General features: G+C 59.2%; 58 protein-coding genes and 2 tRNA genes (1 of these 60 cut by a window edge). 35 read left to right on the forward strand and 25 right to left on the reverse strand.

The annotated features are described in order from the left end of the window. Positions 1–455 precede the first annotated feature (455 nt). Positions 456–1208 (reverse strand): anti-sigma factor family protein, encoded by a 753-nt coding sequence (locus NQL71_RS23165; RefSeq protein ID WP_274643356.1) that lies wholly within the window; start codon positions 1206–1208, stop codon positions 456–458. Continuing rightward, positions 1205–1711, reverse strand: coding sequence for an RNA polymerase sigma factor (locus NQL71_RS23170; RefSeq protein WP_046815558.1), 507 nt, complete (start codon positions 1709–1711; stop codon positions 1205–1207). Before NQL71_RS23170 ends, NQL71_RS23165 begins: the two co-directional genes overlap by 4 nt. Before the next feature lie 158 nt (positions 1712–1869). On the opposite strand from NQL71_RS23170, the gene NQL71_RS23175 reads away from it, so the two are divergent. Then, complete coding sequence (locus tag NQL71_RS23175) at positions 1870–2955, forward strand: catalase family peroxidase (RefSeq protein WP_274643357.1); 1086 nt, start codon at positions 1870–1872, stop codon at positions 2953–2955. Further along, on the forward strand, positions 2952–3497 hold the full coding sequence (locus tag NQL71_RS23180; protein WP_046815556.1) for a cytochrome b: 546 nt from the start codon (positions 2952–2954) through the stop codon (positions 3495–3497). The genes NQL71_RS23175 and NQL71_RS23180 overlap by 4 nt, the downstream gene beginning before the upstream one ends. A 78-nt stretch (positions 3498–3575) precedes the next feature. Here the strand turns inward: NQL71_RS23180 and NQL71_RS23185 are convergent, their stop codons facing one another. Further along, the gene (locus NQL71_RS23185; protein ID WP_274643449.1) at positions 3576–4727 is read right to left on the reverse strand and encodes a M14 family metallopeptidase; all 1152 of its coding nucleotides are present in this window, start codon (positions 4725–4727) and stop codon (positions 3576–3578) included. 316 nt (positions 4728–5043) lie between these two features. Here NQL71_RS23185 and NQL71_RS23190 point away from each other — a divergent pair, with 316 nt between their 5' ends. From NQL71_RS23190 to NQL71_RS23210, 5 genes are all read left to right on the forward strand, one after another. After that, entirely contained in the window at positions 5044–5712 is a 669-nt protein-coding gene (locus NQL71_RS23190) for a GntR family transcriptional regulator (RefSeq protein ID WP_274643358.1), read from the forward strand. Positions 5713–5848: 136 nt separating this feature from the next. Next, entirely contained in the window at positions 5849–6655 is an 807-nt protein-coding gene (locus NQL71_RS23195; protein WP_046815553.1) for an ABC transporter substrate-binding protein, read from the forward strand. Between the two features lie 11 nt (positions 6656–6666). Next, on the forward strand, positions 6667–7434 hold the full coding sequence (locus tag NQL71_RS23200) for an amino acid ABC transporter permease (protein ID WP_046815552.1): 768 nt from the start codon (positions 6667–6669) through the stop codon (positions 7432–7434). A 1-nt stretch (position 7435) separates the two neighbouring features. After that, complete coding sequence (locus NQL71_RS23205; protein WP_046815551.1) at positions 7436–8215, forward strand: amino acid ABC transporter ATP-binding protein; 780 nt, start codon at positions 7436–7438, stop codon at positions 8213–8215. Between the two features lie 31 nt (positions 8216–8246). After that, the gene (locus NQL71_RS23210) at positions 8247–9857 is read left to right on the forward strand and encodes a gamma-glutamyltransferase family protein (protein ID WP_274643359.1); all 1611 of its coding nucleotides are present in this window, start codon (positions 8247–8249) and stop codon (positions 9855–9857) included. Between the two features lie 410 nt (positions 9858–10267). On the opposite strand, the gene NQL71_RS23215 is transcribed toward NQL71_RS23210, so the two are convergent. Further along, positions 10268–10609 (reverse strand): DUF6124 family protein, encoded by a 342-nt coding sequence (locus NQL71_RS23215; protein WP_046815549.1) that lies wholly within the window; start codon positions 10607–10609, stop codon positions 10268–10270. 129 nt (positions 10610–10738) lie between these two features. On the opposite strand from NQL71_RS23215, the gene NQL71_RS23220 reads away from it, so the two are divergent. Continuing rightward, a complete protein-coding gene (locus NQL71_RS23220) occupies positions 10739–11377 on the forward strand; it encodes a LexA family protein (protein WP_077182719.1) in 639 nt (212 codons plus the stop codon). Between the two features lie 39 nt (positions 11378–11416). Here NQL71_RS23220 and NQL71_RS23225 read toward each other — a convergent pair whose 3' ends face one another. The 4 genes from NQL71_RS23225 to NQL71_RS23240 all read right to left on the reverse strand — a co-directional run bounded on the left by NQL71_RS23225 (position 11417) and on the right by NQL71_RS23240 (position 17086). Beyond that, on the reverse strand, positions 11417–13372 hold the full coding sequence (locus tag NQL71_RS23225) for an acetyl/propionyl/methylcrotonyl-CoA carboxylase subunit alpha (RefSeq protein ID WP_274643360.1): 1956 nt from the start codon (positions 13370–13372) through the stop codon (positions 11417–11419). Further along, positions 13372–14187, reverse strand: coding sequence for a gamma-carboxygeranoyl-CoA hydratase (locus tag NQL71_RS23230; RefSeq protein WP_046815546.1), 816 nt, complete (start codon positions 14185–14187; stop codon positions 13372–13374). Before NQL71_RS23230 ends, NQL71_RS23225 begins: the two co-directional genes overlap by 1 nt. A 115-nt stretch (positions 14188–14302) precedes the next feature. Further along, positions 14303–15910, reverse strand: a complete 1608-nt coding sequence (locus NQL71_RS23235) for a carboxyl transferase domain-containing protein (RefSeq protein WP_274643361.1) — start codon at positions 15908–15910, stop codon at positions 14303–14305. 12 nt (positions 15911–15922) lie between these two features. Further along, positions 15923–17086, reverse strand: a complete 1164-nt coding sequence (locus NQL71_RS23240) for an isovaleryl-CoA dehydrogenase (protein WP_166619464.1) — start codon at positions 17084–17086, stop codon at positions 15923–15925. A gap of 274 nt (positions 17087–17360) precedes the next feature. Between NQL71_RS23240 and NQL71_RS23245 the strand changes: the two genes are divergently transcribed. Next, positions 17361–19058 (forward strand): AMP-binding protein, encoded by a 1698-nt coding sequence (locus NQL71_RS23245; RefSeq protein ID WP_077182722.1) that lies wholly within the window; start codon positions 17361–17363, stop codon positions 19056–19058. A 686-nt stretch (positions 19059–19744) separates the two neighbouring features. On the opposite strand, the gene NQL71_RS23250 is transcribed toward NQL71_RS23245, so the two are convergent. The 3 genes from NQL71_RS23250 to NQL71_RS23260 all read right to left on the reverse strand — a co-directional run bounded on the left by NQL71_RS23250 (position 19745) and on the right by NQL71_RS23260 (position 22322). Beyond that, on the reverse strand, positions 19745–20644 hold the full coding sequence (locus NQL71_RS23250; RefSeq protein WP_046815542.1) for a hydroxymethylglutaryl-CoA lyase: 900 nt from the start codon (positions 20642–20644) through the stop codon (positions 19745–19747). A gap of 143 nt (positions 20645–20787) precedes the next feature. Then, the gene (locus NQL71_RS23255; RefSeq protein ID WP_046815541.1) at positions 20788–21189 is read right to left on the reverse strand and encodes a MerR family transcriptional regulator; all 402 of its coding nucleotides are present in this window, start codon (positions 21187–21189) and stop codon (positions 20788–20790) included. A 203-nt stretch (positions 21190–21392) separates the two neighbouring features. Continuing rightward, a complete protein-coding gene (locus tag NQL71_RS23260; RefSeq protein WP_046815540.1) occupies positions 21393–22322 on the reverse strand; it encodes a LysR family transcriptional regulator in 930 nt (309 codons plus the stop codon). 165 nt (positions 22323–22487) lie between these two features. Between NQL71_RS23260 and NQL71_RS23265 the strand changes: the two genes are divergently transcribed. Continuing rightward, positions 22488–23717, forward strand: a complete 1230-nt coding sequence (locus NQL71_RS23265) for an acyl-CoA dehydrogenase (RefSeq protein WP_046815539.1) — start codon at positions 22488–22490, stop codon at positions 23715–23717. 45 nt (positions 23718–23762) lie between these two features. Here the strand turns inward: NQL71_RS23265 and NQL71_RS23270 are convergent, their stop codons facing one another. Then, the gene (locus tag NQL71_RS23270) at positions 23763–24569 is read right to left on the reverse strand and encodes a TatD family hydrolase (protein ID WP_077182725.1); all 807 of its coding nucleotides are present in this window, start codon (positions 24567–24569) and stop codon (positions 23763–23765) included. A 236-nt stretch (positions 24570–24805) separates the two neighbouring features. On the opposite strand from NQL71_RS23270, the gene NQL71_RS23275 reads away from it, so the two are divergent. After that, positions 24806–26227: an MltF family protein gene (locus NQL71_RS23275; protein ID WP_077182726.1), complete on the forward strand. Its 1422-nt coding sequence runs from the start codon at positions 24806–24808 to the stop codon at positions 26225–26227. Positions 26228–26330: 103 nt separating this feature from the next. Continuing rightward, positions 26331–26765, forward strand: coding sequence for a DoxX family protein (locus NQL71_RS23280; RefSeq protein ID WP_046815536.1), 435 nt, complete (start codon positions 26331–26333; stop codon positions 26763–26765). Positions 26766–26820: 55 nt separating this feature from the next. Here NQL71_RS23280 and NQL71_RS23285 read toward each other — a convergent pair whose 3' ends face one another. Further along, complete coding sequence (locus NQL71_RS23285; protein ID WP_046815535.1) at positions 26821–28104, reverse strand: NAD(P)/FAD-dependent oxidoreductase; 1284 nt, start codon at positions 28102–28104, stop codon at positions 26821–26823. A 183-nt stretch (positions 28105–28287) separates the two neighbouring features. Between NQL71_RS23285 and NQL71_RS23290 the strand changes: the two genes are divergently transcribed. After that, positions 28288–28364 (forward strand) — tRNA-Val (locus tag NQL71_RS23290). A 130-nt stretch (positions 28365–28494) separates the two neighbouring features. Here NQL71_RS23290 and NQL71_RS23295 read toward each other — a convergent pair. Next, positions 28495–28857 carry a site-specific integrase gene (locus NQL71_RS23295; RefSeq protein WP_274643362.1) on the reverse strand — a complete coding sequence of 121 codons (363 nt, stop codon included), beginning with the start codon at positions 28855–28857 and terminating at the stop codon, positions 28495–28497. Between the two features lie 369 nt (positions 28858–29226). On the opposite strand from NQL71_RS23295, the gene NQL71_RS23300 reads away from it, so the two are divergent. Further along, entirely contained in the window at positions 29227–30294 is a 1068-nt protein-coding gene (locus tag NQL71_RS23300) for an acyltransferase family protein (RefSeq protein WP_077182727.1), read from the forward strand. A gap of 92 nt (positions 30295–30386) precedes the next feature. Here NQL71_RS23300 and NQL71_RS23305 read toward each other — a convergent pair whose 3' ends face one another. Both NQL71_RS23305 and NQL71_RS36995 read right to left on the reverse strand, forming a co-directional pair. Beyond that, positions 30387–31577: an acyltransferase family protein gene (locus tag NQL71_RS23305; protein WP_274643363.1), complete on the reverse strand. Its 1191-nt coding sequence runs from the start codon at positions 31575–31577 to the stop codon at positions 30387–30389. Between the two features lie 103 nt (positions 31578–31680). Further along, on the reverse strand, positions 31681–31866 hold the full coding sequence (locus NQL71_RS36995) for a hypothetical protein (protein ID WP_507189792.1): 186 nt from the start codon (positions 31864–31866) through the stop codon (positions 31681–31683). Positions 31867–32515: 649 nt separating this feature from the next. Between NQL71_RS36995 and NQL71_RS23310 the strand changes: the two genes are divergently transcribed. Continuing rightward, positions 32516–32710 carry a hypothetical protein gene (locus NQL71_RS23310; RefSeq protein WP_077182729.1) on the forward strand — a complete coding sequence of 65 codons (195 nt, stop codon included), beginning with the start codon at positions 32516–32518 and terminating at the stop codon, positions 32708–32710. A gap of 41 nt (positions 32711–32751) precedes the next feature. Here NQL71_RS23310 and NQL71_RS23315 read toward each other — a convergent pair whose 3' ends face one another. After that, positions 32752–33504 (reverse strand): carbonic anhydrase, encoded by a 753-nt coding sequence (locus NQL71_RS23315; RefSeq protein WP_274643364.1) that lies wholly within the window; start codon positions 33502–33504, stop codon positions 32752–32754. Positions 33505–33744: 240 nt separating this feature from the next. On the opposite strand from NQL71_RS23315, the gene NQL71_RS23320 reads away from it, so the two are divergent. Then, the gene (locus NQL71_RS23320; RefSeq protein WP_046815532.1) at positions 33745–34200 is read left to right on the forward strand and encodes a DUF2214 family protein; all 456 of its coding nucleotides are present in this window, start codon (positions 33745–33747) and stop codon (positions 34198–34200) included. Positions 34201–34299: 99 nt separating this feature from the next. Here the strand turns inward: NQL71_RS23320 and csrA are convergent, their stop codons facing one another. Beyond that, positions 34300–34491, reverse strand: a complete 192-nt coding sequence (gene csrA / locus NQL71_RS23325; RefSeq protein WP_008057174.1) for a carbon storage regulator CsrA — start codon at positions 34489–34491, stop codon at positions 34300–34302. 251 nt (positions 34492–34742) lie between these two features. Between csrA and NQL71_RS23330 the strand changes: the two genes are divergently transcribed. After that, positions 34743–35108: an SPOR domain-containing protein gene (locus tag NQL71_RS23330; RefSeq protein WP_046815531.1), complete on the forward strand. Its 366-nt coding sequence runs from the start codon at positions 34743–34745 to the stop codon at positions 35106–35108. A 73-nt stretch (positions 35109–35181) separates the two neighbouring features. Here NQL71_RS23330 and NQL71_RS23335 read toward each other — a convergent pair whose 3' ends face one another. From NQL71_RS23335 to NQL71_RS23345, 3 genes are all read right to left on the reverse strand, one after another. Next, on the reverse strand, positions 35182–35871 hold the full coding sequence (locus tag NQL71_RS23335; RefSeq protein WP_046815530.1) for an endonuclease: 690 nt from the start codon (positions 35869–35871) through the stop codon (positions 35182–35184). 4 nt (positions 35872–35875) lie between these two features. Beyond that, positions 35876–36166, reverse strand: a complete 291-nt coding sequence (locus NQL71_RS23340) for a DUF1654 domain-containing protein (protein ID WP_046815529.1) — start codon at positions 36164–36166, stop codon at positions 35876–35878. 162 nt (positions 36167–36328) lie between these two features. Then, a complete protein-coding gene (locus tag NQL71_RS23345) occupies positions 36329–37417 on the reverse strand; it encodes an asparaginase (protein ID WP_077182733.1) in 1089 nt (362 codons plus the stop codon). Between the two features lie 420 nt (positions 37418–37837). Between NQL71_RS23345 and NQL71_RS23350 the strand changes: the two genes are divergently transcribed. The 7 genes from NQL71_RS23350 to NQL71_RS23380 all read left to right on the forward strand — a co-directional run bounded on the left by NQL71_RS23350 (position 37838) and on the right by NQL71_RS23380 (position 44762). Further along, positions 37838–38794: a sugar ABC transporter substrate-binding protein gene (locus NQL71_RS23350; RefSeq protein ID WP_274643365.1), complete on the forward strand. Its 957-nt coding sequence runs from the start codon at positions 37838–37840 to the stop codon at positions 38792–38794. Between the two features lie 54 nt (positions 38795–38848). Then, a complete protein-coding gene (locus NQL71_RS23355) occupies positions 38849–40402 on the forward strand; it encodes a sugar ABC transporter ATP-binding protein (protein WP_274643366.1) in 1554 nt (517 codons plus the stop codon). Beyond that, entirely contained in the window at positions 40399–41376 is a 978-nt protein-coding gene (locus tag NQL71_RS23360; protein WP_046815525.1) for an ABC transporter permease, read from the forward strand. Before NQL71_RS23355 ends, NQL71_RS23360 begins: the two co-directional genes overlap by 4 nt. Positions 41377–41379: 3 nt before the next feature. Further along, a complete protein-coding gene (locus tag NQL71_RS23365; protein WP_248687554.1) occupies positions 41380–42399 on the forward strand; it encodes a LacI family DNA-binding transcriptional regulator in 1020 nt (339 codons plus the stop codon). 76 nt (positions 42400–42475) lie between these two features. After that, entirely contained in the window at positions 42476–43393 is a 918-nt protein-coding gene (gene rbsK, locus NQL71_RS23370) for a ribokinase (RefSeq protein WP_046815523.1), read from the forward strand. Next, positions 43390–43794, forward strand: a complete 405-nt coding sequence (rbsD, locus tag NQL71_RS23375; RefSeq protein ID WP_077183128.1) for a D-ribose pyranase — start codon at positions 43390–43392, stop codon at positions 43792–43794. Before rbsK ends, rbsD begins: the two co-directional genes overlap by 4 nt. After that, the gene (locus tag NQL71_RS23380) at positions 43791–44762 is read left to right on the forward strand and encodes a nucleoside hydrolase (protein ID WP_178134351.1); all 972 of its coding nucleotides are present in this window, start codon (positions 43791–43793) and stop codon (positions 44760–44762) included. The genes rbsD and NQL71_RS23380 overlap by 4 nt, the downstream gene beginning before the upstream one ends. Before the next feature lie 19 nt (positions 44763–44781). On the opposite strand, the gene NQL71_RS23385 is transcribed toward NQL71_RS23380, so the two are convergent. Further along, positions 44782–44991, reverse strand: coding sequence for a hypothetical protein (locus tag NQL71_RS23385; RefSeq protein ID WP_046815521.1), 210 nt, complete (start codon positions 44989–44991; stop codon positions 44782–44784). A gap of 132 nt (positions 44992–45123) precedes the next feature. Between NQL71_RS23385 and NQL71_RS23390 the strand changes: the two genes are divergently transcribed. Then, positions 45124–45429 carry a hypothetical protein gene (locus tag NQL71_RS23390; protein ID WP_046815520.1) on the forward strand — a complete coding sequence of 102 codons (306 nt, stop codon included), beginning with the start codon at positions 45124–45126 and terminating at the stop codon, positions 45427–45429. Between the two features lie 171 nt (positions 45430–45600). Beyond that, on the forward strand, positions 45601–45918 hold the full coding sequence (locus NQL71_RS23395; RefSeq protein ID WP_046815519.1) for an I78 family peptidase inhibitor: 318 nt from the start codon (positions 45601–45603) through the stop codon (positions 45916–45918). Positions 45919–45988: 70 nt separating this feature from the next. On the opposite strand, the gene NQL71_RS23400 is transcribed toward NQL71_RS23395, so the two are convergent. Both NQL71_RS23400 and NQL71_RS23405 read right to left on the reverse strand, forming a co-directional pair. Next, positions 45989–46201, reverse strand: coding sequence for a cold-shock protein (locus NQL71_RS23400; protein WP_003179963.1), 213 nt, complete (start codon positions 46199–46201; stop codon positions 45989–45991). A gap of 292 nt (positions 46202–46493) precedes the next feature. Next, entirely contained in the window at positions 46494–46796 is a 303-nt protein-coding gene (locus NQL71_RS23405) for a hypothetical protein (protein ID WP_046815518.1), read from the reverse strand. 373 nt (positions 46797–47169) lie between these two features. Here NQL71_RS23405 and thrS point away from each other — a divergent pair, with 373 nt between their 5' ends. The 9 genes from thrS to NQL71_RS23450 all read left to right on the forward strand — a co-directional run bounded on the left by thrS (position 47170) and on the right by NQL71_RS23450 (position 54626). Beyond that, a complete protein-coding gene (gene thrS, locus NQL71_RS23410) occupies positions 47170–49092 on the forward strand; it encodes a threonine--tRNA ligase (protein ID WP_046815517.1) in 1923 nt (640 codons plus the stop codon). After that, positions 49092–49643 carry a translation initiation factor IF-3 gene (gene infC / locus NQL71_RS23415; RefSeq protein WP_172435703.1) on the forward strand — a complete coding sequence of 184 codons (552 nt, stop codon included), beginning with the start codon at positions 49092–49094 and terminating at the stop codon, positions 49641–49643. Before thrS ends, infC begins: the two co-directional genes overlap by 1 nt. A 60-nt stretch (positions 49644–49703) precedes the next feature. Further along, on the forward strand, positions 49704–49898 hold the full coding sequence (gene rpmI, locus NQL71_RS23420; RefSeq protein WP_002553160.1) for a 50S ribosomal protein L35: 195 nt from the start codon (positions 49704–49706) through the stop codon (positions 49896–49898). Between the two features lie 28 nt (positions 49899–49926). After that, the gene (rplT, locus tag NQL71_RS23425) at positions 49927–50283 is read left to right on the forward strand and encodes a 50S ribosomal protein L20 (protein WP_007905879.1); all 357 of its coding nucleotides are present in this window, start codon (positions 49927–49929) and stop codon (positions 50281–50283) included. 109 nt (positions 50284–50392) lie between these two features. Continuing rightward, complete coding sequence (gene pheS, locus NQL71_RS23430) at positions 50393–51409, forward strand: phenylalanine--tRNA ligase subunit alpha (protein WP_007905876.1); 1017 nt, start codon at positions 50393–50395, stop codon at positions 51407–51409. A gap of 26 nt (positions 51410–51435) precedes the next feature. Further along, positions 51436–53817, forward strand: a complete 2382-nt coding sequence (pheT, locus tag NQL71_RS23435; RefSeq protein ID WP_077182740.1) for a phenylalanine--tRNA ligase subunit beta — start codon at positions 51436–51438, stop codon at positions 53815–53817. 3 nt (positions 53818–53820) lie between these two features. Further along, positions 53821–54123, forward strand: coding sequence for an integration host factor subunit alpha (gene ihfA, locus NQL71_RS23440; protein WP_002553164.1), 303 nt, complete (start codon positions 53821–53823; stop codon positions 54121–54123). Then, entirely contained in the window at positions 54104–54460 is a 357-nt protein-coding gene (locus NQL71_RS23445; protein WP_003179985.1) for a MerR family transcriptional regulator, read from the forward strand. The genes ihfA and NQL71_RS23445 overlap by 20 nt, the downstream gene beginning before the upstream one ends. An 89-nt stretch (positions 54461–54549) precedes the next feature. Further along, positions 54550–54626 (forward strand) — tRNA-Pro (locus NQL71_RS23450). A gap of 78 nt (positions 54627–54704) precedes the next feature. On the opposite strand, the gene NQL71_RS23455 is transcribed toward NQL71_RS23450, so the two are convergent. After that, a protein-coding gene (locus tag NQL71_RS23455) for a tyrosine-type recombinase/integrase (protein ID WP_274643450.1) crosses the window boundary here: on the reverse strand, positions 54705–55147 show its 3' end. It continues 721 nt past the right edge of the window; the window shows 443 of its 1164 coding nt (coding positions 722–1164); the start codon falls outside the window, past its right edge — the gene reads right to left on this strand; it ends in the stop codon at positions 54705–54707.

The following is a 55147-nucleotide window of genomic DNA, read 5'->3' on the forward strand; positions in this document are numbered from 1 at the left end:
GGATTTGTGGTGTGGTCAGAATTGTACCGTCTGCCTGAGCATCGCATGTTTACCTGGAAGCCGCCGGTGGCGTGGCCAGTTCGCTGGACATCTTCTACAAACGGGATTTCTAAACCGCCATGCAACCCCCTGTAGGAGCTGGCTTGCCAGCGAAAGCGGTGGATCAGGCAGCATCGTTGTTGACGGGAAGGACGCCTTCGCTGGCAAGCCAGCTCCTACAGGGATTTGTGGTGTGGTCAGAATTGTACCGTCTGCCTGACCATCGCATGTTTACCTGGAAGCCGCCGGTGGCGTGGCCAGTTCGCTGGACATCTTCTACAAGCGCGATTTCTAAACCGCCACGCAACCCTGTAGGAGCTGGCTTGCCAGCGAAAGCGGTGGATCAGGCAGCATCGTTGTTGACGGGAAGGACGCCTTCGCTGGCAAGCCAGCGCCTACAGGGATTTGTGGTGTAGTCAGAATTGCACGGTCTGCCTGAGCATCTGCGCCGCCGGCGTATCCGCCGGGCTGACCATCGCGTAGTTATACCCGCTACCGGACCAATACTCGGCCTGCAACCCGCCATCGCGGCGACTGCCCCGTGGCAGCAGGAAGTTCTTCGGGCCCGGTGGGCGCACGTAGAAGCTGATCTTCTGCCCGCCCAGGTTCTCGTAGACCACCATCGCCGCCGGTCCTTGCTCGGTGCTGAGCAAGCGCCCGCTGGCCGGTTTGAATCCGGCGCCCGACAAGTCCGGCAGGCGATTGGCCTGGGTGAAATAACGGTCGAGCCAGCCTTGCATGTCACCGTTGTCGCCGGCCTTGTAATCAGCCGGCAGGATGCCTTGCTGGGCAATCAGGCGATAGGCCTGCAGGGCGTCGGTCATCGGTGCCGGGGCGGCGGCGAGGGACATCTCACGCGCCTGCCAACCGCCGAACCCACCGACGCTGACCGCCATCAGCAACACCGCGGCGCTGGCCAGATGGCGACGGGACTGGCGCTTTATGCGTTGGCGAATGACGGCCGGATCAAGGTCGGGGTTGGCCGGCTGCTGCAAGGCGGCGCCGAGGGCCGCACGAAGGTGCTGGGCATCTTGCTGCCAACCACGAACCTGCGCGGCTACCTGTGGGTTACTGGCCAGGAAAGTCTCCACCAGACGCCGGTCTTCCTCGCCGAGCTGATGGTCGACGTAAGCGTGCAGGTCGCGCTCGCTGGGGGGCATGCTGATCATTTGAGTCTCCGCAGGGAAGGGCGGTTGATTTCGCCGTCGCTGAGTTGGCGCAGGGCCTGGCGAGCCCGGGACAGGCGGGACATCACGGTGCCGGTGGGGACGTCGAGAATCTCGGCGACCTCTTTGTAGCTCAGGCCTTCCACCGACACCCACAGCAGCAGCGCGCGCTGTTCGGTGGGCAGTCGATCGAAGGCATCGAGGGTTGATTGGGCGATGACGGTGCGCTCTACGGAAGGCTGCGCATCATCGCGTCCGGTAAAGAATTCGAGCATTCGCGCATAGCGTCGTGTACGGCGGTGGGCATCGAGAAACTGTCGATACAGGATCGAGAACAGCCAGGCGCGCAAGTCGCCATCAACGCGCCTGTCGCCCCAACTCGACAGCGCGCGCTCCAGGCAGGACTGCACCAGGTCGTCGGCGCTGCTGGGGTTACGCGCCAATGACAGGGCAAATCGGCGCAACCGGGGAATGATTTCTCTGAGCTGTTCGTCGATATCGTTCATGAAATTCTGGCTAGTCACTACGCTGTGGACTAGGAAGACGCCCGGCATTCAAGGTTATTCCACACCTGAAAAAATAAACACCGCACCCGGGAATAAACCGGTGCGCGGTTCGTCTGCTTGATTCTTCTCACTTGTGGCCGATGGCCCTGGAGTCTTTCATGGTAGATCGATCATCACCGCCAACCCGGCCTCCCTTGAGTGGCGCGAGCCTGATACTGCGCCTGACGGGTATTGCCGTGGTCGTTGCTGCAGTGGCTGGGGCGTTTGCCTACGTCAACGGCACCTTTGACCCACAGCGTCTTACGCCGAAGAAGCTGATCAATGTGCTGGAAACCAACAACGGCGTGCACCCGGGCTTCCGCCGCAATCATTCCAAGGGCGTGTGCGTGATCGGCCATTTCGAGAGCAGTGGCGAGGCGCGCAGCTATTCCAGCGCGCAAGTGTTCAATGAGGCACGCACGCCCGTGGTTGGTCGGTTTGCCTTGCCTGCGGGCAACCCCTATGCACCGGACAGCGCGGTGCCGATCCGCAGCATGGCCTTGCGGTTCACCCAGGCCAACGGCCAGCAATGGCGCACCGGGATGAACAGCATGCCGGTGTTCCCGGTGGGCACGCCCGAGGCGTTCTATCAATTGCAGCAAGCCCAGTCGCCGGTTCCGGCGACCGGTAAACCGGACCCCGCCGCGGTGCCCGCATTCTTCGGTTCGCATCCGGAATCCGCGCCGTTCCTGGCCTGGATCAAGACCGCCAAACCGTCTGCCAGCTACGTCACGGAAACCTACAACAGCGTCAATGCGTTTTACCTGGTGAACGCCGCAGGACAACGGCAAGCGGTGCGCTGGAGCATGGTGCCGGTGGCCCAGGACGCGCCGGGTGCCACAGCGCCGCAGGGCAATGATTTCCTGGAGAAGGATCTGGTCCAGCGCATCGCCGCAGGGCCGCTGCGTTGGCAATTGAACATTATCCTGGCCAACCCCGGCGATCCGGTCAACGATGCCAGCAAGGCTTGGCCAGAAGGGCGCAAAGTGTTGAACGCCGGGACCCTGGTCCTTGAAAGCACCCAGCCGCAACTCAGCGGCGAATGCCGCGACATCAACTACGATCCGCTGGTGTTGCCTGCCGGGATCGAAGGTTCCGACGACCCGTTGCTCGCCGCTCGTTCGGCCGGTTATTCCAATTCCTACCTGCGTCGCACCAGCGAAGTCAGCCAATTGCCCGCCGCCAAGCAGGAGGCCCAGCAATGAGCACTCAACCGAAGCATTTCGCACCCCTGGCGCGCCTGCTGCACTGGCTGATGGCACTCATGGTTATCGCCATGCTGTTTATCGGCGCCGGCATGGTCGCCTCGGTGTCCGAGCGTCATGAATGGCTGATTCACCTGCACAAGCCATTGGGCATCGCCATCCTGCTGCTGGTGATCGTGCGCCTGGCGGTGCGTTTTTCGACACAACAACCGCCGCTGCCAACCGACCTCCCAGGCTGGCAAGTGCTGGCGGCCAAGGCATCGCACGTCCTGCTGTACGCCTTGATGCTGATTTTGCCGTTGCTGGGCTGGGCAATGATCTCGGCGTCGGGCGAACCGGTGATGCTCAGCAGTTCATTGCAGTTGCCATCGATCGTGCCGGCGAATGCGCAGGTGTTCGCCTTCTTGCGCAAGGCTCACGGGTATCTGGCGTATCTGCTGTTCCTGACCGTGTTGCTGCACCTGGCGGCGGCGTTGTTTCATGGTTGGGTGCGGCGTGATGAGGTGCTGGACAGCATGTTGCGAGGCAAGGATCGCGGTTGATCGAAGCACTAAAAGATCGCAGCCTGCGCGGTGAACCCCTGCAGGAGCTACTGCAGGCTGCGATCTTTTGATCTTGAATCAACGCAACGAATCAACCATATCAGCCACCGTGGTCAACACATCCTTACCCAACTGCTTCGAGCGTTTGCCCGACCACCCAGTCAACGGATTCGGATGATCATCATGATCCTTGAACGGCATTTCCAGGGTCAGCGACAGGCAGTCGTACTTCTGGCCAACGCTGTTGCACGCCAGGGTCATGTTCGCCTGGCCCGGTTCGTCGCGGGTGTAGCCGTGCTTGGTCTGGAAGTCCTTGGTGGTGTGTTTCAGATGGCTGCGGAAATGCTCCTCAAGTTTTTCGATCCGCGGCGTGTAGCCTGGATTGCCTTCGCAACCGGCGGTGAACACGTGAGGGATTTCCTCGTCACCATGGATGTCGAGGAACAGGTCGACGCCGTACTTCTCCATTTGCTGCTGGACGAAAAAGACTTCCGGGCTGAGTTCCTGGCTCGCACTCTGCCAGGCGCGGTTCAGGTCCTGGCCCATGGCATTGGTGCGCAGGTGACCGTGGAAGGCACCGTCCGGGTTCATGTTCGGCACCAGGTACAGGTCGGCGCTCGCCAATAGTTTATTCAGCACCGGGTCGTCGTTTTTTTCCAGGCGCTCGATCACACCCTCCATGAACCACTCTGCCATGTGTTCGCCGGGATGTTGCTGGGCGATGATCCACACCTTGCGCTGGCCTTCGGTGCCGGTGCCTTTGCGCAGCAGTTGAATGTCGCGACCTTCGACACTCTTGCCGGTGGCCAGCAGTTCAGTGCCGGCCTTGCTCAGCGCCTGCTCGATCAACCAGTCGTGGCGACCTCGGCTGTAGGGTTCGAAGTAGGCGAACCAGGCGTGGGTCTGTTCAGCTTCAAGGCTGAAACGCAGGCAGTCGCCTTCGAAAATGGTCGGCACGCGGAACCAGTTGACGTGGTCGTAGGACGCCACCGCCTGATAACCGGTCCAGGCCTTGTTGTAGGAAGACTGGCTGGCATTGTTCAGGCGAAACCAATGGTCCTGGCCGACATGCAGGCCGCTGGCCTTGAAGTGGAACCACTGGAAATGATTGCTTTTGGTATCGGGGCGGATGGCCAGCAGGGGCTTGAGCGGGTCGCTGACATCGATGACCTGGATGTTGCCGCTGTCAAAGTTGGCACTGATTTCGAGTGAGGATTTGGCCACGGTCAGGGTTCCTGATTGAGTTTTTATGGCGGCTACTTTACACGCAAGCGTAGAGGGTTAGCAGCGCGGACAAATCGTTTCACCCGGCCTGCTGCGGTTTGTTTTTCTGTCGTGTTACCCCGCGCACCTCATTGTGGCCGTCAGGTGACAACTTGGGGCATTTCAACTCGCTTGCTACGCACCCACATGGCGGGAGCAGGCCCTCCCATACGTCAATACTTCAATCCAATCAGCTACCTGCATGAGGCGAGTGAAAACTGGCATGCAATGTGCTTTTTTGGATATATGGATAATTGGATACAAATATACAAAAGGAGCACCGATGAAATTTGCCCCTGTCTACACCGAGCGCCAGCCCGTGACCGCTGAAGAGGAGGCCTACAACTTTCTTCTGGAAGCCATTTGCAAAGGCCGTTACCGCACAGGCGAGCGCCTGATCGCCGAGGACATCGCCGGTGAAATCGGCATGAGCCGCATGCCGGTGCGCGAGGCGTTTCGGCGCCTGGATGCCGATGGCCTGGTGACGTTGCGGCCCAATCGCGGCGCAATCGTGCGCGGTCTCAACATCGAGGAAATGCGTGAAGTCTTCGAGATGCGCAGCGCCCTTGAAGGCCTCGCCATCCGGGTCGCGGTTGCGAAAATCACCGAGCGCCATTTCAGCCATCTCGACCGCCTGCTCGACGAGATGGACGACTTCCGGGACGACGGTGCCGAGTGGGTCAGCCGCCATCGGGCCTTTCACGAATACCTGTGCAGCCTGAGTGAGCGCCCGCGCCTGATGCGCCAGATATCGGCGCTGTATTCGGTGATCGAGCCGCACATGCGCCTGTGGCTGCAACACGCCGACAAACCCCGCAGCGCCCGGGACGAGCACGCCTCGATCATTACCGCATTGCGCAGTGGCGTTCCGGACAAGGCGGCCGCGGTGGTTTGCGAGCACATCGAGGGCACCATTCCTCGACTCATTCAATTCCTCGAAGCCCACCAATAAAGCAGATACCCCACCTCCCTGTAGGAGCCGGCTTGCCGGCGATGGCGGCCGAATGAGCGAAGCAAGACTCAAGAGCCAATCGCTGGCCAGCCAGCTCCTACAGGGGGCACCCTTGCAGCCAACTGGAGTCATGCCCATGCACAAGCCTTGCGCGTTAGTTGCCGTGTTCACCTTGAGTCTGTGTTCGCAATGGGCGTTCGCCGCCCCCGAGTTGCCCGAGCGATTGAGCAAGAGCGAGAAGATCGTTTATTGCTCTGGCATGGATTCCCCTCCGCTGGTGTCGTTCGACATGAAGCAAAAGCCGGTGGGGCTGCAGGTCGACATGGGCGAAGCGATTGCCCAGCGCCTGGGTGACAAGAAGGTCGAGTGGCGTATTTCGCCTTTTGCCGGGCTGATCCCGGCGCTGCTGGCGCAGCAGTGCGACATGATCGTCGATCAGTTGTTCGACAAGCCCGAGCGCCGCGAGGTGATCGACATCGTCAACTTCATGTACTCCAGCCAATCCATCGTGGTGCCCAAGGGCAACCCGAAAGCGGTGACTGCCCTGGAGGATTTGTCCGGGCTCAAGGTGGCGGTCAGCAACGGTTCGACGATCCGGGTACTGCTGGGCAAGGAAAACGAAAAACTCGAAGCGGCCGGCAAGGCGCCGATGAAACTGGTGGTGTACAACGTCGACGCCGATGCGTTCCAGGCCTTGCGCATCAATCAGGTGGACGCTTTCGGCACCACGGTCGAATCCGCCGGCCATTATCAACAACTCGCACCGGATCTGTTCCAGTCGGCGGTCCCGGCGTTCAACCGCATTCTCACCGGCTTCGGGGTGCGTAAAAGCGACCCGCAGTTGACTGTGGCGTTGAACGAAGTCCTGCAAGGCATGCGCGCCGACGGCAGTTACGCCGCGCTCCTCAGTAAATGGCATGTCGACGGTGACAAACTGGACTGAGGACAAACCGAATGAATTTCAATTGGGAAGTGTTCTGGCAGTACCTGTTGCAGCCCAGCGATGTCTACCTGACGGGGCTGTGGCTGACCTGCCTGATCAGCGTGTCGGCGATGTTGCTCGGTTGCGTGCTGGGGCTGGTCGCGGCGTTGATGAAGCTGTCGAGTAACCCGTTGTTGCAGTACCCGGTGCGGCTGTATGTCTGGCTGATGCGCGGCACGCCATTGCTGGTGCAGATCGTCTTTCTGTACACGGCATTGGCGGCGGGGGGGATATTCCGCTTTGAAGACCTGGACCTCGGCTGGTTCATCGTGCCGGGCAACATCCAGGCGGCGATCATCGCCCTGGGCCTGAATGAAGGCGCGTACATGGCGGAGATCATCCGCGCCGGTATCGGTGCGGTGGACAAGGGGCAATACGAAGCCGGGCGTTCGCTGGGCATGACCTTTGCCAAGTTGATGCGGCGCATCGTCCTGCCCCAGGCATTCCGGGTGATCGTGCCGCCACTGGGCAACGAGTTCAACGTGATGCTGAAGAACACCACGCTGGTCAGCGTCATCGGGGTGCAGGAGCTGCTGCTTAGCACGCAAATGGTGACCTCGGCGACGTTCCGCGTGTTCGAGCTGTACCTGGTCGTCGCAATCTACTTCCTGGCATTGACCACCCTGTGGGGCTTTTTCCAGCGCTGGCTGGAACAGCGCTTCGGCCAGTCCGATCGTCCGGCCCCGGCCGCCAGCCGGATGTTCGGCCGCAACACCATGAAACTGTTGAGGGGGCGTTGAGATGGCACACATGAGTGAAGAACTGGTCATCGAGGCGCTGGATATTCACAAGTCTTTCGGTGACCTGGAAATTCTCAAGGGCATTTCCCTGCAAGTGAAACGCGGTGAAGTGGTGGTGCTGATCGGCGCCTCCGGTTCCGGCAAAACCACCTTTATCCGCTGCATCAACCTGCTGGAAGAGATCCAGTCCGGGCAGATCCGTGTCGGCGGTCGGCCCATGGGCTATCGCACCCGGGCCGATGGCAGCCTGGCCCGGGATTCGGAACGCAACATTGCGCGCCAGCGCCGGGACATCGGCATGGTGTTCCAGCGCTTCAACCTGTTCCCGCACATGACCGCCCTGGAAAACATCATCGAAGCGCCGATCCAGGTGCTTGGTGTAGCGCGCGCGGCGGCGCTTGAACAGGCGAGGGCGCTGCTCAAGCGCGTCGGCTTGGCGGAGAAGGCCGATCACTACCCGTCGATGTTGTCAGGTGGCCAGCAGCAGCGGGTGGCCATTGCCCGGGCGCTGGCCATGAAACCCCAGGCGATGCTGTTCGATGAACCCACCAGTGCCCTGGACCCGGAAACGGTCGGCGAAGTATTGCAAGTGATGAAGGAGTTGGCCGAGGAGGGCATGACCATGGTCGTGGTCACCCACGAAATGGGGTTTGCCCGCGAGGTGGCCGACCGGGTGGTGGTGCTCGATCAGGGTGAACTGATCGAGCAGGGGCCGCCCGAGCAGATTTTCAGCCAGCCCAGGCACGCCCGTACCCGTGCGTTTCTCAGTCGCGTGCTTTGAGCCCATCCAACCCATTTGTGTGAGTCCTGCCATGTTCAAGTTTTCTGCCCATGAGTATCCCTACGCCTCACAACGTCAAAGTGTCTTTGCCAAGCGCGGCATGGTCGCCGCCTCACAGCCATTGGCCGCCGAAGCCGGCATTGAAATCATGCGTCGCGGCGGCAATGCCATCGATGCCGCCATTGCCACGGCCGCGGCCCTGACGGTGGTCGAGCCCACCGGTTGCGGGATTGGCGGCGACGCCTTTGCGTTGGTCTGGACGCAAAACAAACTGCACGGCCTGAACGCCAACGGAGCAGCCCCGCAAGCCCTGAGCATCGAGGCGGTGAAGGCGGCCGGCCACGAAAAAATGCCGCTGCATGGCTGGACACCCGTGACCGTGCCGGGTTGTCCCTCCGCCTGGGCAGAGTTGTCCACGCGTTTCGGTCGCCTGCCTTTTACGGATTTGTTGCAGCCAGCGATCAGCCTGGCGCGGGATGGTTTTCCGGTGTCGCCGGTGGTTGCGTTGCAGTGGCAAACCGCGCTGGAAGACTTCACCCCGGATCGTCAGGACGTGCTTGAAAGCTGGTTCGACACCTTTCTGATCGATGGCCGCGCACCGCGCGCCGGCGAGCTGTTTCGCAATCCGGCCCAGGCACGCACCTTGAGCGAACTGGCGGCCACCGGTTGTGAAAGCTTTTATCGCGGCGCGCTGGCGCAACGACTGGACGCCCATTCGCGCGCCACGGGCGGCTATCTGCGCGCCAGTGATCTGCAAGACTATCGCGCCCAGTGGGTCGAGCCGATCAAGGTCAACTACCGCGGCGTCGACGTCTGGGAGATTCCACCGAGCGGCCAGGGGCTCGTGGCCTTGATGACGCTGAAGATTCTCGAAGGTTTCGCGTTCGACCACCGTGACAGCCAACAGACCTGGCACCGTCAGCTCGAAGCCATGAAGCTCGCCTACAGCGATGGCTTGCACTACATCACCGACCCGCAGCACATGCGGGTGGCAGTGGACGACTTGCTGAGCGACGCCTATGCCAGCCAGCGCCGGGCCCAGATCGGCGAACGCGCGGCGGCACCACAACCGGGCGACCCCCATGCCAGTGGCACGGTCTACCTGGCGACCGCCGACGCCGACGGCAATATGGTTTCATTCATCCAGAGCAACTATCACGGTTTCGGCTCCGGCGTGGTGTTGCCGGACAGCGGCATCGCCCTGCAAAACCGCGGTGAGGAGTTCAGCCTTGATCCGGGTCACGCCAATTGCCTGGCACCCGGGAAAAAGACCTTTCACACCATCATTCCCGGGTTTCTTACCAAGGACGGCGAGGCGCTGGGACCTTTTGGCGTGATGGGTGGTTACATGCAGCCCCAGGGGCACGTGCAGATGGTCATGAACCTGGTGGATTTCGGGCTCAACCCACAAGCGGCTCTGGATGCGCCGCGCTGGCAGTGGTTGGGCGAAATGAAGGTAGGCATCGAGCAGGACGCTTCGCGAGACATGGCGGCGGCACTGGCACGTCGCGGGCACGAAGTGCAGGTGGTGTGTGATCGGACGAGTTACGGGCGTGGCCAAATCATCCTGCGCGACCCTGAAACCGGCGTGTTGTGTGGCGGGACCGAGCCGCGTGCGGACGCGCATATCGCCGTGTTTTGATAATCTGAGGGGGGCGTCTTCCCTGACGCCGTCGCAGCTTAGAGATTATGCGATTGATTCTCAAGTGCTATTTTGCCATCAGTTTGCCCCAATGCCATGAGGCTTCTCTTGCCAACTGATATTCTTTTGATATGATCCGCGCCATTGAATTTGCGACACTTACAGACTTCATTAGCCTGAAGCCATAAGCCAGATAACTGGCAAAAAAAAGACCCGGCAAAAAGCCGGGTCAAAAACCGTGATTAGCCTGATGAGGAGATAGTCCAGGAGACCGACCTAAGGTCACCTGGTCCATCGACTGATCTCGCGACCAGCTGGTGCAATAATAATCATTCTCGTTTGCAAGTCAAACGATTTTCCCTGCGCGCCAGGAAAATTCTTTCCTGTCCCTTCGCTTCTGCCTCTTCTCGCTAGAGTTTCTTGCCGCCCTCCAGGGAGCGGTTCACCATTGCCTTTGCCATGTCGATCATATGCACGGTCGAGAGCGCCAGGTCCCTATGCGAACCGTGCAGGTGGCTCGCTGACTCATAGGCAGTGGCGGCGGCGCAACGTAGCAGCCCGGAAGCATGCACCAGGGCTTCCTCGATACTGACGTTACGGTTTACGTCAAAGAAATGCTCCTGCACCCCTTCCTCTGCAACAGCTGGTTTCAAGTAGTAATCCAGTGCTCGCTGTGCGGCTGCGGAGCCCAGGGGGGTGTTGAGGGACGTATCGATTTGCAGGTCGGGCAAGTCATTGCTGGGTATATTCATGATTAAAGCGAGCTCCGTGATAAATTCAGGTCCGTGAACTCATCCTAATACGTTACGTATTTGTGACAATAGTATTAATACTACATTTTGTGTTTTGTTGGGCGAGGGCCGCCACGTATCGTGCCGCACATGGATAAATGGATAGAATTGGTCAAGGCCAAGATGAGTGAGCTCAAGATCACTCAGGAAATACTCGCCGACCGCCTCGGGATGTCCCAGGGCGGCATCGGGCATTGGTTGACGAAACGCCGTCAGCCCGGCATCGACGACATGAATCGTGTCCTGCAGGCGCTGGGCCTGGGCTTTCTCGAAGTGGCGCTGGTGATTCGCGAGCCTGCGCACGAACAGGACGACGAGGTTTGCCTGACGCAAAAGTACAACCCGTACTTTCGCTACCCAGTCAGTGACTGGCGGGACACCGCGCAGGTGCGCGATGGGGAGCAGGCGCCGTACCGTTTCGAACTGTCCGACTACCACGCCCAGGGGGCGGCGTTCTGGCTGACGGTGGTTGGCGATGCCATGACCGCACCCAGTGGCCCCAGCGTAGCCGAGGGCATGTTGATCCTGGTGGACCCGGACGTTGAAGCCGTGCCGGGCAAACTGGTGATCGCGCAATGGTCCGACAGCAATGAGGCGATCTTCCGCAAGATGAGCGAAGAGGGCGGGCAGCGTTACCTGGTCCCGCTCAATCCGACCTATCCGAAAAGCCTGTTCACCGAAGAATGCCGAATCATCGGCGTGGTAGTCCAGGCCACCGTGAAGTTCTAGCCAGGCCGGTCCGCGCCATGCGCAGGACCGACCTTGTGGTCAGGCTTCTTCCAGTTCGACCAGCGCACTGCCTTCGCTGACCATCTCGCCTTCCTGGCAATACAGCGCCTTGACCACACCGGCATGGGGGGCGCGGATGCTGTGCTCCATCTTCATGGCTTCCAGCACCACCAGTTGCGCCCCGGCCTCGACCGATTGCCCGGCCTCCACCAGCACGCGCACGATGCTGCCATTCATGGGGGCGGTGAGCCCGCCGTGATGACTGTGACTGGCTTCAACGGCCGTGATCGGGTCGTAGGTCTCGATGCGGCGCAGTTCGCCTTCCCATTGCAGGTATACATAGTCACCGCGGCGGATCGCCCGGTGTTGGCGGCGCACGCCATCGTGATCGATCAGCAACTGCTCGCCGGTGAGGCGTGCGCTGTGGGACTGGGAGTTGCCCAGCGTCAACGCGCGATCCTGGCCCTCGCAACTCAGGTGCAGGGTGATTTGCGCGGGCAAGCCGGCGCGCAGGCCGTTGCCGATTGCCCATGGCGAGCTCGGATCATCGCCACGCGCCGTGCTGTGCAGGCTCTGGGCAAATGCCTGGGCGGCGGCTTGCCAGAAGTCGTCGCTGAGCGCGGCCGGCTGTGGCAGCAGCTGTTCCTGGTAACGAGGGATGAACCCGGTATCGAGTTCGGCCTGGGCAAACGCCGGGTGAGCGATGATTCGACGCAGGAAGTTGATGTTGGTCTTGAGCCCGCCGATGGCGAACTCATCGAGCATGCTCAGCAAACGCAGGCGCGCCTGTTCGCGGTCTTCGCCCCAGGCAATCAGTTTGCCGAGCATCGGGTCGTAGAAGGGCGAAATCTCATCGCCTTCTTCAACGCCGCTGTCCACCCGGCGACCGGCACCCGGCGCAGATTCGCGATACAGCTCGAGGCGACCTGTTGCAGGCAGGAAGTCATTGCCCGGATCTTCGGCGTACAACCGCACTTCAATCGCATGACCGATCAGCGGCACCTGTTCCTGGGTCATTGGCAAGGCTTCGCCACGGGCCACACGGATCTGCCAGGCCACCAGGTCGAGGCCGGTGATGGCTTCGGTGACCGGGTGTTCGACCTGCAGGCGCGTGTTCATCTCCATGAAGAAGAACTCGCCGCGGGCATCGAGCAGGAATTCCACGGTGCCAGCTCCGACGTAACCGATCGCCTGTGCCGAACGCACGGCCGCTTCGCCCATGGCGCGACGCAGTTCAGGGCTGAGGCCTGGGGCGGGTGCTTCTTCGACGACTTTCTGGTGCCGACGCTGGATCGAGCAGTCGCGTTCGTTGAGGTACAGGCAGTTGCCGTGCTGATCGGCGAACACCTGGATCTCCACGTGACGGGGTTTGAGCAGGTACTTTTCCACCAGCATCCGCGAATCACCGAACGACGATTGCGCTTCGCGCTGGGCCGAGGCGAGGGCTTCGGCCAGCTGGCTGACGTCCTCGACCACTTTCATGCCCTTGCCGCCACCACCGGCCGTGGCCTTGAGCAGCACGGGGTAGCCGATGCGTTCGCAGGCGGCGCGGAAGGTTTCCAGGTCCTGGGCTTCTCCGTGATAGCCCGGAACCAACGGCACGCCGGCGGTTTCCATCAAGGCCTTGGCCGCGGATTTGCTGCCCATGGCGTCGATGGCCGAGGCGGGCGGGCCGAGGAAGATCAGGCCCGCCTCTTCGATGGCGCGGGCGAACCCGGCATTCTCGGACAGGAAGCCGTAACCGGGATGGATCGCCTGGGCACCGCTGGCCTTGGCCGCAGCGATCAGTTTATCGATTTGCAGGTAACTGTCAGCGGCCTTGCTGCCACCCAGGTCGACACGTATGTCGGCTTCACGGCTATGCCGGGCATCGCGGTCGGTGGCGCTGTGCACGGCCACGGTGGTCAGGCCCAGGGCCTTGGCGGTGCGCATCACCCGGCAGGCGATTTCGCCGCGGTTGGCCACCAGCAGGGTAGTGAGGACGGGTGCGCTCATCAACGCGGCTCCTTGGTGGTGGTTGCGGCTTGCCAGCTCGGCGGACGTTTTTGCAGGAAGGCGCGCAGGCCCTCCTGGCCTTCGGCGCTGACGCGGATGCGGGCGATGGCGTTCTCGGTGTAGCGACGCAGGGACGGAGTCAACGTGCCGTCGCCGACTTCACGCAGCAAGTCCTTGCTGGCGCGCATGGCGGCGGGGCTGTTGAGCAGCAGGTTGTCGATCCATTGTTGGATTTTCTGTTCCAGCTCGGCGCTCGGGTAGCTCTCCGACAGCAGGCCGAGTTCCCGTGCCCGTTGGCCGCCGAAACGTTCGGCGGTCAGGGCATAGCGTCGCGTCGCGCGCTCGCCGATGGCTTGCACCACGAACGGGCTGATCACCGCCGGCGCCAGGCCGATGCGCACTTCCGACAGGCAGAACTGCGCGTCATCGGCGCCAATGGCCATGTCGCAGCAACTGATCAGGCCCAGCGCGCCACCGAAGGCTGCACCTTGCACCACCGCCAGGGTCGGGACTTTCAGCTTGGCGAGGTTGTACATCAGCTCCGCCAGTTCCCGGGCGTCGTCGAGGTTGGTGGCGTAGTCGAGTTCAGCCGACTGCTGCATCCAGGCCAGGTCGGCACCCGCGCTGAAGTGTTTGCCACGGCCACGCACGATCAGGAATCGCAGGCTGGCATCGCTGGCCACTTTGTCCAGGGCAAGGATCAGTTCGCGGATCATCTCGGCGTTGAAGGCGTTGTTCTTTTCTTCACGGCTGAGCCACAGCGTGGCAAAGCCACGAGGGTCGGTCAGCAGTTCGAGGGTGTTGAAGTCGCTCATATTCATCCGTCTCCACGGTCCTTGTGGGAGCGGGCTTGCTCGCGAAGAACGATAACGCGGTGCATCAGATGAACCGCGGCGAATCCTTCGCGAGCAAGCCCGCTCCCACAGAAAATCACATCCGGAACACGCCGAAGCGGCTCGATTCGATTGGCGCGTTCAGCGACGCGGACAAGGCCAGTGCCAGCACGTCGCGGGTCTGGGCCGGGTCGATGACGCCGTCATCCCACAGGCGCGCGCTGGAGTAGTAGGGGTGGCCCTGCTCTTCGTACTGGTCGAGGATTGGTTGCTTGATCTCGGCTTCCTGCTCGGCGCTGAAGCCCTGGCCGGCTCGCTCGGCCTGCTCGCGCTTGACCTGCACCAGTACGCCCGCCGCCTGTTCGGCACCCATCACGCCGATGCGCGCATTCGGCCACATCCACAAGAAGCGTGGATCGTAGGCACGGCCGCACATACCGTAGTTACCGGCACCGAAGCTGCCGCCGATGATCACGGTGAATTTCGGCACCTTGGCACAGGCCACCGCGGTCACCAGTTTCGCGCCGTGCTTGGCGATGCCGCCGGCTTCATATTTCTGGCCGACCATGAAGCCGGTGATGTTTTGCAGGAACAACAGTGGGATACCGCGCTGGCACGCCAGCTCGATGAAGTGCGCGCCTTTCTGCGCGGCTTCGGCGAACAGGATGCCGTTGTTGGCGAGAATGGCGATCGGATAACCGTGCAGGTAGGCAAACCCGCACACCAATGTCGTCCCGAACAAGGCCTTGAACTCGTCGAACACCGAACCGTCCACCAGCCGCGCGATGACTTCGCGCACGTCGAACGGTTGCTTGGCATCGGCCGGCACCACACCGTACAACTCGTCGCTGGCATAGAGCGGGGCGATGGGGGTGCGTTGCTGCACTTCACCCTGCTTGCGCCAGTTGAGATTGGCGACGCTGCGCCGGGCCAGGGCCAGGGCATGTTCATCACTTTCGGCGTAATGGTCGGCCACACCGGAAATCTTGCAGTGCACATCGGCCCCGCCAAGGTCTTCGGCGCTGACCACTTCGCCCGTTGCGGCTTTCACCAGCGGTGGGCCGGCGAGGAAGATCGTCGCCTGCTCGCGCACCATGATCGCCTCGTCGGCCATGGCCGGTACGTAGGCGCCGCCCGCGGTGCAGGAGCCCATGACCACGGCAATCTGCGCAATGCCCATTGCGCTCATGTTGGCCTGGTTGAAGAAGATCCGGCCGAAGTGCTCGCGGTCCGGAAACACTTCGTCCTGGCGCGGCAGGTTGGCGCCGCCCGAGTCCACCAGGTAGATGCACGGCAAGCGGTTTTGCTGGGCAATCGTCTGGGCGCGCAGGTGCTTTTTCACCGTGAGCGGGTAGTACGAGCCGCCTTTTACCGTGGCATCGTTGGCGACGATCATGCATTCGACGCCTTCTACCCGGCCGATCCCGGCAATCACGCCGGCGGCAGGCACGTCTTCGCCGTACACCTCGTAGGCCGCCAGCTGGCTGATTTCCAGAAACGGCGAACCCGGGTCGAGCAGACGGTTGATGCGCTCGCGGGGCAGCAGTTTGCCGCGGGAGGTGTGGCGTTCTTGCGCTTTCGGGCCGCCACCTTGCGCCACTTGGGCCAGCAGGGTGTGCAGGGCGTCGACCTGTTTGAGCATCGCCGCGCTGTTGGCCGCGAACTCCGCTGAACGGGGGTTGAGCTGGGTATGCAGGATAGCCATGGACAGCTCCGTTTAGCGGGTTTCGTTGAACAGTTCGCGCCCGATCAGCATGCGACGGATCTCACTGGTACCGGCGCCGATTTCGTACAGCTTGGCGTCACGCAACAGACGACCAGCCGGGAATTCGTTGATGTAGCCGTTGCCGCCGAGAATCTGGATCGCGTCGAGGGCCATTTGCGTGGCGCGCTCGGCGCTGTAGAGGATCACGCCGGCAGCGTCCTTGCGGGTGGTCTCGCCGCGCTCGCAGGCCTGGGCCACCGCATAGAGATAGGCGCGGCTGGCGTTGAGCTGGGTGTACATGTCGGCGACCTTGCCCTGGATCAGCTGGAATTCGCCGATGCTCTGGCCGAACTGCTTGCGGTCGTGGATGTACGGCACGATCAGGTCCATGCAGGCCTGCATGATCCCGGTCGGGCCGCCGGACAGCACGACGCGCTCGTAGTCGAGGCCACTCATCAGTACCTTCACGCCGCCGTTGAGCACGCCGAGGATGTTTTCCTGCGGCACTTCGACGTCATCGAAGAACAATTCGCAGGTGTTCGAACCGCGCATGCCGAGCTTGTCGAACTTGTTGCTGCGGCTGAAGCCTTTCCAGTCACGTTCGACGATGAAGGCAGTGATGCCGTGTGGGCCTTTTTCCAGGTCAGTCTTGGCGTAGATCACGTAGGTGTTGGCGTCCGGACCGTTGGTGATCCAGGTCTTGCTGCCGTTGAGCACGTACTTGTCGCCACGTTTGTCGGCGCGCAGCTTCATCGAGACCACGTCGGAACCGGCGTTCGGTTCACTCATGGCCAGGGCGCCGATGTGTTCGCCGCTGATCAGCTTGGGCAGGTACCTGGATTTCTGTTCGTGGTTGCCGTTGCGGTTGATCTGGTTGACGCAGAGATTGGAGTGAGCACCGTAGGACAATGCGACCGAGGCCGAGCCACGGCTGATTTCTTCCATGGCGACCACGTGCGCCAGGTAACCCAGGCCGGCACCGCCGTACTCTTCCGGCACGGTGATGCCCAGCAGGCCCATGTCGCCGAATTTGCGCCACAGGTCGGCGGGGAACAGGTTGTCGATGTCGATCTGAGCGGCGCGCGGGGCGATCTCCTTGGCGACGAAGGACTGGACCTGATCGCGCAGCATGTCGATGGTTTCACCGAGGGCAAAGTTCAGGGATGGGTAGCTCATGGGTCACCTTTTGGCATTTTTGTAGGGTGGGGAGGGCAGTGATTCAGCTCTCACCTTTACGTTAACGTAAACCTGTGACGAAAGGCTGTCAATCGCCCTTTACGTTAACGTCAACTTGAGCGAGAGTAGGGGCATTGAAACCTGTAGGAGCGGGCTTGCCCGCGAAGGCGTCGGATCTGTCGACATCAGTGTAGAGCGTGCTGGCCTCTTCGCTGGCAAGCCAGCTCCTGCAGGGACCATTCGTAGCCCATTAATAAAGACAATAGGGGTCGTCATGGATCAACCCAGTGCAAGCCCGCAACGCAGTTACACCCGTGGTTCCCAGGACAAAGCCTTGCTGGCGATGACCATCGGCCAGGCGTTCGACAACACGGTCGCGCAATACCCGGACGGAGAGGCGCTGGTGGTGCGCCATCAACAGCTGCGCTACACCTGGCGGCAACTGGCGGATGCGGCAGACTTGCATGCCAGGGCGCTGCTGGCGCTGGGTCTGCAGGCCGGTGACCGGCTGGGCATCTGGGCTCCAAACTGCGCCCAGTGGTGCATCACGCAGATTGCCACGGCGAAAATCGGCGTGATCCTGGTCAACATCAACCCGGCCTACCGCAGTTCCGAACTCGAATACGTATTGAAGCAGTCCGGCTGTCAATGGCTGGTCAGCGCCGGGGCGTTCAAGACCTCCGACTATCACGCCATGCTGCAGGGCCTGGTGCCGGAACTGGCGGAGCAATCCATCGGCAAATTGCACAGCGAGCGCCTGCCGGATTTGCGTGGGGTGATCAGCCTGGATGCACAGCCTCCCGTCGGTTTCCTGCCGTGGTCGCAACTGACCGATCTGGCGGGCAGCATATCGGTTGAGCAGTTGCACGAACGTCAAGCCAGCCTGAACTTCGATCAGGCGGTGAACATCCAGTACACCTCCGGCACGACAGGTTTCCCCAAGGGCGCGACCCTCAGTCACTACAACATTCTCAACAATGGCTACATGGTCGGCGAAAGCCTGGGCCTGAGCAACGTCGACCGGCTGGTGATCCCGGTGCCGTTGTACCACTGCTTCGGCATGGTCATGGGCAACCTCGGCTGCATCACCCACGGCAGCACCATGATCTATCCCAACGACGCGTTCGATCCGCTGTTGACCCTCAGCACCGTCGCCGAAGAACAGGCCACCGCGTTGTATGGCGTGCCGACCATGTTCATCGCCATGCTCGATCAACCCCAGCGCGCCGATTTCGACTTGTCGAGCCTGCGCACCGGGATCATGGCCGGTGCCACCTGTCCGATCGAAGTCATGCGCCGGGTTATCAGCGAAATGCACATGAGCGAAGTGCAGATCGCCTACGGCATGACTGAAACCAGCCCGGTGTCGTTGCAGACCGGTCCGTCGGACGACTTGGAGTTGCGCGTGACCACGGTCGGCCGTACCCAGCCACAGCTGGAAAGCAAAATCATCGACGAAGCGGGCAACCTGGTGCCCCGTGGCACCATCGGTGAGCTGTGTACGCGCGGTTACAGCGTGATGCTCGGTTACTGGAACAACCCGCAAGGCACGGCCGAAGCCATCGACCAGGCCGGCTGGATGCACACCGGTGACCTGGCGAGCATGAATGACGAGGGATACGTGTGCATTGCCGGGCGTAACAAGGACATGATCATCCGTGGCGGCGAGAACATTTATCCGCGCGAACTGGAAGAGTTCTTCTTCACTCACCCTGCGGTGGCCGACGTGCAGGTGATCGGCATTCCTTGCTCGCGTTATGGCGAAGAGATCGTTGCCTGGATCAAGTTCCACCCCGGCCACAGTGCCACTGAGCAGGAGCTGCAAGCCTGGTGCAAGGAGCGCATCGCGCACTTCAAGACGCCGCGTTACTTCAAGTTCGTGGAAGAGTTTCCAATGACGGTGACGGGCAAGATCCAGAAATTCCGCATGCGCGAGATCAGCGTCGAGGAACTGCGTAGCAAGCAAGGCTGACCACAATCCACTTATGGGAGCGGGCTTGCTCGCGAAGGCGGCGTATCGGTCGATACATGCATTGACTGACTCACCGCCTTCGCGAGCAAGCCCGCTCCCAAAGGGGGGAGGTGCTGGAAACACAAACGCCAGACAGCACAAAGGGGAGCCGAGGCTCCCCTTTAATTTTCGTTGCGCGTGCTCTTTTTTTATTATTGAGGGGCGGTCTGTTGTTGTTTTTGGTGACCGTTGACCCTTTACCGCTGTTTTTGTCGATCCCCATCCGGGATCAAGAGCAAACGTATTTTTTTGAGCGCTGATCTACTTTTTCGCTGAGCGATCCAACCAGTTCGGGAGCTACCTGAAGGTAGTTTTATTGTTCTCTGCCCGGTTGCGGGTAACTCCGAAAAGCACCCTGAAAAGCACATCCTCTCCAAAAAAATCTGTTAGCTGCGTCTCTGCCGTGTTGTTTTTGTTATGTCAGAGTCGTTACGTCTTGTTTTTATTGGGGTTGTCGCAATTTTTTTATTCTTGTTGTGCGATAGATATAGCAGGAGCCGTGCCAACTTTAAAAACTCCTTTAAAATCAAGTGGTTGAGATTTTCTGGATTTTTCCAGCATGGCAGAACCAGACATTTTGTTTCCGTGTTACTCGCTTTCGCCCCACATTCCGGATGTTGCGGTAACACCCGGACACATGCGCACACTCAATGTGCGCTACGGGCCTTCGCTACGCGGGAGCCGGTTGGACGTCCCAGCACGGTACATATTTGCTGACCAGCCAGGATCAGCGCATCCAGGTCGATCCCGGTTTCAATCCCAAGGCCATTGAGCAGGTAAACCACGTCCTCGGTGGCGACGTTACCGCTGGCACCCTTGGCATAAGGGCAACCACCGAGACCGGCGATGGAGCTGTCGAACACCGAGATGCCTTCCAGCAGGCTGGCGTAGATGTTGGCCATGGCCTGGCCGTAGGTGTCGTGGAAGTGTCCGGCCAGTTTGTCCCGCGGGACATCGGCCGATACAACTTCAAACATCTTGCGCGTGGCACCCGCGGTGCCGGTACCGATGGTGTCGCCCAGCGAAACCTCGTAGCAGCCCATGGCGTAGAGCTCGCGAGCCACCCGCGCTACCTGTTCCGGCGCGACGTGACCTTCATAGGGGCAGCCCAGCACGCAGGACACGTAACCACGCACGCTGACACCATGCTGTTTGGCGGCCTCCATGATAGGGACGAACCGCTCCAGGCTTTCGCTGATCGAGCAGTTGATGTTGCGTTGGGAAAACGCTTCCGACGCCGCGGCGAACACCGCGACTTCCTTGACCCCGCAGGCGAGGGCATCTTCAAAACCTCGCAGGTTGGGGGCGAGGGCGCCGTAGGTGACGCCAGGCTTGCGCTGGATCTGCGCGAAGACATCGGCAGAGCCAGCCATTTGCGGCACCCACTTGGGCGAAACGAAGCTGCCGACTTCTATATAGCCGAGGCCCGCGGCCGTCAGGGCATCGACCAGTCGTACTTTGTCGGCGACGCTGATCGGTTGGGCTTCGTTTTGCAGACCATCGCGGGGGCCGACTTCGACCAGGCGTACGTGGGATGGAAGAGACATGAGGATCCACCTGTAGTAATGGGTGAACGGAGATCAAAGTGTGGGAGCGGGCTTGCTCGCGAACGCGGTGGGACAGTCGACATACGTATCGATGTAAAACCGCATTCGCGAGCAAGCCCGCTCCCACAGTGGATTGTGTAGGCCTACTGAATGGATTCCTGACTCTTGAGCGTTTGCTCCAGCGCTAGCACGCAGCGCTCTTCAGCGGTATCGAGCTCCAGTTTCATCTGTTCGATGTCCAGCAACTGCTGTTCCAGCTGTTCCCGGCGTTCGCTGATTTTTGCCAGCATGCTGTGAAGTTGCTTGGTGTTACCGCTGGATGGATCGTAGAGCTCGATCAGCTCGCGGCATTCGGCCAGGGAAAAGCCGATGCGCTTGCCCCGCAGGATCAGCTTCAGGCTGACCTTGTCGCGGGGTGAGTAGATGCGTTCCTGACCACGCCGCTCGGGGCTGAGCAGGCCTTGTTCTTCATAGAAACGAATGGCCCGGGTGGTGATGTCGAGCTCGCGGGCGAGGTCGGAAATGCTGTAAGTCTGGCTGCTCATCGGCGCGCTCGCAAAAGGTCATGCGCTAAGCTAATGGCAGGTTGACGTTTACGTCAAGGGTCGTGAGTTTCAGAGTGCTTGCGAACCTCTTCGCGAGCAAGCCCGCTCCCACCTTTGATTTGCGTCGAACACAAATACTGTGTCCAGCAAAGATCGAGTGGGACCGGGCTTGCTCGCGAAGAACGATAATGCGCAGTAACGCCCTACACCTTGTCCAGCTTCTTCTCCTGCGCCGTCACCTGCTGGCACAACTCGATCATCTGCTCGCGCATCCAGCGATTCGCCGGGTCCTGGTCAGTGCTTTCGTGCCAGTAAAGATGGGTTTCCACCGGCGGCACATCGTTGACCGGCAGATAAAAGGCGTGCAGGTCGTTACGTCGAGCGAAGCGTTCCGGCACGGTCATGACCATGTCGGTCTGCTGCAGCACCTGCGAGGCCATCAGGTAATGCTGGGAGCGCAGGGCAATCTTGCGCTGGATACCCATTTTTCCCAGGGCCAGGTCGACATAACCCAGGCCGCTGCGACGGCTGGAAATGTGGATGTGGGTCAGGCCCAGGTAATCATCCAGGGTGAGTTTTTCCTTGCCCGCCAACGGATGCCCCTTGCGCATGGCACACACATAACGGTCTTCCATCAGCTTGACGTGGCGCACCTGCGGGTCGGTGTTGAGTGGCGCATCCACGGCGAAGTCGAGTCGGCCGGCGGCCAGTTCCTTGGTGGTCTCGCGGCGCTTGGACAAAAAGCTTTCGATGATCACGGTCGGCGCAAGACGACGCAGGCGCTGGAACAGCGGCGGCAGGATCACCGCTTCGGTGAGGTCGGTCATGCTGATGCGGTAGGTCTTGTTCGCCTGCTGCGGGTTGAAGATGCGGCTTTCCTGGACGGAGATACGCAGCAGGGAGAGGGCGTTGCGCACCGGCCCGATGATGTTCTGCGCCATCGGCGTGGGCACCATGCCCTGGGCGGTACGCACGAACAGCGGGTCGTTGAACGTCTCGCGCAATCGGGCCAGCGCGTTGGATACCGCAGGTTGGGTAATCCCGACAATCTGCCCGGCGCGGGTCAGGTTGGCCTCTGTGTAGATCGCGTCGAAGACGATGAAAAGGTTGAGGTCGACCTTGCTCAGATTCATTGCGCTGCACTCTTGTTTTAGGTGGGCTCGATCAGTCGATCATATATCGGTGATGAATGTTAATACACGCCGAGAATAGGCTAGGTAAATTTTCGTAGCTGTTCTAGCATCGATTTCATCACTGAACAACTCCTCGAAAACCCCGATGAAAAGGTAGAGCTGGCCATGGATTTCGCTTATTCGCCCAAGGTGCAAGAACTGCGTGAGCGCGTGACCGCGTTCATGGACACCTACGTCTATCCCGCCGAAGCGGTATTCGAGCGCCAAGTCGCCGAAGGCGATCGCTGGCAGCCGACCGCGATCATGGAAGAACTCAAGCTCAAGGCCAAGGCGCAAGGCCTGTGGAATTTGTTTCTGCCTGAGTCCGAGCTCGGGGCAGGCCTGACCAATCTCGAATACGCGCCACTGGCGGAAATCATGGGGCGTTCGTTATTGGGACCGGAGCCGTTCAACTGCTCGGCACCGGACACTGGCAACATGGAAGTACTGGTGCGCTACGCCAACGAAGAACAGAAACAACGCTGGCTCGAGCCTTTGTTGCGGGGCGAGATTCGCTCGGCGTTCGCCATGACCGAACCGGACGTTGCATCGTCCGACGCCACCAACATGGCCGCCCGTGCCGTGCGCGATGGTGACGAGTGGGTGATCAACGGCAAGAAGTGGTGGACTTCCGGCGCTTGCGATCCGCGTTGCAAGATCCTGATCTTCATGGGCCTGAGCGATCCCGACGCACCGCGCCATGCGCAGCACTCGATGATCCTGGTGCCGGTGGACACCCCCGGCGTGAAGATCCTGCGTCCGTTACCCGTGTTCGGCTATGACGATGCCCCCCACGGTCACGCCGAGGTGCTGTTTGAAAATGTTCGGGTGCCGTACGAAAACGTCCTGTTGGGTGAAGGACGCGGCTTCGAGATCGCGCAAGGTCGTCTTGGCCCTGGGCGGATTCACCACTGCATGCGTTCGATCGGCATGGCCGAGCGTGCGCTGGAGCTGATGTGCAAGCGCTCGGTGAACCGCACCGCGTTCGGCAAACCCCTGGCGCGCCTGGGGGGCAACATCGACAAGATCGCCGATTCGCGGATGGAAATCGACATGGCCCGCCTGCTGACACTCAAGGCGGCGTACATGATGGACACCGTCGGCAACAAAGTGGCGAAGAGTGAAATCGCGCAGATCAAGGTGGTGGCGCCGAACGTGGCCTTGCGCGTGATCGACCGGGCGATCCAGATCCATGGCGGGGCAGGGGTGTCCAACGATTTCCCGCTGGCCTATATGTATGCCATGCAGCGCACCCTGCGCCTGGCAGACGGTCCGGATGAAGTGCACCGGGCGGCCATCGGCAAGTTCGAGATCGGCAAGTACGTGCCTAAAGAGATGTTGCGCAGCAGTCACTAAGACGGCAGCGCGGGCCCAATCCGGGTCCGCGCTCACTCAACGCATTCAATCCACGTTGGGCAGCCCGTAGAACGCTCGCGCGCAAGCGGTACTGTGGGCGGCCAGGTCTTCCTGGCTTTCGCCGCGGTGCAAAGCCACCTCACGTAACACTTGCGTCAGATACGCCGGCTCGTTGCGACCGTTTTTCGGTTTGGGGCGAAGGCTGCGCGGTAACAGGTACGGCGCATCGCTCTCCAGCATCAACCGCCCGCGCGGGATCTCCTTGACCAAGGGGTGCAAATGCGTGCCCCGGCGCTCATCGCAAATCCAGCCGGTGATGCCGATGTGCAGGTCCATATCCAGGTAACTGAACAACGCTTTCTGTTCGCCGGTGAAGCAGTGCACCACAGCGGCGGGCAATTGATCGCGGTAGTCGCGCAGGATTTCCAGCAGGCGCTGGCTGGCATCGCGCTCGTGCAGGAACACCGGCATTTGCAGTTCCACCGCCAGCGCCAGGTGTTCTTCGAGGACTTTCTCTTGCTGTGGGCGCGGTGAAAAATCGCGATTGAAATCCAGGCCGCATTCACCGACCGCCACGACGTTCGACTCTTTCAGCAGACTGCGCAGGCGACTCGCGCTGTCGGCACTCCAGTCGCTGGCCGCGTGGGGATGAACACCGGCGGTGGCGAACAGCCGTTGCCCTGTTTCATCCAACTGCCGGCACAGCTCCAGCGCCTGTTCGCTGCCGTCGACATCGGTGCCTGTGAGCACCAGTTGGCAGACACCGGCGGCATAGGCGCGGTCCAGTACTGCCTGGTGCTTGTCGGCAAAACTGGGGTTGGTCAGGTTGACGCCGATATCGATGAGTTGCATGGTGCTACCTCGGGCCCAGGGTCGCAAAGCATACCAGAGCTCTAGAATTATCAGAAAAGCCAAGAACTACAACGAGTTATGGCGGTCTCTTAATGCCGCGAGCAAGCCTGGGTGGTGGCGATGCCATCATTGTGCCAGTCTTTCGCGCATTGCCAGCGTCTTCAGACGCTCAGTTTCTGTCGCTTGATTGCATGAATTCATTCATGTGGTCGACCTGAATTCTTTGCGGAGAGTGGATGATTCGTCCCTCGGTTTTGCTACTGCTGTGTTGCTCGCTGCTGCTGCCGGTGTCGGCGGTCGCGCGTCTGCCCGGGCCGCTGCAAGCCGTGCCGGCGTCCAAAGTCCGTGACTTGACGGACATCCGCAGCAGTCGTGTGTTGCGGGTGCTGGTCAACCAGAGCCGCAACAGCTCCGGCGAAGTCCAGGGCCAGGCCATTGGCGTTGAATACCACCGCTTGCGCGCCTTCGAGCAATACCTCAATGGCCACGCCCGGGACGGCCAGGAAATCACCCTCAAGATCATTCCCAAGGCCAAGGATCAATTGCTCGGTGCGTTGCAGCGCGGGGAGGGCGACCTGGTAGCACCCGGAGAGCTGCTCGACCTGCAGCCAGGCTTCGCCGTCAGCAGCAGTGAACCGGTTGCCAGTGACATCCCGCTGGTGCTGGTGGGCATCAAGGGCGAACGTCGCTACACCCGTCTCGAACAGCTGTCAGGCAAGACCCTGGCGCTGCCCAACGGCAGTGCGGCCGGGGACGCCGTCAGCCAGATCAACCAGAAGCTGGCGCTGCATAAACTGCCGCCGGTCAAGGTCGAGTGGGTCGACCCGAGCCTGGCGGTCGAGGACGTGCTGGAGATGGTCCAGGGTGGGATCTTTCATCTGACCATCGTCGAACAGCCGATTGCCGAACGCTGGGGCAAGATCCTGCCGAAATTGCGCATCGATCGCCAGGTGCTGATCAGCGAGCCGGGCGAAGAGTTCTGGTTCGTGCGCCGCGACGCGTCGATGCTGCGGGCCAGCATCGATCGTTTCCTGGCGGGCTATAAAAAGCCGTCGGACCAGGATGTGGCGTTTCTGCGCATCTATCGACGCCTGTACCAGGTCCATTATCCCCTGGCCAAGGCTGATCGCCAGCGCCTGGAAAAGCTGCGGCCCGTGCTGCAAAAACATGCAAGCGCCCAGGACATGGACTGGCTTAACCTGGCGGCGTTGGCGTTCAAGGAATCCGGCCTGCAACCCGCGGCGCGCAGTGGCGGGGCGCCGACCGGGCTGATGCAGATCACACCGTCAGCGGCGCAGCGGGTGGGCGTGAACAACATTCAGGAGCTGGATGCCAATGTGCAGGCCGGTGCCAAGTACCTGGCGATGATTCGCCGCAAGTTCTTCGCCAGCCCCAAGCTCAATGAGCGCGAGCGCATGGCCTTTGTGCTGGCGGCCTACAATATCGGGCCGGAGCGGGTGCAGGGGATGCGCGCGGAGGCCCGGCGACGGGGGTTGAACCCCAATCAGTGGTTTTTCCAGGTTGAGCGCATCGCTATGGAGCAGGTGGGAATGGGACCTGTCAGCTATGTTAATAGCGTGAACAAGTATTACCTGGCGTTCGATCGGGAGCGGGAGTCGTTGGAGCCCCAGGGGCAAAAAGTTGCCTTGCGTAAATGATCGAATAAACTGATCGTTATGGCGGATTAATTGCGCTTTTAACATGATATTTACTGATTAATATAGCGGCCATCCAACACACACTCTCAAGGGATGTCACAGCATGAGCACATTGATCAACAAGGTACTGTTTACCCGCGCTGGCTACGGCCTGACCGTTTTGCGGATTTTCGTCGGCATCATCTTCGCTGCCCACGGTTCGCAGAAACTCTTCGGCGCATTCGGTGGTTATGGCCTGGCGGGTACTGCTCAGTACATGGAAAGCATCGGCCTGGCACCGGGCTACCTGATGGCGACGCTGGCGGGCGGTACTGAGTTCTTTGCCGGCCTGGCGCTGATCATCGGCTTGCTGGTCCGTCCGGCGGCACTGGGCCTGACCTTCCTTTCACTGGTGGCGATCTTTACCGTGCATATCAGCAATGGACTGTTCATGGCCAACAACGGTTATGAGTTCGCTTTGGCGCTGCTGGGCGGCAGCATCGCGGTGCTGATCGAAGGCGCCGGCAAGCTGTCGGCGGACCGCGCCATCGCCGGCTGACGGTTTATCAAGCAGAAAAAAATGCCCGTATCACGGGCATTTTTTGTTTAGCGCCTCAGAACCCGAGCCGGTCGCGTAATCCGTAGTACCAGGCTCCCAGCGCGGCAAAGGGTGTGCGCAACAGCTGACCACCCGGGAACGGGTAGTGGGGCAGGTCGGCAAAGGCGTCGAAACGCTCAGCCTGGCCGCGCAAGGCCTCGGCCAGCACCTTGCCCGCCAGGTGGGTATAGGTGACGCCGTGGCCACTGCAGCCCTGGGAATAATAGATGTTGTCGCCCAGTCGCCCGACCTGGGGAAGGCGCGACAGGGTCAGCAGGAAATTTCCGGTCCAGGCGTAGTCGATTTTCACATCCTTGAGCTGCGGGAACGCCTTGAGCATCTTCGGTCGAATGATCGCTTCGATATTTGCCGGGTCCCGTGCGCCATAGACCACGCCGCCGCCGAAAATAAGGCGCTTGTCGCCGCTCAGGCGATAGTAGTCGAGCAGGTAGTTGCAGTCTTCGACGCAGTAATCCTGGGGCAGCAGGCTTTTCGCCAATTCATCGCCCAAGGGCTCCGTGGTAATGACCTGCGTGCCGCAGGGCATCGATTTGGCCGCCAGTTCCGGAACCAGATTGCCCAGATAGGCGTTGCCCGCCACGATGATGAACTTGGCCCTGACCTTGCCCTGAGGCGTGTGGACGACCGGGCTGGCGCCGCGCTCGATGCGCACTGCCGGCGACTGTTCATGGATGATGCCACCCAACGACTCCACGGCCGCCGCTTCGCCCAGCGCCAGATTAAGCGGATGGATATGCCCGCCACTCATGTCGAGCATCCCCCCGACATATTGATCGCAAGCCACGACGTCGCGGATGCGGCGCTGATCCATCAACTCCAGCTGCGTGTGCCCGAATCGTTCCCACAAACGCTTCTGCGATTCCAGGTGATCCATCTGTTTGGCCGTGATGGCGGCAAACACGCCGCCGTCCTTCAAGTCGCATTGAATGTTGTACCTGGCCACACGATCACGAATGATCCTCCCACCCTCGAACGCCATCTGCCCCAACAGCTGGGCCTGGCGTGGACCGACACTGCGCTCGATCACATCGATATCACGGCTGTAGCTGTTGACGATCTGCCCACCATTGCGCCCCGACGCACCGAAACCCACCCGGGCCGCTTCCAGTACCGTTACCCGAAAGCCGTGCTCCAGCAGGAACAGGGCCGACGACAATCCGGTATAACCGGCGCCGATCACGCAGACGTCAGTCTCGACCTCACCCTGCAACGACGGGCGGGGCGGCACCGCATTGGCCGATGCGGCGTAATAGGATTCTGGGTATGGGGTGTGCGACATCCTGCAGCCTCTGTTTAATAAATTTAACGAGTGCGCTGATCCTACCCGAGTTGGAAAACCGCCGCCAGCCACCGAAAAATCATCCCCGCCGCAGAAAATTTAAATATTTTGCATATTCATAGGGTTAGCTCGAAAAAAGGTGTTGACACCCTCCCGGAATTCCGTAGAATGCCGCCTCACAGCAGGCACGTAGCTCAGTTGGTTAGAGCACCACCTTGACATGGTGGGGGTCGTTGGTTCGAGTCCAATCGCGCCTACCAAACAAAATCCGCTCTGCTGGGCGGTCTAGAGGGGTCACCGGAAACGGTGACCCCTTTTTGCTTTCTGCTTTGGAAATATTTTGGGCAAACGACCACCGCGTTACACCTTCAGGTCGGCTTTCACCTTCATTTACACCACCGCTTCATCACCGTGCCCCGCCTGGTAGTGCTCGGTCATCTTCGCGTCGGCATGCCCCATCAATCCCTGTATGTATTCCTGCTCGAAACCCTGTTGCTTATATAGCCAGGCATCCAGCGCGCGGATCTCATGGAAAGTGGGGCGCTCCCCAGCCGGTATGTCGTCGTAGGCGTGTGAATCGTTCCGAGCCTGGGTAAATGACTTGGTCAGGTAATCCGCTGTAACTGCGTTCCAGTGTAGCTTGGGGTCCAACTGGGTACGTTTGCGTGCTTTCGGGGAGTAGTGGATGAGGTACGGGCAGGCAACCGGTGACCTCATGCACTCCTGCACCACCTCCCTCAGCGCCTGACCCATGACGATCTCCAGGTGGACGGGCTTCCCAGTTCTGCGTCTTTCCCGGCGACGCCCTGATTGTGATCTGCTCAAGGTCCACGGCCGATTTCCGCCACATCACGATATCCTCTCGCCGCTGAAGGCTCAGCAACGCCAATCGGATGGCACGCTTCAGCCAGGTCGGCGTCTGTGGACCCCTACGAAATCGAAGCCACCAGCGAATGGTGCACATCAATCGAGCAGACAGTCTAAAACCGACCGTCCTGCATAAGTCTGACCACAAACGCGCCCTTTTGCTTCTCAATGCATCTATAAGGTGGCATCATCTCGCCGAAATTGCGCTAGGCGGTTTTGATAATATTCCATAAAAAATAGACGGTCTTGTAAACAATGAGTGATGCCACCCAAAAATCCCGAATAACACCAATAGATGGGTTGCGGGGGTTTGCTGTTTTAGTAGTTTTTGTTTATCACACGCTTGGCATCCCGGTAAGTGGAGATATAGGTGTCGATATATTCTTCACAATGAGCGGTTTTCTAATCTCATCTCAGATATTCAATGAGATCGAAAGAACGAGGACCATAAATATTGTAAAATTCTACCTTAATCGTGTTGTACGATTGATCCCAGCGTTTCTGGCTGTATGCGCACTGTATTTAGCAATCTATTACTGCTTTGGGAAATATAGCTATCCGGCTAATGAAACAGCCGATATCACGACCATGCTGGGCATGATATTCATGGCCAATATCTACATGGCCCAAGACCTACACCCGATCCCTTTCCTTCAGCATACGTGGACCCTTGCGGTGGAGTGGCAATTTTACCTAGCATGGCCGCTGATTTTACTTACTCTTACTAAGTGCGGCCTTAAGTCAAAACCACTGATGGTAGTGTCAATCTGCGCGGGCATTGTCACAATATGGATTTTACGTTTGGCTGGAGACAGGTTTTTGCAGTTTGACGGAATTCTTCTGGGCTCTCTCATCCCGCTTATAAAAGACAACAAGTTTATTGTCGGACTTTTCAAAAACCGTTTCGCCGGACTTTTGATTTTTTGTCCAGCCATTCTGGTAATGGTAGCCTTCGTTTTTAATGTGGCTCAGCCATATACCATGCTGCCACCAAAGACGGTGGTTTCAGTGATGACGATGATCGCCATTTTGTTTTTCACCATCAACTACGACTCGATCTATAACAATATTTTCGACAATAGCCCGATGCGGTACTTCGGAAAAATATCGTACGGACTGTACCTGTATCACTACCCAATTGCCGCACTCATGTACTCCAACGGGTTCGATTCGAAACAAATGCTCGTCGTTGGAATTATCGTAGCCATACCTTTGGCCGAGGTTTCTTGGCGGTATATGGAAGAACCTATTCTGAAAGCTTGGGCGCGCTCAAAATCCATTAGGCGCGAACATGCAGCCTTAGCTTTAAGCGTGAAGCAGTAGATTCATTTCTACGCATGATACCGAGTCAAGAATGGGCGGCTAATATTCCTGCTCATTCTTGCGTGTACAAGCGGTATGCACCATTACGACTGCTAGATTTTCTCACCCGCAAGCAGATTTAACTTTTTCACTCTTAGCCACTCAGTTAATGGACCTACACGTCTCATTGCTGGTTTTTCAATAAACCTGAACGTCATGCCGCAAACGACTATTAATACAGGCGTCAACATTACGATTACGGCCCAGTACTGAACAGGAGAAAGTTCTTTAGCAGCGGGCAAACCAATCAAAAAATGAAAGGCAACAAATAACAAAATTCCGTGCATCAGATACATGCTATATGCCATCTCCCCCAGTGCTCGAGAAACTCTGTATTTAAGAACTCCAAAAATGCTATTGCCGCCTGCGACAAGGCAAAAGGCTATCGTCATAAAAACTTTAGCCTTTGTACTGCTGTAAAGAGCCGAGTAATGAATAACGGTATAAACGACCAATGCCACCACCAAAAACGTTGCCCACTTGGAAGTCGCAAATTTTCTAAATTGCTCAAATCGAGCTAGAAGCGCTGCCAACATGCCGCTACCAAAAAGCCAATAATAACTATCGTTTGGGTAGTACATGGCTATCGCCACAAGCAATAAAGTGCTTACGACCAGGTATGAAATTGGCGGCCTTAGTCCTACTACCAAGGCGATGAGGGGTAGCGCCATATAGAAGAACCACTCATAGGCCAATGACCAAGTAACGCCCGCATTTATCAGATGGGTTACCTCTAGGCCATTCAGTACCGGCTCTCCGAAAATCGCAAAACCCAACCATGTCATAACATCTAAAAGTACTTTTGATGGCGGCTCTATCGGGCGACCCCTTGTCATTACCCATACTATCAAGAAGATTAATCCCACTGAAAAAAAATAAAGCGGCGTCAATCTGAGAAGTCGGGATACGTATAGCCTTAACCAGTCGATCTTTCGATCTCTACCGTCCAGTAACTTTGAAAAAAATAGAAACCCGGTAATCATGAAAAAAAGCGCAACACCACCCTGTCCAAAGTGGACGAACAATTGTAAAGGCGGGATAGTCCAGGCACCTGTGTGCAGATAGTAGTACCAAATGCTCGAGTGAGTCATAAAAACAAAAAATGCAAGATAACCACGCAAACCATCTATCGTTAAAAAGCGGCCGTGATCAGAAGGCGTCACCAAGCTATTTGATAATAATCGCGCCACCAACAGTGCAACAAGAAGAGAAACGACAGCAGCACTTATGCTTATTATTTCCACTTGATTCCTCAACTTAAAAATTCAAAGATCGTTGGTAGCAGGGGCATGTTATCGTGCGTAAGCTATTAAGGCCTACTCCTAATCTCCTCCTACCTTGCCGGACTCAGTGTACCCCTATTGATTCATACGCCTTCTCACAGGTTAATCCCCCTGGTTTTGGCTTCTTCAACAGCTGCAGCCAGATCACCCGCTCGCTGGTCAGCGCTCTTGAGCACGTCAGCAAGCACCATTGCGGCGCGGGCAGCTGCTGTGCTTGCAGTGGCAGTGCAGGAAGCACCGCTGGCTTCACTGGCTGCGAAGCGACGGGCAAGGTTATCCGCTGCTCCGCGCAAGCCGTGCGCAGAAGCGCGATGATTGCCTGTTGGTAGACCTGCTCTTTAGCCCGTTCACGAGTTGGCCAGGCGGCCAATATCGTACTTGCTCAGGTACTGGTCTTCGCCGAGTTAGCGCACATAGCGGAACTGTCCCGAGTCATGCCCGACCTGAGCGCGGCCATGCGCAGACGCTAGTTGATCTGGTTCCGACGGCCCGTCATCAGTAGGTGTGTTTCAACCCCACCGCATTCCTGACCTATTTAGCGGGCGAATTCCAGGCGTCGATGTGGCAGGCCTTTTAGATAACATTTCTTGATATCGCAGCTCGAATGAAAATCAATACATCCCGCGTTGAACTGTAAGTAGTCAACCGCATCAAATCAGGACAGGCAACCGGGCGTTTCAAGTGCATTGCGGCAGGAGTGAATTGATGAGGAGGCGGACAATGATCAAGTTCTTTGCGGCTTACCTGTCCATTTGCCTTTTGCTTCAATGGACGGTGGTCGAGGCGTCTCCCTGGATTGCCAGTCATGTGCTGCTGCGCTGGATCCTGTAACGCTACGGGCCCGACAGGGGCCTCAGGCGTAAGATAAGCAGTGTTACCTCATCTGAAGGAGTCCTTTTATGACCTCCGATCAAGTGAACCGGCAGGCATCCGAGCACAAGGCTGTGTGGGATCAATATTTTTGCGCCGCGTTGATTGCCGAAAGCAATCTGACGGCCCCCGTCGTCGGCGGGGCCACCCATGAAGACCGGCAGAACCTGTTGATCGAACGGGCCAAGGCGCTCGCGGACAAGATGATGGACAGCCGGAAATAACCAGAGCCCAGCCTTCGCGCTGGGCTCTTCACATCGGCGACTCAGGCAACCAGCTCAACCTTGCCGGTGGCCAGGCGATAAATGCCACCCACTATTTTCAACTGACCCTTGTCGAGCGCGTCAGTCAACAAGGGCGTGGCTTGCCTGAGGCGTTCGATCGAGTTCTTGATGTTTTGCACGGTCGCGTTTTCGACCAGGTCGCCCGGCTGACTGCTGACCTGCTCGACAGTGGATTTGAGGGCATCGGTCAGTTTAGGGATCTTCCCGGGGAATACCCTGTGATCCTTGACGGCTTTCACGCCGGCCTCGATGGCGCCACAGCGCTCATGGCCCAATACCAGGATGAGCGGGGCGCCGAGCACGGCAACGCCGTATTCAAGGCTTGCCAGGCCTTCGTCCGTGACGAAGTTGCCGGCCAGGCGTACGGCGAAAAGGTCGCCGCGGGCGGTATCGAACGCGTATTCCGGGGCGATGCGCGAGTCAGAGCAGCTCAGCACTGCCACAAACGGGTTCTGGCCGGAAACCAGCGCCTCTCGTTCATCCTTGAAGTCGTGGGTTTGCGAATTGCCGCTGACATAACGTTGGTTACCCTCCATCAGTCGTTTCAGTGCCTCATCCGGGCTGATGACGTTTTTCGGTTTTGGCGGCACGGCGGTTTTCTCGGCTGCCTCGATGATTCGGCTCGGCAGGGTGCTGCCCAATAGCAGGGCACCTGCGCCTAGACCGGCCAGGCGCAGAAAACGACGCCGCTCATTGATTGTTGGGGCGGAGGTTGAATCACAAGATTCACACATGATGTTGTGTACTCAGGTCAAATCGGTGGGAATGACTGCTATCGGGATAGTGCCACGAGGGGCCTCGGCACTGGGGGGTTGGAGTCTAGTGGGTCTGTCACATTATATTTTACGCGGCCTCCAGAGCTGGGCAGCCGAGCGTGCCGCGGGGAGAAACCGATCGCCTGGCAGGTGCAAACCCTGGGTTCATGGGCTACTACTGACAGGCTGATTTGACTTCGACCCTACAGGAGTTTCCCGATGCTGACTCACTGGTTGCTTGCAGCGGTTCATCTTTTGGCGTTTGCCCTTGGATTCTGGGCTGTCCTGACGCGTGGCACGGCCTTTCGGCGCCTGGCGATCGGCACGGGAGAGGCTCGCAGTGTATTGGTGGCAGACAACATATGGGGGATTTCAGCCGTTGTCCTGCTGGTTACCGGCGGCATGCGGGCCTTTGGCGGTTTTGAAAAAGGCACGGATTACTACCTGCACCAGCCATTGTTCCATCTGAAGATGACGTTGTTCGTGCTCATCCTGCTACTGGAAATTGCGCCGATGGTGACGTTGATAAAATGGCGGGTTGCACGGTCGCGTGGTGCGGCTATCGATACCTGGCGTGCCACGCTGTTTGCGCGAATCAGTCATATCGAGGCATTGCTGGTGTTGTTGATGATGGTGGCGGCCACTGGCATGGCGCGCGGTATCGTATTCGGCTGATCGAAGGGGGGGCGGGGAAAGCGCAGGCGATGTTGCCCTTGAATCTTTAGCCAGCCGTCGTTGCGGGGCGAACGGGCTGGCTACTGACTACGGCAGGATTCAGGTCTGTGGCTTTTCCGGGGCGGTCAGGCCGGCCTGAATGCGCTGGTAAATCTCTTCGCGATGCACTGCGACGTCTTTGGGGGCGTTGATGCCAATCCGGACTTGCTGGCCGCTTACGCCCAGAATGGTGATCGTAATGTCATCACCAATGTTTATGCTTTCACCGACTTTGCGGGTGAGTATCAGCATGGTCTTCTCCTTGATTGCTTTGTGGGGCACCTGATTCGGACAGTGCAGAGGTCGGTGTTATGTATAGATTAGTGCGAAGTCTCACGGTTTGGGTGCCTCTTTCTGACGCGCAGATGCAGCATTAATTCCCAAGGCGTAACTATACAGAGGCCGCCAGCATGATTCTCGTTGTTTTGAGCCCATTTTGCGGCACTCGCGAAGTATTCATGAATGCTAAGATCCCCCGCTTTAAGCATTCAGAGGGAAACGCTGTGCGCAAAATGGTCTTGGTTATCGCGGTATTGGCGCTGGCGGGATGCGGTGAGGGCAAGCGCGAGGAAACGCAAAAGCCGCAGCCTGCAGCGGCGGCAACGTCGGCACAGGTATCGGGCCCACAGTGGGATCTCGAAGTGCGGGGAGAAACACCCCAGGCCGTCAGCGATCTGAGCGGCTGGCTGATCGAGCACAGCTTCATGTCCAATGTGATCAGGGAAAATGGCAAGACCCGGATCCTCATGGGGCCTTACAGCACCAAGGAAGAAGCCGAGGCCAAGCAGGCGCAGGTAAACGCCGCGCTGATCAAGGCCAAGAAGCAGAACATTGAAGTACTGGTGCTGGAGCGCCCGTTGGCGCAGTAAAGACTCAAGCGGGTGGCTGAAAATCAAAGGCCCGGGGTGTTCAGCCCCGGGCCTTTGTTTGTTCAGTTGGCGTTTAACCGCAAGCTTTCATGTCGACCGGGCCGACAAACTCGTTGCCGCGCCCCATGACGCACGCCACGCTCTGGTTGCGTTGGCGCTCCCAGGCTTGTACCGGGTAGGTCTTGTCCCAGGCCTGGTACAGCTGCTGGTCTTGTTTCGACAGACGCAAGCCATATTGCTTGCTCATGTAGAAGTAGGTTCGGGCGATCATGCCGCGGATGGAAGGGCGGGGCATGACTTTTTTCGCCTTGAAGTCGACCTGGGTCAGGCACGAGCCGTATTGACCCGATTGCTCCGGCAGCCAGCCGAAGCTGAAATTGCTGCGGTCCCCATTGACCTCTCCGATGCTGGGCACCAGGTTGTGCAAGTCGGCCTCGGCCTTCTGGTAGGTCGGGTCGTATCGCGTACAGTTTTTTCGCCCACCCTCCTGCCAGCACTGACGCTGATGGCCGATCTGCCACGCCGGGACAATGTGCTCCCACTCGATGCGCGCGGCGCGCTTGGCGTTTTTGCGCGGCACATACCCGCACGCGGCGAGGTTCACCTTGTTGCCGGTGTATTTGCAACCGCAATAAAACTCGGTGGATTGCGGCGCGTACAGCTTCCAGGCGACTTTCTTGGCTTCGCTGAAAGTGCGTGGCGCATCAGCCTGGGCAGCGGTGGCGAATAACAGGAACAGCAAAGCAAAACAACGGGCACTCATTGACTCAATCTTCCTTCGGCACTACCCAGAAAATCTGCACACCACCGTCGTCGCGATAGGCGAGGGTGACGTTGTCGTTCTCGTCAATTTCTTCGAGCAGGCGTTCCCATTCGTCCACGGGCTCGTCTGGAAGGCGGAAGATCAAAGCGGCCCTGGCTTTTTGAGCGGTAGGACCGTTGATGATTTTCTGAACGCGCAGGCCCATGCGTACATAGGTGTCTGGTGAGGAAGAGGTAGTGTCCACAGGATTATCCTTATTAAGCTGTACGTGCATACAGTATTTAACTGTAGGCATTTTCGCAACTGCTTAAAATTCAAGAGAATCCTCTGACAGTGGTTTTTACCGATTGGTGTAGGGGGACGAGAGTATTTTTGTCAGGCAAGTGCGGCGGGCCAGTCACCGGATGGCGAGTGGCCCGTGCGGTGCCCGACCGGAGTCGGTCGGGCGAGGGGCGAATCAATATTCCCAGAACATCCGTTGCAGCTCTTTGCTGTCATTGGTCTTGGTCAGCGCGACCATCGCCAGGATGCGGGCTTTCTGCGGGTTCAGGTCATGCGCCACCACCCAATCGTATTTGTCGTCAGGCTGTTCGGCGTTACGCAGGACAAAACCACCGGCATTGACGTGGGAAGAGCGGATGATCTGCACCCCGTCCTTGCGCAGGGCCTGCAACGAAGGAACGACCCGGGAAGAGACCGAGCCATTGCCGGTACCGGCATGGATGATGGCTTTGGCACCCGACTGCGCCAGTGCCTTGTAGGCGGTGTCGCTAACGTTACCGTAGGAGTAGGCGATTTCGACGTCAGGCAGGCTCTGGATGGTCTTGATGTCGAATTCCGAGTCCATGGTGTGGCGCTTGGCCGGCAGGCGGAACCAGTAGGATTTTCCTTCGACCACCATCCCGAGCGGGCCCCAGGCGCTTTTGAACGCCTCGGTCTTGATGTTGATCATCTTGCTGACATCGCGACCCGACTGGATTTCATCGTTCATGGTCACCAGCACGCCTTTGCCGCGCGCATCCTTGCTGCTGGCCACGGCGACGGCGTTGTACAGGTTCAACATGCCGTCGGCGGACATTGCGGTGCCCGGGCGCATGGAGCCCACGACAATGATCGGCTTGTCGGTTTTCTCCACCAGATTGAGGAAATAAGCGGTTTCTTCCAAAGTGTCAGTGCCGTGGGTGATCACGATGCCATCAACGTCCTTGCTGTCCGCCAGTTCGGCGACGCGACGGCCCAGTTGCAGCAGGTTGTCGTTGGTGATGCTTTCGGAGGCGATCTGCATGACTTGTTCGCCGCGAACATTGGCCAGCTCGCTGAGCTGCGGAACCGCAGCGATCAATTGTTCAATGCCGACTTTCGCCGCCTGATAGGTGGCGCTGTTGGCGGCGCTGGCGCCAGCACCGGCGATGGTGCCGCCGGTGGCCAGGACCACGACGTTCGCCAGCTTCTGTTGGGTTTCGGCTTCTTTTGCCTGGAGGGCGGCAGGCAGGAGCAGCAGGAGGGCCAAGGTGCCCGGAAGAAGGTTTTTCAAAGCAGATGTCATTATTTTTCTCTCTAGGGGTGACGGTGCCGATGCAGGTTCATCTAGATGCGCCCCAAACGGATCTGAACCGTTGGGGTGCTGGAGAAAAGCACGACGCGTACCAGTTACAACTGGAATCATAAAAAATCGTTTAACACCCTGATTTGTTTAGCTATTTAAACGACAGGTTGAATGGTTCCCCGGCTTTTTTGTCCGGCTTTCCGACTATTCAGTCATTCTTCATTCGGCTTTCCGAAAGTATTACGAGCGCAAGTTAAACGTCGGCGTTAAAGAAAGCGGGTGGCAGGTCGATGTCTCGAGGTACTACGGTCGTTGACAAATTTGGGCTGTATTCGCATAGTCCAGATTCGCAAACGTTTGCGACACCTCTAGATGCCGCCTCGACGTTGCTCACAATAATCATAAGATCGGAGTGAATTCATGAAGCTGCCATTCGCTGGACGTCTTCTTGCTGTCGCACTACTGGCTGGCGCAACCGCCGCGCTGCCTGTTTCTTCGGCGTTCGCCCAGACGCCCGAAAAACCTAAAGTCGCGCTGGTAATGAAGTCCCTGGCCAACGAATTCTTCCTGACCATGGAAGACGGTGCCAAGGCCTACCAGAAAGAACACTCTGCCGAGTTCGAGCTCATCTCCAACGGCATCAAGGACGAAACGGACACTGCCAACCAGATCCGCATCGTCGAGCAGATGATCGTTTCCAAAGTCGATGCGCTGGTAATTGCGCCGGCTGATTCCAAGGCCATGGTGCCGGTGATCAAGAAAGCCGTCGACGCCGGCATCACCGTGATCAACATCGACAATCAGCTGGACCCGGCCGTGGTCAAGAGCAAGGACATCAGCGTGCCGTTCGTGGGGCCCGACAACCGCAAGGGCGCGCGGCTGGTGGGTGAATATCTGGCCAAGAAACTCAAGGCCGGAGATGAGGTCGGCATCATCGAAGGGGTGTCCACCACCACCAATGCCCAGGCCCGCACCGCAGGTTTCAAGGATGCGATGGAGGCGGCGCAGATCAAGGTCGTGTCCGTGCAATCGGGCGACTGGGAAATCAACAAGGGCAACCAGGTTGCCTCCTCGATGCTCAGCGAGTACCCGAACATCAAGGCCTTGCTGGCCGGCAACGACAGCATGGCCGTAGGCGTGGTGTCGGCCGTGCGTGCCGCGGGCAAGGCTGGCCAGGTCCAGGTGGTCGGTTACGACAACATCAATGCCATCAAGCCGATGCTCAAGGATGGCCGTGTCCTGGCCACCGCCGATCAGTTTGCCGCCAAGCAGGCGGTATTCGGCATCGAGACCGCGTTGAAGATCATCAAGGGCGAGACAGTCGACAGCGGCACCAACGGCGTGATCGAAACTCCGGTAGAGCTGGTTACACAGTGATTTTGCGGCGACACAATGACGCTCGCCCTTCCCGGCGAGCGCATGGAGAGTTTTATGTCTGTTAGCGCGACGCACGCTGTCCTGTCGGTCAGCGGCATTGGCAAGACTTACGCCCAGCCGGTCCTGGCCGGCATCGACCTCACGCTCATGCGCGGCGAGGTGCTGGCACTGACCGGCGAGAACGGCGCGGGCAAAAGCACCCTGTCGAAGATCATCGGCGGACTGGTCACGCCGACCACCGGGCAGATGCAGTTTCAGGGGCAGGATTACCGACCGGGAAGCCGCACCCAGGCCGAAGACCTGGGCATCCGCATGGTCATGCAGGAGCTCAACCTGTTGCCGACCCTGTCGGTGGCGGAAAACCTGTTCCTGCACAAGCTGCCCAGCACCGTTGGCTGGATCAACCGCAAACAACTGCGCCGGGCTGCGATCGAGGCCATGGCTCAGGTCGGGCTCGACGCGATCGACCCGGACATGCTGGTGGGCGAACTGGGCATCGGTCATCAGCAGATGGTCGAGATCGCACGCAACCTCATCGGTGATTGCCATGTGCTGATCCTCGATGAGCCGACCGCGATGCTGACCAACCGTGAAGTCGAAATGCTGTTCGAGCAGATCACGCGGCTGCAGGCCCGTGGCGTGTCGATCATCTACATCTCCCACCGCCTCGAAGAACTGGCTCGGGTGGCCCAGCGCATTGCGGTCCTGCGTGACGGCAATCTGGTGTGCGTCGAGCCGATGGCCAACTACAACAGTGAGCAACTGGTCACGCTGATGGTCGGGCGCGAGCTGGGCGAGCACCTCGACATGGGGCCGCGCGACATTGGCGCTGCGGCATTGACGGTCAAGGGGCTGACCCGCGCCGACAAGGTGCGGGATGTGTCCTTCGAAGTGCGGGCCGGGGAGATCTTCGGCATTTCTGGATTGATCGGGGCAGGGCGCACCGAGTTGCTGCGGTTGATCTACGGCGCGGACACCGCGGACAGCGGCACGGTGGCCCTGGGTTCACCGGCGCAGGTGGTGAATATCCGCTCTCCGGTGGACGCAGTCGGGTATGGCATCGCCCTGATCACCGAGGACCGCAAGGGCGAGGGCCTGCTGCTCACGCAATCGATCAGCGCGAACATTGCGCTGGGCAACATGCCCGGTATTTCCAGCGGCGGCCTGGTCAACCCAGGCGATGAGGCGGCGCTGGCCCAGCGTCAGATCGACGCCATGCGCATCCGCAGTTCCGGGCCGGCGCAGTTGGTGTCCGAGCTGTCCGGTGGCAACCAGCAGAAAGTGGTGATCGGTCGCTGGCTGGAGCGTGATTGCTCGGTGCTGCTGTTCGACGAGCCGACCCGGGGCATCGATGTCGGCGCCAAGTTCGACATCTACGCGCTGCTCGGCGAACTGACGCGCCAGGGCAAGGCGTTGGTGGTGGTGTCCAGCGACCTGCGCGAATTGATGTTGATCTGCGACCGCATCGGCGTGCTCTCGGCGGGGCGTCTGATCGACACCTTCGAGCGCGACAGCTGGACCCAGGATGATTTGCTTGCCGCCGCGTTCGCCGGCTACCAGAAACGTGATGCGCTGCTTAACGAAGCGGCGCCTAGGGATCTTCAATGAAAACCGCAACTTCGGCCGGCCAACGCAGTGGCAATTTCTACGGGCTGGGCACTTACCTGGGGCTGGCCGGTGCCTTGCTGGCCATGATCGTGCTGTTCTCGACCCTGAGCAGCCATTTCCTTTCCTATAACACCTTCAGCACCTTGGCCAACCAGATTCCGGACTTGATGGTCCTGGCGGTCGGCATGACCTTCGTGCTGATCATCGGCGGCATCGATCTGTCAGTGGGTTCGGTGCTGGCGCTCGCCGCGTCGACGGTCAGCGTGGCGATTCTCGGCTGGGGCTGGAGCGTACTGCCCGCGGCATTGCTCGGCATGGTGGCTGCCGCGCTGGCGGGGACCGTCACCGGTTCGATCACCGTGGCCTGGCGGATTCCGTCGTTCATCGTGTCCCTGGGGGTGCTGGAAATGGCTCGTGGCCTGGCCTACCAGATGACCGGCTCGCGCACGGCCTACATCGGTGATGCCTTTGCCTGGCTGTCCAACCCGATCGCCTTCGGCATTTCGCCGTCGTTCATCATTGCCTTGCTGATCATTTTCATCGCCCAGGCCGTGTTGACCCGTACCGTGTTCGGCCGTTACCTGATCGGCATCGGCACCAACGAGGAAGCGGTGCGCCTGGCGGGGATCAATCCGAAACCCTACAAGATCCTGGTGTTCAGCCTGATGGGGCTGCTGGCCGGTATCGCCGCGTTGTTCCAGATTTCGCGCCTGGAAGCGGCGGACCCCAATGCCGGCTCCGGACTGGAGCTGCAAGTGATCGCTGCCGTGGTGATCGGCGGCACCAGTCTGATGGGTGGGCGCGGTTCGGTCATCAGCACCTTCTTCGGCGTCCTGATCATTTCCGTATTGGCGGCCGGTCTGGCGCAGATCGGCGCCACCGAGCCGACCAAGCGCATCATCACTGGCGCTGTGATTGTGGTGGCGGTGGTGCTGGATACTTATCGCAGTCAGCGCGCAAGCCGGCGGACCTGAGTCATGGCAACGATCAAGGATGTAGCAGCACTGGCGGGTATTTCCTACACCACGGTTTCCCACGTGGTGAACAAGACCCGTCCGGTCAGTGAAGAAGTACGGGTCAAGGTCGAGGCGGCGATCAAGACCCTCGACTACGTGCCGAGTGCCGTGGCCCGGTCTCTCAAGGCCAAGACAACGGCAACCATCGGCCTGCTGGTGCCCAACAGCCTCAACCCGTACTTCGCCGAGTTGGCGCGGGGTATCGAGGATTACTGTGAGCGCAATGGTTACTGCGTGATCCTGTGCAATTCCGACGACAACCCGGACAAGCAGCGCAGCTACCTGCGGGTATTGCTGGAGAAACGCATCGACGGGCTGATCGTCGCCTCGGCCGGTGGCGATATCGGGCTGGCCCAGGGCCTGGCGAACGTGCGCACGCCGATGGTGATCGTTGACCGCGGGCTTGACGGCGTCGATGCGGACCTGGTGCGCATCGACCACGAGTACGGCGCCTACCTGGCGACAAGGCATTTGCTGGAGTTGGGCCATCGGGATATCGCCACCATCAGCGGCCCGGCCATCACCAGCGTGGCGCAGATGCGCCTGGCCGGGTTTTGCCGGGCCCTTGCAGAGGCCGGCATCAGTGTTGCAACCGAGCGCATGCTCGAAAGCGATTTCACCAGCACCGGCGGTTACAGCGCCGCCGCGACGCTGCTGGAGCAGAATCCGCCCAGCGCGATTTTCGCTGCCAACGACATGATCGGCATCGGCGTACTGCGTGCCGCCGCCGAACGCAATATCCGCGTGCCCACGGACCTTTCGGTGATCGGCTTCGACGACATCCAGATCAGTCGTTATGTCTATCCGGCATTGACCACCGTGGGGCAATCGATCCTGCAGTTGGGCGAAATGGCGGCCGGGGTGTTGCTGCGCCGGATCGCCACGCCCTCACTGGCGACCGAACAACGGATCGTCACCCCCAGCATCGTCATGCGCGAATCGACCGCGCCATTGGCCGGGGTGTTTGCCCAATTCCGCTAAACCAAAAGCACCGTTAAACCAAAGGCACCGCTGAATCCAAAGCAGCGCTGAAACCGTCTTGATGAGTAGCAACGCAATGTCAGCAAAAGTAGTGGTAGTCGGCAGCTTGAACATGGACCTGGTGACCCGGGCGCCACGCTTGCCCCGTGGTGGAGAAACACTGATCGGCCAGTCGTTTTCGACGGTGTGTGGCGGCAAGGGGGCGAACCAGGCGGTGGCGGCTGCGCGCCTCGGTGCTCAGGTGTCGATGGTCGGCTGCGTGGGCAGCGATGCCTATGGCCAGGTGTTACGCCAGGCGTTGCTGGACGAGGGCATCGATTGCCGGGCTGTCAGTGTCGTGGACGGTACCAGTGGCGTGGCGTTGATCGTGGTCGACGACAACAGCCAGAACGCCATCGTGATTGTCGCCGGGGCCAACGGCGCACTGACGCCAGCGGTGCTCGGCTGTTTTGACGCGGTGCTGCAGGAGGCGGACGTGATCATCTGTCAGCTGGAAATGCCCGATGCCACGGTCGGCCATGCGCTCAAGCGTGCCCGTGAGCTGGGCAAGATCGTGATCCTCAACCCTGCGCCGGCCAGTCAACCGTTGCCGGCGGATTGGTATGCGTCCATCGACTACCTGATCCCCAACGAGAGTGAAGCGGCGGCGCTCAGCGGTTTACCAGTGGACTCTTTGCCATCGGCGCAGATCGCGGCCACTCGCCTGATCGAGATGGGCGCCGGCAAGGTCATCATCACCCTTGGCGCCCAAGGCTCGTTGTTTGCCGATGGCAAAGGTTTCGAACATTTTCCGGCGCCGAGCGTGAAGGCGCTCGACACCACAGCGGCGGGCGATACCTTTGTTGGCGGCTTCGCCGCAGCGCTTGTAGCCGGCCAGAGCGAAGCCCAGGCGATCCGTTTCGGGCAGCTCGCCGCCGCGTTGTCGGTCACCCGGGCTGGCGCGCAACCCTCGATTCCCACCTTGGCTGATGTGCAGGCGTTTAAAGCACCATGAAAAAGACCCCTTTGCTCAATGTCGCGCTGTCGCGGCTGATTGCCTCCCTGGGGCATGGCGACACGGTGGTGATCGGCGATGCGGGACTGCCGGTGCCGCCCGGTGTCGAGCTGATCGACCTGGCCCTGACCCAGGGCATACCGGATTTCGTCAGCACCTTGAAAGTCGTGCTCAGCGAGATGCAGGTCGAAAGCCATGTGCTGGCACAGGAGATCCTCGTCAGGCAACCACCGGCACTGGCGGCCCTGAACGCGCTGGATGCCGAAGGTGCGCTGGGGCGGCGCGAACTGCTCAGTCATGAGCAGTTCAAGGTCCTCAGTCGACAGGCGCGGGCGATCGTGCGCACCGGCGAGTGCCAGCCTTACTGCAATATCATTCTGGTTGCCGGAGTGACGTTTTGATCAACACCGCCGGCGCCCAGTCGCCACAACCGATCGACCTGATCATCGACACCGATCCCGGTGCCGACGACGTGATTGCCTTGCTGTTTGCCCTGGCATCGCCGCAAGAATTGAGCGTCCGTGCATTGACCACCGTCGCCGGCAACGTGCGCCTGGACAAAACCTCGCGCAATGCACGGCTTGCCCTTGAGTGGGCCGGGTGCGAAGAGGTGCCGGTGTACGCCGGAGCGCCGAAGCCGCTGATGCGCACGCCGATCTATGCCGAGCACGTCCATGGCGAGGAAGGTTTGCCGGGCGTCGCGGTGTATGAGCCCAAGCAAGGCCTGGCCGAGGGCAGTGCCATCGATTTCCTGATCGACACCTTGTTGGCCGCCAGGCCCCACAGCATGACCATCGCCATGCTGGGCCCGCAGACCAACCTGGCCCTGGCGCTGATGCGCGAGCCGGCCATCGTTCGGGGTATCAAGGAAGTGGTGATCATGGGCGGCGCGCACTTCAACGGCGGCAACATTACGCCGGTGGCGGAATTCAACCTATTCGCCGATCCGCACGCTGCCGAGGTGGTGCTCAAGAGTGGCGTGAAGCTGGTCTACCTGCCGCTGGACGTGACCCACAAGATCCTCACCAGTGATGCGCGCCTGGAGCGCATTGCGGCGTTGAACAACAAGGCCGGCAAGCTGGTGGGCGATATCCTGAAGGAGTGCATCGGCGGCGATATGGCCCGGTATGGCATCCCTGGTGGCCCGGTGCATGACGCCACGGTCATCGCCTATTTGCTCAAGCCGGATTTGTTCAGTGGCCGCTCGGTCAACCTGGTGGTCGACAGCCGCGAAGGCCCAACGTTCGGCCAGACCATCGTCGACTGGTATGACAGCCTCCAGGCGCCGAAAAACGCTTTCTGGGTGGAAAGCGCAGACGCCCAGGGCTTCTTCGATCTATTGACCGAGCGCCTGGCGCGTCTGAAATAAGTCTTGAGTCTTGGGGGGGTTACTCGCGCTGCGAATGCCCGGTGCCGTGGTTGTTCGAGTGTTTTTCGAAGATCTGGTCGATGAAGGACCGTGCTGCTTCGGTGCCCAGGTCCTTGACCAACAGGTCTATGCCGATGATGGCCAGCTCTTCCGGGCTGCCAGGGCTGTAAGAGATGTGGCCCTCTGGCCACTTGATCCTGATGTCGGCTTCGATACTGACGGTGTGCATGGTTGGGCTCGGGAGTCAGGGTAATTGTGAGTGTCGAGTTAATCATTTTATGGCGCTTTTGGCACTGCGACTTAGGCATGGGCGCAGGGCTATGCGACACTTGGTCTTAAACGGCATTACAAGGACTGCGCTGTGCAGATCGATTTGAACACGCCTGACGGCTTGACCCTTGAAGCGGTACGGCAAATGTTGGCAGCCGCCAGCGACGATGAACACACCCAACTGCGGGTGACCAAGGGCGGTATCGCCTATATTTCATCGGGGGTCGTGGGTGGCAGCGATATCGACGGCCTGCTGTTTCGCCTGGAAACCTGGGCCAAAGGCTCCGGTTATGTCGGGCGGGTGGCGGCCAGTGACGAAGTCTGGGTCATGCAGATCTACAACGCGTTGAAGCAGAACTGGCCAAAACCGGCGTTTGACTACATCGACGTGTACTGAAGGCTGTTCATATCCAGTCACGATTGAAAGATGAAGGGCAGGGCGCAGCTCAGGCAAACTTGCCGTTTGTCCGTTGTGAAGGGCAGGGTGCCTGGGCTCCCCTTGAAACCAAACGCCAGATTGGCGGTCGCAAGAATTCAGCTAAATCATCGAAATAAATAAGGAGGCGTCATGCCTTGGAAGCTCGCGTCATTGGGTACTGTGCTGGCTGCTGCCATGCTGGCTGGTTGCAGCACGGCCACCACCGAGCCGACTGACCCAGCCACTACCACGGAGTCAGGTCATAGTCGTTGCGAGGCCAAAGCGGCCGAATTCGCCATCGGCAAACAGGCATCGCCGCAACTGCTGGAGCAGGCGCGCACCCGTGCAGGCGCACAGAACGCACGGTTCCTGCAGCCTAACGACATGGTCACGCTGGAGTACCGCTCCGATCGCCTGAACCTCAACACCGATGCCAATCGGGTGGTCACCCGCGTCAACTGCGGCTGATCGTCAGGCTTTTGAATCGCCCATAAAAAACCCCGTCACATGGACGGGGTTTTTTTAGTGCGCCTGGAAATTACTCTGGGCGAACTTGAGCAGCTTGCATACCCTTTTGGCCTTTCTCAGCCACGAAGGAAACAGTCTGGCCTTCTTTCAGGCTTTTGAAACCGTCGCTTTCGATAGCTTTGAAGTGTACGAACAGGTCGTCACCGCCACCTTGAGGAGTGATGAAGCCGAAGCCTTTTTCATCGTTGAACCATTTAACGGTGCCGGTTTGGCGATTAGACATGGTGTATCTCCAAGAAACATATATTTTCAGTAGTACTGTGCTGCTCAGGCCAACTGGGCACACCCGAGTATCATAGTCGAAATGTTCGCTTTGGGAGCCCCCCACAGCGGTTGTTTGCCCTACAGTCGCACATTCTTTGTTGGCTGATGTGGCTGAAAGCCCCGTATTTAAAGGCTTTCAGCGCAAAGTAAAGGCTATAAAAAAAGCTGTAAAACCTGAATAAATTGTACGAAAGGGCCAGATTGAGCGGCTTTTTACCGGCAAATCATGGCCCGAAAGCACGGGTGAGGGGTCATTTAGCCTCTTTGCTGGTGGCCTTGCAGGCTGCAATCTTGCCCAGGGCCGCTTTCTTCAATTCGTCACTGGCAGTGTTGTTCATCAAGGCCTGGATATCGCTGGCCGGGTACGACTTGATCGCATCGGCGCCACAGGCGCAGTGGGATTTCGCCGCTGGCGTGCCGATCTTCTCCGCGGCCGCAGGCACGCACTGCGCCATGTATTTCTCCCGTTCGCCCTTGGGCCATTCTGCATGGGCGGCCAGGGGCAGCATTAGAACGACGGGGGCGATGACGGCGAACAAACGATTCAGACGCATGCTGGGATGCTCCTTGTGGGTCAATGTCTTGTTATCTGAGGGGTAAAGCGCGGTTCAAGTTCAGCACTCTGGCATAAAACAGCGGATTTGCCCCGCCAGAAAACCTCTTCACCGCCACGACCGTTCATCTGTGCTAGCATGCCTGGCTCGGGCGTTCGCAGGCGCCGGTCGACCTTCAGTCCCGGCCGCGGCAGATGCCCGATTAACCCTGATTTGAATCCCAGTCACTCTGGTTCGATTTTCCGGTTGGCCGCAAGGCTCCTGCCGCTGTAAGGCAGGCGTTCGTCATTGAATGGCCTGGATCGGATCTTGTACTGGCTCATCCCAACCCACGTGACCTTTGGTAGGGGTCACCACTAGGAGAGGAGGCGCCATGCCAACTATTACTCTTCCCGACGGCAGTCAACGTTCATTCGATCACCCGGTTTCCGTAGCCGAGGTCGCCGCATCCATCGGTGCCGGCCTGGCCAAGGCCACCGTAGCGGGCAAGGTCGATGGCAAGCTGGTCGACGCCAGCGACACCATCAGCAGCGACGCCACGCTGCAAATCATTACGCCAAAGGATGAAGAGGGGCTGGAGATCATTCGCCACTCTTGCGCCCACCTGGTCGGTCATGCGGTCAAGCAGCTGTACCCGACGGCCAAGATGGTCATCGGGCCGGTCATTGACGAAGGCTTCTACTACGACATCGCCTTCGAACGTCCCTTCACCCCGGACGACCTGGCCGCCATCGAGCAGCGCATGCAGCAGCTGATCGAAAAAGATTACGACGTGATCAAGAAAGTCACTCCGCGCGCCGAAGTGATCGAAGTGTTCAAGGCTCGCGGCGAAGACTACAAGCTGCGCCTGGTCGAGGACATGCCGAACGAACAGGCCATGGGCCTGTACTATCACGAAGAATACGTCGACATGTGCCGCGGTCCGCACGTGCCGAACACCCGCTTCCTGAAATCCTTCAAGCTGACCAAGTTGTCCGGCGCCTACTGGCGTGGCGATGCCAAGAACGAGCAGTTGCAGCGCGTCTACGGCACCGCTTGGGCTGACAAGAAGCAGCTGGCGGCTTATATCCAGCGCATCGAAGAAGCCGAAAAGCGCGATCACCGCAAGATCGGCAAGCGCCTGGGCCTGTTCCATACCCAGGAAGAATCGCCGGGCATGGTGTTCTGGCACCCGAACGGCTGGACCCTGTACCAGGTGCTCGAGCAGTACATGCGCAAGGTTCAGCGCGACAACGGTTACCTTGAGATCAAGACGCCGCAAGTCGTTGACCGCAGCCTGTGGGAGAAATCCGGGCACTGGGCCAACTACGCCGACAACATGTTTACCACCCAGTCGGAAAACCGCGACTACGCCATCAAGCCAATGAACTGCCCTTGCCACGTGCAGGTGTTCAACCAGGGCCTGAAAAGCTACCGCGAGCTGCCGATGCGTTTGGCCGAGTTCGGTGCCTGCCACCGTAACGAGCCGTCGGGTGCGCTGCACGGCATCATGCGCGTGCGCGCGTTCACTCAGGACGACGCCCACATCTTCTGCACCGAAGAGCAGATGCAGGCCGAATCCGCGGCATTCATCAAGCTGACCATGGACGTCTACGCCGATTTCGGCTTTAAAGATGTCGAGATGAAGCTGTCCACTCGTCCGGAAAAACGCGTGGGTTCCGACGAGCTGTGGGATCGCGCTGAAGCCGCATTGGCTGCAGCCCTTGATAGTGCTGGCCTGCCGTACGATCTGCAGCCGGGTGAGGGGGCGTTCTACGGTCCGAAGATTGAATTCTCGCTGAAAGATTGCCTTGGCCGTGTCTGGCAGTGTGGTACCCTGCAGCTCGATTTTAACCTGCCTGTCCGTCTGGGTGCCGAATTCGTCTCCGAAGACAACAGCCGCAAGCATCCGGTGATGTTGCACCGGGCGATCCTGGGCTCCTTCGAACGTTTCGTCGGAATCCTGATCGAGCACTACGAGGGTGCATTCCCTGCGTGGCTGGCTCCGACCCAGGCAGTGATCATGAATATCACTGACAAGCAGGCGGATTTTGCCGCCGAAGTGGAAAAAACTCTCAACGAAAGCGGGTTTCGTGCCAAGTCTGACTTGAGAAATGAAAAGATCGGCTTTAAAATCCGCGAGCATACCTTGCTCAAGGTTCCTTATCTCTTGGTTATCGGAGATCGGGAAGTCGAGATGCAGACTGTCGCTGTGCGTACTCGTGAAGGTGCTGACCTGGGCTCGATGCCCGTCGCCCAGTTCGCTGAGTTCCTCGCGCAAGCGGTTTCCCGGCGTGGTCGCCAAGATTCGGAGTAATTATTATTAAGCGTGAAATGAGACAAGATAAACGAACTGCACCGAAAGCCCCGATCAACGAGAATATCTCGGCACGCGAGGTTCGGTTAATTGGGGCTGAAGGTGAACAGCTCGGGATTGTGTCAATTGAAGACGCGCTTCTTAAGGCTGAAGAGGCCAAGCTGGATCTGGTGGAGATTTCCGCCGATGCAGTACCACCTGTTTGCAAACTGATGGACTACGGCAAATCGATCTTCGAGAAGAAGAAGCAGATTGCTGCGGCCAAGAAAAACCAGAAGCAGATTCAGGTTAAAGAAATCAAGTTTCGTCCAGGGACGGAGGAAGGGGATTACCAGGTAAAACTGCGCAACCTGGTACGTTTCCTGAGTGACGGGGACAGGGCCAAGGTATCCTTGCGATTCCGCGGCCGTGAGATGGCCCACCAGGAGCTGGGGATGGAACTCCTCAAGCGAGTTGAAGGTGACTTGCTCGAGTACGGTTCGGTCGAACAGCATCCTAAGATGGAAGGACGCCAGCTGATCATGGTCATCGCCCCGAAAAAGAAGAAGTAATCAACAGGGCACGGCAGGCCTTCTGATTATGTTTATCAACTGAATGCGGAGTATCCGAACATGCCAAAAATGAAGACCAAAAGTGGTGCTGCTAAGCGGTTTCTGAAAACTGCTAACGGTATCAAGCACAAGCACGCTTTCAAGAGCCACATCCTGACCAAAATGTCGACCAAGCGTAAGCGTCAACTGCGCGGTAGCAGCTTGCTGCATCCGTCTGACGTGGCAAAAGTCGAGCGCATGCTGCGCCTTCGTTAATTTTAGTCAAGAATAGAGGAAGTAACTCATGGCTCGTGTAAAGCGTGGCGTCATTGCCCGTAAACGTCACAAAAAAATTCTGAAACTTGCTAAAGGCTACTACGGCGCTCGCTCGCGCGTATTCCGTGTTGCCAAGCAAGCGGTAATCAAGGCAGGCCAATACGCCTACCGTGACCGTCGTCAGAAAAAACGTCAGTTCCGCGCTCTGTGGATCGCTCGTATCAACGCTGGTGCTCGTATCAACGGTCTGTCCTACAGCCGTTTCATCGCCGGCCTGAAAAAAGCGTCCATCGAGATCGACCGTAAGGTTCTGGCTGATCTGGCAGTGAACGAAAAAGCGGCGTTTGCTGCGATTGTCGAGAAAGCTAAAGCCACCTTGGCTTAAGTACCCCCGACAGTCACCCGGCCTCACCTCTGTGGGGCCAGGTGTTAAACGTCATAAATAGGGGAAGAGCCTTCAAGCTCTTCCCCTATTTTGTATCTGGAGTCTGTACATGGAAAACCTGGATGCGCTCGTCTCTCAAGCACTAGAGGCTGTGCAAAGCGCTGAAGATATCAATGCCCTGGAGCAAATCCGGGTTCACTACCTTGGCAAGAAGGGCGAATTGACTCAGGTGATGAAGACCCTGGGGAATTTGCCGGCAGAAGAGCGTCCGCAAGTCGGCGCCCTGATCAACGTTGCCAAGGAGCGTGTCACAGAGGTTCTCAATGCCCGCAAGGCACTGTTTGAAGAGGCCGACCTGGCCGCCAAACTGTCTGCCGAGTCCATTGACGTGACCCTGCCTGGCCGTGGCCAGACCTCGGGTGGTCTGCATCCGGTTACTCGCACTCTGGAACGAATCGAACAGTTCTTCACCCACATTGGCTACGGCATTGCCGAAGGCCCTGAGGTCGAAGACGACTACCACAACTTCGAAGCGCTCAACATCCCAGGCCATCACCCGGCCCGGTCGATGCATGACACCTTCTATTTCAACGCCAACATGTTGCTGCGCACCCATACCTCGCCGGTACAGGTCCGCACCATGGAGTCGAAACAGCCGCCGATCCGCATCGTCTGCCCGGGCCGTGTGTACCGTAGCGACTCGGATATCACCCACTCGCCGATGTTCCACCAGGTCGAAGGCCTGCTGGTCGATCGCGACATCAATTTCGCGGACCTCAAGGGCACCATCGAAGAATTCCTGCGGGTGTTCTTCGAAAAGGAACTGGCCGTGCGTTTCCGTCCTTCCTACTTCCCGTTCACCGAGCCATCGGCCGAAGTCGACATGGAATGCGTGATGTGCAGCGGTAAAGGCTGCCGCGTCTGCAAGCAAACTGGCTGGCTGGAAGTGATGGGCTGCGGCATGGTTCACCCGAACGTGCTGCGCATGTCCGGGATCGATCCGGAAGAGTTTTCGGGCTTCGCCTTCGGCATGGGCGTCGAGCGTCTGGCCATGCTGCGTTACGGCGTGAACGACTTGCGTCTGTTCTTCGACAACGACTTGCGGTTCCTCGCGCAATTTCGCTAGTCGTAACGAATTCTTAGGAGAGCAGGATGAAATTCAGTGAACAATGGCTGCGTGGCTGGGTAAGCCCGCAGGTAAGTCGCGACGAGCTGGTTGCCCGTCTGTCGATGGCCGGTCTTGAGGTCGATAGCGTTACGCCGGCCGCCGGTGAATTCAGTGGCGTCATCGTGGGCGAGGTGCTGAGCACCGAACAGCACCCGGACGCCGACAAGCTGCGCGTTTGCCAGGTCAGCAATGGCTCGGAGACTTTCCAGGTGGTTTGCGGTGCGCCAAACGTGCGCCCCGGCCTGAAGATCCCGTTCGCCACCATCGGTGCCGAGCTGCCGGGCGACTTCAAGATCAAGAAAGCCAAGCTGCGGGGCGTCGAGTCCAACGGCATGCTGTGCTCGCAAGCCGAGCTGCAAGTGGGCGAAGGCAACGACGGCCTGATGGAATTGCCGGCCGATGCGCCGGTCGGTCAGGACATTCGTGAATACCTGAAACTGGACGATGCCAGCATCGAGGTCGACCTGACCCCGAACCGTGGTGACTGCCTGTCCCTGGCCGGCCTGGCCCGTGAAGTCGGTGCGCTGTACGCCGCTGAAGTCACCCGTCCGGTGGTGCCTGCCGTACCTGCGGTGCACGACGAAGTGCGTTCGATCGAAGTCCTGGCGCCGGCGGCCTGCCCGCGTTACCTGGGCCGTGTGATTCGCAACGTCGACCTGACCAAGCCAACGCCGCTGTGGATGGTTGAGCGTCTGCGTCGTGGCGACGTGCGCAGCATCGACGCGGCCGTCGACATCACCAACTACGTGATGCTGGAACTGGGTCAACCGCTGCATGCCTTCGATCTCGCCGAAATCAATGGTGGCATCCGTGTGCGCATGGCCGAAGAAGGTGAAAAGCTGGTACTGCTCGACGGTCAGGAAGTCAGCTTGCGTAGCGATACGCTGGTGATCGCCGACCACACCCGCGCCCTGGCAATCGCCGGCGTCATGGGTGGCGAACACAGCGGTGTCAACACCGCGACCACCCGCGACATCTTCCTCGAAAGCGCGTTCTTCGATCAGATCGCTGTCGCTGGCAAGGCCCGTTCCTATGGCCTGCACACCGATGCCTCACACCGCTACGAGCGTGGCGTGGACTGGCAGCTGGCCCGTGAAGCCATGGAGCGCGCCACAGGCCTGCTGCTGGAAATCACCGGTGGTGAAGCCGGCCCGGTCATCGAGACCGTCAGCGAACAACACCTGCCGAAGATTGCCCCGGTCACCCTGCGTGCCCAGCGCATCACCCAGATGCTGGGCATGGAAATGGATTCGGCCGAAGTTGAGCGCCTGCTCAACGCTTTGGGCCTGACCGTTTCTGCCGATGGGGCAGGGCAGTGGCGCGTGGAAGTGCCAAGCCATCGCTTCGATATCAGCCTGGAGGTCGACCTGATCGAAGAACTGGCTCGCCTGTATGGCTACAACCGCCTGCCGGTTCGTTACCCGCAAGCGCGCCTCGCGCCGCAAGCCAAGGCTGAAGCCCGTAGCGAACTGCCTGAACTGCGTCGACTGCTGGTCGCCCGTGGTTACCAGGAAGCGATCACCTACAGTTTCATCGATCCAAAACAGTTCGAGCTGTTCAATCCAGGTGTCGAGCCGCTGTTGCTGGCTAACCCGATTTCGAACGACATGGCTGCCATGCGTTCGTCCCTGTGGCCAGGCCTGGTCAAGGCGCTTCAGCACAACCTGAACCGTCAGCAGGATCGCGTCCGCCTGTTCGAAAGCGGCCTGCGTTTCGTCGGCCAGCTGGAAGGCCTGAAACAAGAGCCGATGCTGGCCGGTGTCGTGTGCGGCAGCCGTCTGCCGGAAGGCTGGGCACAAGGTCGCGACACGGTCGACTTCTTCGACGTCAAGGCTGACGTGGAAGCGGTGCTGGGCTTTGCCGGGGCGCTGGATGCCTTCAGTTTCGTGCCGGGCAAACACCCTGCGTTGCACCCGGGTCAGACTGCGCGCATCGAGCGTGAAGGTCGTCTGGTCGGTTTCGTCGGCGCCATCCACCCGGAACTGTCGAAAACCCTGGGTCTGGACCGTCCAGTCTTCGTTTTCGAACTGGTCCTGGCGGAAGTGGCCTCGGGTAAAATGCCTAAATTCCACGAGTTGTCGCGCTTTCCTGAAGTGCGTCGTGACCTTGCATTGATTGCACACAAAGATGTTGCCGCCGCGGCAGTACTGGACGTAATCCGTGAAAATGCAGGCGAATGGCTGACAGACCTCAGGCTATTTGACGTGTATCAGGGTAAAGGCATTGATCCTGATAGAAAAAGCCTTGCAGTTGGCTTGACCTGGCAGCATCCATCGCGCACTCTTAATGACGATGAGGTGAATTCCACGACGCAAAACATCCTCACCTCGCTCGAACAAAGGTTGGACGCCACGTTAAGGAAGTGACGTATGGGGGCTTTGACGAAAGCTGAGATGGCGGAACGTCTGTATGAAGAGCTGGGCCTGAACAAGCGGGAAGCCAAGGAATTGGTCGAACTGTTTTTCGAGGAAATCAGGCACGCTCTTGAAGACAACGAGCAGGTCAAATTGTCCGGTTTCGGCAATTTCGACCTTCGGGACAAACGCCAGCGGCCTGGCCGCAACCCGAAAACGGGGGAAGAAATCCCGATCACGGCTCGCCGTGTGGTCACCTTTCGTCCAGGGCAGAAGTTGAAGGCCCGAGTTGAGGCTTATGCTGGAACCAAGTCATAACGACGAGTTACCGGTTATCCCGGGCAAACGCTACTTCACCATTGGTGAAGTCAGCGAGCTGTGTGCGGTAAAACCACACGTGCTGCGCTACTGGGAGCAGGAGTTTCCTCAGCTCAACCCCGTCAAACGCCGCGGAAACCGCCGGTATTATCAGCGCCAGGACGTGCTGATGATCCGGCAGATCCGGGCGCTGCTATACGATCAGGGTTTCACCATCGGCGGCGCACGCCTGCGCCTGTCCGGCGATGAAGCCAAAGATGACACCACCCAGTACAAACAGATGATCCGGCAGATGATTGCCGAGCTCGAAGACGTCCTGGTTGTCCTCAAGAAATAAATTTCTGCTTTTAAATACTTCCAGTTTTCAAAAGCTTGCGATATATTCTTGAGCGTTCCTCGAGATGAGGAACAAGTAACACGCCTAGTCGGGGCGTAGCGCAGTCCGGTAGCGCACTAGCATGGGGTGCTAGGGGTCGAGTGTTCGAATCACTCCGTCCCGACCATATTTTTCAATGACTTAGCCCAACTTTCGCGAGTTCGGCTTTTTCATGTGCGTGACTTTTGCGTGACTTCTCGATTTTTCACGCCTGTTTCCTCTTCAAGATTGTCAGGACCGGTCCACGCGAATCGGTTGCTGATACCATGTTTGCAGCTTCAATCAGGTGCCCGAGCTCAGCGCCCGAATAGTGACTGGTGATGCTGCCGTTCTTGTGGCCCAGAAGTGCCTTTCGGTCTTCCTCGGTGACGCCAGCTGCGCGTAGCCGACGGCCAAATGTGTGTTTGAGGTCGTGGATCCTTATGGATGCATAACCTGGGTGAGCGGGGCGAAGGTTTTCCTCCTGCCAGAGTTTCGCCGCTCTCACCCGCGCCTTCTTCCAAGCCGAGTCGTTCATCCGGTGCATCGCGGTACCGTTGTAGGGAAAAACCCATTCCTTGCTCAGACCGCGCTGCTGCTCGATGATCGACTTGGCCACGTTGTTGAGCACGACCAGGCGCTCATCACCGTTTTTCACGCCGGACCGTT

The sequence above is a fragment of the Pseudomonas serbica genome (assembly GCF_028823535.1).
Lineage (GTDB): Bacteria > Pseudomonadota > Gammaproteobacteria > Pseudomonadales > Pseudomonadaceae > Aquipseudomonas > Aquipseudomonas serbica.

Excerpts from the sequence above, each read along its gene's own strand:
- NQL71_RS23335 (WP_046815530.1), bottom strand. The coding sequence starts at position 35,871 with ATGAGTGCCCGTTGTTTTGCTTTGCTGTTCCTGTTATTCGCCACCGCT.
- NQL71_RS23320 (WP_046815532.1), top strand. The coding sequence starts at position 33,745 with ATGCTGACTCACTGGTTGCTTGCAGCGGTTCATCTTTTGGCGTTTGCC.
- NQL71_RS23395 (WP_046815519.1), top strand. The coding sequence starts at position 45,601 with ATGCCTTGGAAGCTCGCGTCATTGGGTACTGTGCTGGCTGCTGCCATG.
- NQL71_RS23230 (WP_046815546.1), bottom strand. The coding sequence starts at position 14,187 with ATGAGCGACTTCAACACCCTCGAACTGCTGACCGACCCTCGTGGCTTT.
- thrS (WP_046815517.1), top strand. The coding sequence starts at position 47,170 with ATGCCAACTATTACTCTTCCCGACGGCAGTCAACGTTCATTCGATCAC.
- NQL71_RS23250 (WP_046815542.1), bottom strand. The coding sequence starts at position 20,644 with ATGTCTCTTCCATCCCACGTACGCCTGGTCGAAGTCGGCCCCCGCGAT.
- NQL71_RS23240 (WP_166619464.1), bottom strand. The coding sequence starts at position 17,086 with ATGAGCTACCCATCCCTGAACTTTGCCCTCGGTGAAACCATCGACATG.
- NQL71_RS23360 (WP_046815525.1), top strand. The coding sequence starts at position 40,399 with ATGAAAACCGCAACTTCGGCCGGCCAACGCAGTGGCAATTTCTACGGG.
- NQL71_RS23295 (WP_274643362.1), bottom strand. The coding sequence starts at position 28,857 with ATGGGTCAGGCGCTGAGGGAGGTGGTGCAGGAGTGCATGAGGTCACCG.
- rpmI (WP_002553160.1), top strand. The coding sequence starts at position 49,704 with ATGCCAAAAATGAAGACCAAAAGTGGTGCTGCTAAGCGGTTTCTGAAA.
- NQL71_RS23205 (WP_046815551.1), top strand. The coding sequence starts at position 7,436 with ATGGCACACATGAGTGAAGAACTGGTCATCGAGGCGCTGGATATTCAC.
- NQL71_RS23245 (WP_077182722.1), top strand. The coding sequence starts at position 17,361 with ATGGATCAACCCAGTGCAAGCCCGCAACGCAGTTACACCCGTGGTTCC.
- NQL71_RS23165 (WP_274643356.1), bottom strand. The coding sequence starts at position 1,208 with ATGATCAGCATGCCCCCCAGCGAGCGCGACCTGCACGCTTACGTCGAC.
- NQL71_RS23255 (WP_046815541.1), bottom strand. The coding sequence starts at position 21,189 with ATGAGCAGCCAGACTTACAGCATTTCCGACCTCGCCCGCGAGCTCGAC.
- rplT (WP_007905879.1), top strand. The coding sequence starts at position 49,927 with ATGGCTCGTGTAAAGCGTGGCGTCATTGCCCGTAAACGTCACAAAAAA.
- rbsD (WP_077183128.1), top strand. The coding sequence starts at position 43,390 with ATGAAAAAGACCCCTTTGCTCAATGTCGCGCTGTCGCGGCTGATTGCC.
- NQL71_RS23210 (WP_274643359.1), top strand. The coding sequence starts at position 8,247 with ATGTTCAAGTTTTCTGCCCATGAGTATCCCTACGCCTCACAACGTCAA.
- pheT (WP_077182740.1), top strand. The coding sequence starts at position 51,436 with ATGAAATTCAGTGAACAATGGCTGCGTGGCTGGGTAAGCCCGCAGGTA.
- NQL71_RS23225 (WP_274643360.1), bottom strand. The coding sequence starts at position 13,372 with ATGAGCGCACCCGTCCTCACTACCCTGCTGGTGGCCAACCGCGGCGAA.
- pheS (WP_007905876.1), top strand. The coding sequence starts at position 50,393 with ATGGAAAACCTGGATGCGCTCGTCTCTCAAGCACTAGAGGCTGTGCAA.
- NQL71_RS23275 (WP_077182726.1), top strand. The coding sequence starts at position 24,806 with ATGATTCGTCCCTCGGTTTTGCTACTGCTGTGTTGCTCGCTGCTGCTG.
- NQL71_RS23405 (WP_046815518.1), bottom strand. The coding sequence starts at position 46,796 with ATGCGTCTGAATCGTTTGTTCGCCGTCATCGCCCCCGTCGTTCTAATG.
- NQL71_RS23385 (WP_046815521.1), bottom strand. The coding sequence starts at position 44,991 with ATGCACACCGTCAGTATCGAAGCCGACATCAGGATCAAGTGGCCAGAG.
- NQL71_RS23195 (WP_046815553.1), top strand. The coding sequence starts at position 5,849 with ATGCACAAGCCTTGCGCGTTAGTTGCCGTGTTCACCTTGAGTCTGTGT.
- NQL71_RS23235 (WP_274643361.1), bottom strand. The coding sequence starts at position 15,910 with ATGGCTATCCTGCATACCCAGCTCAACCCCCGTTCAGCGGAGTTCGCG.
- NQL71_RS23215 (WP_046815549.1), bottom strand. The coding sequence starts at position 10,609 with ATGAATATACCCAGCAATGACTTGCCCGACCTGCAAATCGATACGTCC.
- NQL71_RS23285 (WP_046815535.1), bottom strand. The coding sequence starts at position 28,104 with ATGTCGCACACCCCATACCCAGAATCCTATTACGCCGCATCGGCCAAT.
- NQL71_RS23445 (WP_003179985.1), top strand. The coding sequence starts at position 54,104 with ATGCTGGAACCAAGTCATAACGACGAGTTACCGGTTATCCCGGGCAAA.
- csrA (WP_008057174.1), bottom strand. The coding sequence starts at position 34,491 with ATGCTGATACTCACCCGCAAAGTCGGTGAAAGCATAAACATTGGTGAT.
- NQL71_RS23260 (WP_046815540.1), bottom strand. The coding sequence starts at position 22,322 with ATGAATCTGAGCAAGGTCGACCTCAACCTTTTCATCGTCTTCGACGCG.
- rbsK (WP_046815523.1), top strand. The coding sequence starts at position 42,476 with ATGTCAGCAAAAGTAGTGGTAGTCGGCAGCTTGAACATGGACCTGGTG.
- NQL71_RS23270 (WP_077182725.1), bottom strand. The coding sequence starts at position 24,569 with ATGCAACTCATCGATATCGGCGTCAACCTGACCAACCCCAGTTTTGCC.
- NQL71_RS23350 (WP_274643365.1), top strand. The coding sequence starts at position 37,838 with ATGAAGCTGCCATTCGCTGGACGTCTTCTTGCTGTCGCACTACTGGCT.
- NQL71_RS23170 (WP_046815558.1), bottom strand. The coding sequence starts at position 1,711 with ATGAACGATATCGACGAACAGCTCAGAGAAATCATTCCCCGGTTGCGC.
- ihfA (WP_002553164.1), top strand. The coding sequence starts at position 53,821 with ATGGGGGCTTTGACGAAAGCTGAGATGGCGGAACGTCTGTATGAAGAG.
- NQL71_RS23345 (WP_077182733.1), bottom strand. The coding sequence starts at position 37,417 with ATGACATCTGCTTTGAAAAACCTTCTTCCGGGCACCTTGGCCCTCCTG.
- NQL71_RS23365 (WP_248687554.1), top strand. The coding sequence starts at position 41,380 with ATGGCAACGATCAAGGATGTAGCAGCACTGGCGGGTATTTCCTACACC.
- NQL71_RS23300 (WP_077182727.1), top strand. The coding sequence starts at position 29,227 with ATGAGTGATGCCACCCAAAAATCCCGAATAACACCAATAGATGGGTTG.
- NQL71_RS23190 (WP_274643358.1), top strand. The coding sequence starts at position 5,044 with ATGAAATTTGCCCCTGTCTACACCGAGCGCCAGCCCGTGACCGCTGAA.
- NQL71_RS23400 (WP_003179963.1), bottom strand. The coding sequence starts at position 46,201 with ATGTCTAATCGCCAAACCGGCACCGTTAAATGGTTCAACGATGAAAAA.
- NQL71_RS23200 (WP_046815552.1), top strand. The coding sequence starts at position 6,667 with ATGAATTTCAATTGGGAAGTGTTCTGGCAGTACCTGTTGCAGCCCAGC.
- NQL71_RS23220 (WP_077182719.1), top strand. The coding sequence starts at position 10,739 with ATGGATAAATGGATAGAATTGGTCAAGGCCAAGATGAGTGAGCTCAAG.
- NQL71_RS23280 (WP_046815536.1), top strand. The coding sequence starts at position 26,331 with ATGAGCACATTGATCAACAAGGTACTGTTTACCCGCGCTGGCTACGGC.
- NQL71_RS23340 (WP_046815529.1), bottom strand. The coding sequence starts at position 36,166 with ATGCCTACAGTTAAATACTGTATGCACGTACAGCTTAATAAGGATAAT.
- NQL71_RS23265 (WP_046815539.1), top strand. The coding sequence starts at position 22,488 with ATGGATTTCGCTTATTCGCCCAAGGTGCAAGAACTGCGTGAGCGCGTG.
- NQL71_RS23310 (WP_077182729.1), top strand. The coding sequence starts at position 32,516 with ATGACCTCCGATCAAGTGAACCGGCAGGCATCCGAGCACAAGGCTGTG.
- NQL71_RS23355 (WP_274643366.1), top strand. The coding sequence starts at position 38,849 with ATGTCTGTTAGCGCGACGCACGCTGTCCTGTCGGTCAGCGGCATTGGC.
- NQL71_RS23180 (WP_046815556.1), top strand. The coding sequence starts at position 2,952 with ATGAGCACTCAACCGAAGCATTTCGCACCCCTGGCGCGCCTGCTGCAC.
- NQL71_RS23175 (WP_274643357.1), top strand. The coding sequence starts at position 1,870 with ATGGTAGATCGATCATCACCGCCAACCCGGCCTCCCTTGAGTGGCGCG.
- NQL71_RS23315 (WP_274643364.1), bottom strand. The coding sequence starts at position 33,504 with ATGTGTGAATCTTGTGATTCAACCTCCGCCCCAACAATCAATGAGCGG.